Origin of the sequence: Flavobacterium sp. 9 (genome assembly GCF_002754195.1) — a bacterium.
In the GTDB taxonomy this organism is placed as follows: Bacteria; Bacteroidota; Bacteroidia; order Flavobacteriales; family Flavobacteriaceae; genus Flavobacterium.
The window spans coordinates 5,130,775-5,188,445 of record NZ_PEEU01000001.1; the positions used below are offsets into that span (position 1 = coordinate 5,130,775).

The 57,671-nt window shown below is 33.0% G+C and carries 43 protein-coding genes; 13 read left to right on the forward strand and 30 right to left on the reverse strand.

Translation table 11 applies throughout. From position 1 onward, the window contains the following. Window positions 1-76 precede the first annotated feature (76 nt). Window positions 77-304 carry a hypothetical protein gene (locus CLU81_RS21435; RefSeq protein WP_144444537.1) on the forward strand — a complete coding sequence of 76 codons (228 nt, stop codon included), beginning with the start codon at window positions 77-79 and terminating at the stop codon, window positions 302-304. Here CLU81_RS21435 and CLU81_RS21440 read toward each other — a convergent pair. The 3 genes from CLU81_RS21440 to CLU81_RS21450 all read right to left on the reverse strand — a co-directional run bounded on the left by CLU81_RS21440 (window position 301) and on the right by CLU81_RS21450 (window position 1,724). Then, window positions 301-1,068 carry a hypothetical protein gene (locus tag CLU81_RS21440; protein ID WP_099711674.1) on the reverse strand — a complete coding sequence of 256 codons (768 nt, stop codon included), beginning with the start codon at window positions 1,066-1,068 and terminating at the stop codon, window positions 301-303. The genes CLU81_RS21435 and CLU81_RS21440 overlap by 4 nt on opposite strands. Window positions 1,069-1,130: 62 nt before the next feature. Next, on the reverse strand, window positions 1,131-1,385 hold the full coding sequence (locus tag CLU81_RS21445; protein ID WP_099711675.1) for a hypothetical protein: 255 nt from the start codon (window positions 1,383-1,385) through the stop codon (window positions 1,131-1,133). A gap of 138 nt (window positions 1,386-1,523) precedes the next feature. Then, window positions 1,524-1,724, reverse strand: a complete 201-nt coding sequence (locus CLU81_RS21450) for a hypothetical protein (RefSeq protein WP_099711676.1) — start codon at window positions 1,722-1,724, stop codon at window positions 1,524-1,526. A 425-nt stretch (window positions 1,725-2,149) separates the two neighbouring features. Between CLU81_RS21450 and CLU81_RS21455 the strand changes: the two genes are divergently transcribed. Beyond that, window positions 2,150-2,899, forward strand: a complete 750-nt coding sequence (locus CLU81_RS21455; protein ID WP_099711677.1) for a hypothetical protein — start codon at window positions 2,150-2,152, stop codon at window positions 2,897-2,899. A gap of 92 nt (window positions 2,900-2,991) precedes the next feature. Here CLU81_RS21455 and CLU81_RS21460 read toward each other — a convergent pair whose 3' ends face one another. The 3 genes from CLU81_RS21460 to gcvT all read right to left on the reverse strand — a co-directional run bounded on the left by CLU81_RS21460 (window position 2,992) and on the right by gcvT (window position 7,412). Further along, complete coding sequence (locus CLU81_RS21460) at window positions 2,992-3,705, reverse strand: YebC/PmpR family DNA-binding transcriptional regulator (protein WP_007811539.1); 714 nt, start codon at window positions 3,703-3,705, stop codon at window positions 2,992-2,994. Between the two features lie 337 nt (window positions 3,706-4,042). Continuing rightward, window positions 4,043-6,073, reverse strand: a complete 2,031-nt coding sequence (locus CLU81_RS21465) for a S41 family peptidase (protein WP_099711678.1) — start codon at window positions 6,071-6,073, stop codon at window positions 4,043-4,045. Between the two features lie 256 nt (window positions 6,074-6,329). Further along, window positions 6,330-7,412 carry a glycine cleavage system aminomethyltransferase GcvT gene (gene gcvT, locus CLU81_RS21470; protein ID WP_099711679.1) on the reverse strand — a complete coding sequence of 361 codons (1,083 nt, stop codon included), beginning with the start codon at window positions 7,410-7,412 and terminating at the stop codon, window positions 6,330-6,332. Window positions 7,413-7,955: 543 nt separating this feature from the next. Here gcvT and CLU81_RS21475 point away from each other — a divergent pair. The 3 genes from CLU81_RS21475 to CLU81_RS21485 all read left to right on the forward strand — a co-directional run bounded on the left by CLU81_RS21475 (window position 7,956) and on the right by CLU81_RS21485 (window position 10,296). Then, a complete protein-coding gene (locus CLU81_RS21475) occupies window positions 7,956-8,810 on the forward strand; it encodes an NAD(P)H-hydrate dehydratase (protein ID WP_099711680.1) in 855 nt (284 codons plus the stop codon). Between the two features lie 330 nt (window positions 8,811-9,140). Beyond that, entirely contained in the window at window positions 9,141-9,923 is a 783-nt protein-coding gene (locus tag CLU81_RS21480; RefSeq protein WP_099711681.1) for a HipA family kinase, read from the forward strand. Then, complete coding sequence (locus tag CLU81_RS21485) at window positions 9,913-10,296, forward strand: DUF3037 domain-containing protein (RefSeq protein ID WP_099711682.1); 384 nt, start codon at window positions 9,913-9,915, stop codon at window positions 10,294-10,296. The genes CLU81_RS21480 and CLU81_RS21485 overlap by 11 nt, the downstream gene beginning before the upstream one ends. A 304-nt stretch (window positions 10,297-10,600) precedes the next feature. Here the strand turns inward: CLU81_RS21485 and CLU81_RS21490 are convergent, their stop codons facing one another. Continuing rightward, a complete protein-coding gene (locus tag CLU81_RS21490; RefSeq protein WP_099711683.1) occupies window positions 10,601-11,713 on the reverse strand; it encodes a polysaccharide lyase family 1 protein in 1,113 nt (370 codons plus the stop codon). Window positions 11,714-11,927: 214 nt separating this feature from the next. Between CLU81_RS21490 and CLU81_RS21495 the strand changes: the two genes are divergently transcribed. Continuing rightward, window positions 11,928-12,497: a Crp/Fnr family transcriptional regulator gene (locus CLU81_RS21495; protein ID WP_099711684.1), complete on the forward strand. Its 570-nt coding sequence runs from the start codon at window positions 11,928-11,930 to the stop codon at window positions 12,495-12,497. A gap of 130 nt (window positions 12,498-12,627) precedes the next feature. Here CLU81_RS21495 and CLU81_RS21500 read toward each other — a convergent pair whose 3' ends face one another. The 8 genes from CLU81_RS21500 to CLU81_RS21540 all read right to left on the reverse strand — a co-directional run bounded on the left by CLU81_RS21500 (window position 12,628) and on the right by CLU81_RS21540 (window position 21,771). Continuing rightward, complete coding sequence (locus tag CLU81_RS21500; RefSeq protein WP_099711685.1) at window positions 12,628-13,326, reverse strand: hypothetical protein; 699 nt, start codon at window positions 13,324-13,326, stop codon at window positions 12,628-12,630. A gap of 36 nt (window positions 13,327-13,362) precedes the next feature. After that, window positions 13,363-13,911, reverse strand: coding sequence for a HutD family protein (locus CLU81_RS21505; RefSeq protein ID WP_099711686.1), 549 nt, complete (start codon window positions 13,909-13,911; stop codon window positions 13,363-13,365). Window positions 13,912-13,963: 52 nt separating this feature from the next. After that, window positions 13,964-14,470, reverse strand: coding sequence for a GNAT family N-acetyltransferase (locus tag CLU81_RS21510; protein WP_099711687.1), 507 nt, complete (start codon window positions 14,468-14,470; stop codon window positions 13,964-13,966). A gap of 131 nt (window positions 14,471-14,601) precedes the next feature. Then, on the reverse strand, window positions 14,602-15,429 hold the full coding sequence (locus tag CLU81_RS21515) for an ATP/GTP-binding protein (protein ID WP_099711688.1): 828 nt from the start codon (window positions 15,427-15,429) through the stop codon (window positions 14,602-14,604). A 365-nt stretch (window positions 15,430-15,794) separates the two neighbouring features. Further along, window positions 15,795-18,311, reverse strand: coding sequence for an FAD-binding protein (locus CLU81_RS21525; protein WP_199174585.1), 2,517 nt, complete (start codon window positions 18,309-18,311; stop codon window positions 15,795-15,797). 20 nt (window positions 18,312-18,331) lie between these two features. Further along, window positions 18,332-19,273, reverse strand: a complete 942-nt coding sequence (locus tag CLU81_RS21530; RefSeq protein ID WP_144444538.1) for a class I SAM-dependent methyltransferase — start codon at window positions 19,271-19,273, stop codon at window positions 18,332-18,334. 116 nt (window positions 19,274-19,389) lie between these two features. After that, on the reverse strand, window positions 19,390-20,439 hold the full coding sequence (locus CLU81_RS21535; protein ID WP_099711692.1) for a serine hydrolase: 1,050 nt from the start codon (window positions 20,437-20,439) through the stop codon (window positions 19,390-19,392). 336 nt (window positions 20,440-20,775) lie between these two features. After that, the gene (locus tag CLU81_RS21540) at window positions 20,776-21,771 is read right to left on the reverse strand and encodes a hypothetical protein (protein ID WP_099711693.1); all 996 of its coding nucleotides are present in this window, start codon (window positions 21,769-21,771) and stop codon (window positions 20,776-20,778) included. Between the two features lie 511 nt (window positions 21,772-22,282). Here CLU81_RS21540 and CLU81_RS21545 point away from each other — a divergent pair. Continuing rightward, window positions 22,283-22,675: a helix-turn-helix domain-containing protein gene (locus tag CLU81_RS21545; protein ID WP_099711694.1), complete on the forward strand. Its 393-nt coding sequence runs from the start codon at window positions 22,283-22,285 to the stop codon at window positions 22,673-22,675. Between the two features lie 88 nt (window positions 22,676-22,763). Here the strand turns inward: CLU81_RS21545 and CLU81_RS21550 are convergent, their stop codons facing one another. The 4 genes from CLU81_RS21550 to thrA form a co-directional block, all read right to left on the reverse strand. After that, window positions 22,764-24,662 carry an AAA family ATPase gene (locus tag CLU81_RS21550; RefSeq protein WP_099711695.1) on the reverse strand — a complete coding sequence of 633 codons (1,899 nt, stop codon included), beginning with the start codon at window positions 24,660-24,662 and terminating at the stop codon, window positions 22,764-22,766. A gap of 135 nt (window positions 24,663-24,797) precedes the next feature. Next, window positions 24,798-26,087 carry a threonine synthase gene (thrC, locus tag CLU81_RS21555; protein WP_099711696.1) on the reverse strand — a complete coding sequence of 430 codons (1,290 nt, stop codon included), beginning with the start codon at window positions 26,085-26,087 and terminating at the stop codon, window positions 24,798-24,800. Window positions 26,088-26,505: 418 nt separating this feature from the next. After that, window positions 26,506-27,438 (reverse strand): homoserine kinase, encoded by a 933-nt coding sequence (locus CLU81_RS21560; protein WP_099711697.1) that lies wholly within the window; start codon window positions 27,436-27,438, stop codon window positions 26,506-26,508. Between the two features lie 171 nt (window positions 27,439-27,609). Then, window positions 27,610-30,057, reverse strand: a complete 2,448-nt coding sequence (thrA, locus tag CLU81_RS21565) for a bifunctional aspartate kinase/homoserine dehydrogenase I (protein ID WP_099711698.1) — start codon at window positions 30,055-30,057, stop codon at window positions 27,610-27,612. A gap of 727 nt (window positions 30,058-30,784) precedes the next feature. On the opposite strand from thrA, the gene hutH reads away from it, so the two are divergent. From hutH to CLU81_RS21580, 3 genes are read left to right on the forward strand one after another with little or no spacing between them, the layout of a single operon-like run. Next, window positions 30,785-32,299, forward strand: coding sequence for a histidine ammonia-lyase (gene hutH / locus CLU81_RS21570; protein WP_099711699.1), 1,515 nt, complete (start codon window positions 30,785-30,787; stop codon window positions 32,297-32,299). Window positions 32,300-32,347: 48 nt separating this feature from the next. Beyond that, entirely contained in the window at window positions 32,348-32,992 is a 645-nt protein-coding gene (locus CLU81_RS21575) for a DUF47 domain-containing protein (RefSeq protein WP_042564245.1), read from the forward strand. Window positions 32,993-33,025: 33 nt separating this feature from the next. Further along, complete coding sequence (locus tag CLU81_RS21580) at window positions 33,026-34,369, forward strand: inorganic phosphate transporter (RefSeq protein WP_099711700.1); 1,344 nt, start codon at window positions 33,026-33,028, stop codon at window positions 34,367-34,369. 432 nt (window positions 34,370-34,801) lie between these two features. Here CLU81_RS21580 and CLU81_RS21585 read toward each other — a convergent pair whose 3' ends face one another. The 3 genes from CLU81_RS21585 to CLU81_RS21595 all read right to left on the reverse strand — a co-directional run bounded on the left by CLU81_RS21585 (window position 34,802) and on the right by CLU81_RS21595 (window position 39,494). Beyond that, window positions 34,802-35,323, reverse strand: coding sequence for a DUF421 domain-containing protein (locus CLU81_RS21585; RefSeq protein ID WP_099712828.1), 522 nt, complete (start codon window positions 35,321-35,323; stop codon window positions 34,802-34,804). A gap of 113 nt (window positions 35,324-35,436) precedes the next feature. After that, window positions 35,437-36,807 (reverse strand): 30S ribosomal protein S6--L-glutamate ligase, encoded by a 1,371-nt coding sequence (gene rimK / locus CLU81_RS21590; RefSeq protein ID WP_099711701.1) that lies wholly within the window; start codon window positions 36,805-36,807, stop codon window positions 35,437-35,439. 140 nt (window positions 36,808-36,947) lie between these two features. Then, complete coding sequence (locus CLU81_RS21595) at window positions 36,948-39,494, reverse strand: ATP-dependent Clp protease ATP-binding subunit (protein WP_099711702.1); 2,547 nt, start codon at window positions 39,492-39,494, stop codon at window positions 36,948-36,950. 257 nt (window positions 39,495-39,751) lie between these two features. Between CLU81_RS21595 and gyrA the strand changes: the two genes are divergently transcribed. Then, window positions 39,752-42,394, forward strand: coding sequence for a DNA gyrase subunit A (gyrA, locus tag CLU81_RS21600; RefSeq protein WP_099711703.1), 2,643 nt, complete (start codon window positions 39,752-39,754; stop codon window positions 42,392-42,394). A gap of 48 nt (window positions 42,395-42,442) precedes the next feature. Then, the gene (locus CLU81_RS21605) at window positions 42,443-43,714 is read left to right on the forward strand and encodes a tetratricopeptide repeat protein (RefSeq protein WP_099711704.1); all 1,272 of its coding nucleotides are present in this window, start codon (window positions 42,443-42,445) and stop codon (window positions 43,712-43,714) included. Between the two features lie 78 nt (window positions 43,715-43,792). Here CLU81_RS21605 and CLU81_RS21610 read toward each other — a convergent pair whose 3' ends face one another. The 7 genes from CLU81_RS21610 to CLU81_RS21645 form a co-directional block, all read right to left on the reverse strand. Continuing rightward, a complete protein-coding gene (locus tag CLU81_RS21610; RefSeq protein ID WP_099711705.1) occupies window positions 43,793-44,209 on the reverse strand; it encodes an OsmC family protein in 417 nt (138 codons plus the stop codon). Between the two features lie 450 nt (window positions 44,210-44,659). Further along, on the reverse strand, window positions 44,660-46,657 hold the full coding sequence (locus CLU81_RS21620) for a DUF349 domain-containing protein (protein WP_099711707.1): 1,998 nt from the start codon (window positions 46,655-46,657) through the stop codon (window positions 44,660-44,662). Window positions 46,658-46,960: 303 nt separating this feature from the next. Beyond that, window positions 46,961-47,716, reverse strand: a complete 756-nt coding sequence (locus CLU81_RS21625; protein WP_099712829.1) for a lipid A phosphoethanolamine transferase — start codon at window positions 47,714-47,716, stop codon at window positions 46,961-46,963. Window positions 47,717-47,782: 66 nt separating this feature from the next. Beyond that, a complete protein-coding gene (locus CLU81_RS21630) occupies window positions 47,783-48,532 on the reverse strand; it encodes a shikimate dehydrogenase (RefSeq protein ID WP_099711708.1) in 750 nt (249 codons plus the stop codon). Continuing rightward, on the reverse strand, window positions 48,532-49,929 hold the full coding sequence (locus CLU81_RS21635) for a tetratricopeptide repeat protein (RefSeq protein ID WP_099711709.1): 1,398 nt from the start codon (window positions 49,927-49,929) through the stop codon (window positions 48,532-48,534). The genes CLU81_RS21630 and CLU81_RS21635 overlap by 1 nt, the downstream gene beginning before the upstream one ends. A 283-nt stretch (window positions 49,930-50,212) precedes the next feature. Next, a complete protein-coding gene (locus tag CLU81_RS21640; protein WP_099711710.1) occupies window positions 50,213-51,409 on the reverse strand; it encodes an aspartate aminotransferase family protein in 1,197 nt (398 codons plus the stop codon). Window positions 51,410-51,621: 212 nt separating this feature from the next. After that, window positions 51,622-53,310 carry an OstA-like protein gene (locus tag CLU81_RS21645; protein ID WP_233209747.1) on the reverse strand — a complete coding sequence of 563 codons (1,689 nt, stop codon included), beginning with the start codon at window positions 53,308-53,310 and terminating at the stop codon, window positions 51,622-51,624. A gap of 708 nt (window positions 53,311-54,018) precedes the next feature. On the opposite strand from CLU81_RS21645, the gene CLU81_RS21650 reads away from it, so the two are divergent. Then, on the forward strand, window positions 54,019-55,890 hold the full coding sequence (locus tag CLU81_RS21650) for an alpha-amylase family protein (protein ID WP_099711712.1): 1,872 nt from the start codon (window positions 54,019-54,021) through the stop codon (window positions 55,888-55,890). 100 nt (window positions 55,891-55,990) lie between these two features. Here the strand turns inward: CLU81_RS21650 and CLU81_RS21655 are convergent, their stop codons facing one another. Further along, window positions 55,991-57,616 carry an alpha-glucosidase gene (locus CLU81_RS21655; protein WP_099711713.1) on the reverse strand — a complete coding sequence of 542 codons (1,626 nt, stop codon included), beginning with the start codon at window positions 57,614-57,616 and terminating at the stop codon, window positions 55,991-55,993. Window positions 57,617-57,671 lie beyond the last annotated feature (55 nt).

A 57,671-nucleotide genomic window follows, 5' to 3' on the forward strand; every position in this document is an offset into this window, starting at 1 on the left:
AATAAAATACAAAACCTGTATTTTATGCACCTTCATTTCTATGATTACTAATGTAGAATTCAAAATAGTAGTTAAGATGAAAATAAATATAGCTACTTGGGATGATCCTGAAGATTTGCAAAATCTGATAGATTCATACAATAAAAGCAATAACCTTGATATTAAGATTGTAGCTTTTGAGAATAAGGATGGTAGTTTTTTCGCAACTATAGAATCTGATAAATTAAGTAAAGAAGACGCCTTTTACCTCGGGAAAACTTATGGAATTATGATAGAAGATTTCAAACCAAAAGGTATTCTTTAATTTTTATAGACTCCGTAAATAAAAACACCTTCCGGGCCATATGATCCGGTAAGACAATAGATAACAGTTAATTTGTCATTTTGAGAAATTTCCAATCTTCTTGAAATATGATTCTCGGCGTAAGCATATAAACAATCGGCCCAGTCTTTTATTTTTAGTTTGTATTTTTCGGTTATTAATTCGAGTTCTAGCTTATTAAACTCGTTATAAGTAGATAATGTTTTTACGTTTTCTTTAAAGATATAGATTTTTTCATTCTGTACTTCTACGTATGAATTGCTATAAACAGAATAATCGTCGGAACTTAGCCAATTATCATAGGAGTCGGTTGCTTCAAACAAATTTAATCCGTCAAAAAAGTCATAAGTAAACTGAATGTCTAAATCATTAACAGCTTTATTATTTTCGATTTTAGAATTAGCAATTAAATAGTTTTTCCAGTCTTTCATTAACTCATATATTTCCTGAGTAGGAATTTCGGCAATACATTTCCAGTAATTATAAGTATCAATGACTTGAGATATTTCTTTTTTACATTCAATAGAATAGACTTCATACCCAAAATCATAATACAGTAATTCTCCAGATAAAACTTTTTCTAATGATTTGACAATTTCTTCTAAATAATCTAATTTTAAATTTAATATTTCAGTAGAAAAATGTTCCCCATAATTCTCTTGATCTTCAATTATTAATAGTGATGTTGACTTATTAAGATTGTCATTTTTATCAAAATAATTATGCTGTTCAAATTTGTATTTCATCTTTTTGTAAATTAAGAAACAAGTAAAGTCCGCGCAAGATTTAACTGTTATAGAAAAAAACGTTACATAAAACTAGATCTGGGATTTGATATATTCTTGTCAACTGCTTCTACTGAACCACCGTGTATTCTCCCTAAATCAAAAACCTGGTTGAAATTGGCATTAGTAAATTCTACAATCGCAAAGTTGACCTCATCACGTATGTATTCTACAAAAACAAAGTCTGTATTATAAGTTGCATTATACCACTTAATAGAATCTCGTAATATTGTTTCGTGGTTTGTGAATATTCTGAGGCGATTTTTTTCTTGTTCCATTTATTTTGTAAAAAAAATATTAGAGAAAGATATTTAAATTAAAGATAAAATTTCAGCTAATGTGCGAAATAGTTTGATTTATATTTAAAATAATAAAAAAGTCTTCTAAAGATTATTCAGAAGACTTTTTTGTGTCTATTACCTTTTCTTTTGTTGTCCCGGAGCATAAGCTTTTGCGCTTTTACTTCCGGACATTTTTTTTGCTTGTCCAGGCGGAATTTTACCAGAATTTCCAGCCGTATGTGTGTGGGTATGTGTACTACAGCCAATTGTGCTAATAGTCACAAACAAAATTGCCATAATAGCAACGGTAAATTTGGTGTACTTAGATGTTTTCATAAAATTGTTTTTTTATAATTTGGAGTACCTCAAATATACTAGTTTATATGATTTTTTGTAATTTTTGCATTTAGTTTAAAACCGTTACAAACAACAAAAGCTCTGAAAATTTCCAGAGCTTTTGTTGTTTGCTTTTAAAGTGTTTCTAGCTAATAACGCTAATCACTATAAATAGAATAACCAGAGCGATTACAGCAAATTTGGTGTATTTAGATGTTTGCATAAGTGTTTTGTTTAAAATTAATTTAGATTTGAGATCGGCAAATATAATAGTTAATTTGATTTATAGCTCTTAAGAAGGTATTAAAATAAGAATAATCGTAAAGAAAATAATAATTTTATTTTCTTCCCAACCTTTTTGATTAAAAAGTACTCTATATAAATAGTAATCATTTCAAAATGATTTTAATGTAAAAAAACAAAGTATGAAAAAGAAATTCACCTTAGAAATAGCAAGTCCTTGTTCTGAAAACTTTGATAAAATGATTCCAAATTCAAAAGGTTCATTTTGTGATTCATGTGCCAAAAATGTGATTGATTTAAGCAGAAAAACAAATTCAGAAATCGCCAAATTTATCGTGGAAAATAAAGATAAAAACATTTGCGCAAGAGTTAAAACAACGCAATTGGAAAACGAATTTGTATACAATGAAACATCTAAATTGAACAATCTTAAATATGCTGCAATCGCTGCTTCGGTTTTACTAACATCAAATGTTGTTGCACAAGAAAAAGAGCCGGTTGCAACCGAGATAAGCGCAGAACCAAGTCATCATCTCGTTGGTAAAATTGCCGTTAACCAATCTGTAAAAAAGGAAATTTCGATAATAGTTAAAGGAAAATTATTAGATTCCAAAACTCATAGACCTTTGGACGAAGTAAGATATCCTGACTTAACGCTTAATATTAATAATGAACCAAATCCCGTTAAAGTAAATCCAAGAACAGGCGAATTTTCTATTCCGGTTATACTTTCAAAAGATGATAAAGTATTGATGATTACTATTACCAGCAATGATTCTCATTTGTCTAAAGTTATATCTTTTGATGCGAAGTCATTAAAAAGAAATGTTTTTCAACAAGATATAATTATCGAAAGTGAAAACATGACTGTAACTAAAGTATATCGATTAGGAGGTATACGTGCCAACTTTGTCGACGAAAAAAAGGAATAACAAAATCCAATTAAACGCAATCAAAAACTCAATCAAAATCAAAAAGCCCTGAAAATTTTTCAGGGCTTTTTGATATTTATAAAAAGAGAATATTATTCTTCTTTCATAGTGTGATAAACGTTCATAACGTCATCATCTTCTTCAATTTTTTCGATTAGTTTTTCAACGTCAGCGATTTGAGCTTCAGTAAGTTCTTTTGTGATTTGAGGAATACGCTCAAAACCAGAAGATAAAATTTCAAGACCTCTGTTTTCTAGTTCTTTTTGCAAAGCACCAAAGCTTCCAAAAGGAGCGTAGATTAAGATTCCGTCTTCGTCTTCGAAAACTTCTTCAGCACCAAAATCAATTAGTTCAAGTTCTAATTCTTCAGGATCAAGATTCCCTTTTGCAATTCTAAAATTACAAGTATGATCAAACATAAACTCAACAGAACCTTGCGTTCCCATTGTTCCGTTACATTTATTAAAGTAGCTGCGAATGTTTGCTACAGTTCTATTATTGTTGTCAGATGCAGTTTCAATTAAAATCGCAATTCCGTGAGGCGCATATCCTTCAAACAAAATTTCTTTATAATTGGCAGTATCTTTATTACTTGCATTTTTTATCGCACGCTCCACATTGTCCTTAGGCATGTTAGCGGCTTTTGCATTTTGTATTACAGCTCTTAATCTAGAATTGGCATCTGGGTTAGGACCACCTTCTTTAACGGCCATAACGATATCTTTACCAATTCGGGTAAATGTTTTAGCCATTGCTGACCAACGTTTCATTTTTCTTCCTTTTCTAAATTCGAACGCTCTTCCCATTACTAATTTTTTATTTTGTGATGCAAAAATACGGTTATTCCTTATTTTTCCAAAATCAATTCTATTCTTTTTTTATTTGTTTTAAGTTTCAGGTTTTCTCTGTTTCAGGTTTCAGGTTTCAAGTTTTGAAATAAGGTGCGTTTGTGTAAATTTAACCGCAAAGCACGCAATGTTTTTTATTTATAATGTGTATAAATGTGCATACAAACGCCAAAGTTCGCAAAGCTATGTCTAAATAAAGCTTTGCGAACTTTGCGTTTACTAACCACAATCCAAAACAAAAATACTTTGCGCGCTTTGCGGTTAATTTTTTATTCTCATTTCAAAACCTGAAACCTTATTTCGAAGCATTAAACTCATTAATAACATTTACAGCTTCATTCAGATATGGATTGGTTTTCAGATTATCGATTTGATATTGATTTATTGTTTTTTCGGTAGGATAAGCGCCTAATAGAAATTGATTTACGGTAGAATTGTAAACATCCAACGGATTATTTTCGTCATTAAAAGTATTGATTTCAGTCCAAAGAGAATTTACGCTTTTCTTTTGTTGAAAAACCGCATCTAATGTCATCGGAATCTCCGCTTTAGGAGTATTTACCAGTTGATCAATTTTCAGATTGATTTTTTTGATGTTATTAAAAAAGTAATTATCTGCCAATCTTGCTGTACTATTTTTAGCCAGTTTATCGATAAGACTTCTCTTTACGTAAGGTCTGTATTTTAAAAATGGCTGAATACTGTCATTTTTAATTGCAGTCGGAAAATCACTTTCTTTTTGATAAACACCTTCGTAGAATTCCGGAAGAATTACATCTGGTTTAACCCCAATATATTGATGGCTTTTGCCTGTAACTCTATAGAATTTGTTGATTGTAATTTTTAAAAAGTCAGTATTTTTACTTTCGTCAAGCGAAAGAATAGTCTGCATTGTAGCTTTTCCAAGAGTATTGCTTCCTAATAATAATGCGCGATTATAATCTTGCAATATCGACGAGAAAAATTCACTTGCCGAGGCAGTATTGCTATTCACCAAAACCACAATTGGACCTTTATAAATCAATCCTTTATACGGATCATTAATCACAGATTTTCCGTCCTTATTATCTATCACAATCGACAGCGGACCATAATCTATAAACATTCCTGCCATTTTTATGGCTTCTTCCATAGATCCGCCACCATTATCGATCAAATCAATTACAAGACCTTTTATGTTATCTCTTTCAAGTTTTATCACTTCACGCGCAACATCATCGGCACAACCTTTCCGACTTGTTCCGTCTAAATCTGCATAAAAACTCGGAATCTTGATATATCCAATTTTACTTTCTTTTCCAACAATAAAACTAAAAACCGAATTTTCTTCGTCTTTCATCACTTGCTTTTCGATATAAACATCAAAGCTTTTACCAGCATTTCGCTTTAGCGTAAGCGTAATACTTTTATTCGATTCAGATAAAATCATCGTCGAAATAGATTCTAATGAAGCACAGGAAACCTGCAAAGTATCTTTTTGATTCGAAATCGAAACGATCTGATCGCCTTTCTTTATTTGTCCCGTTTTGTAAGCAGGACCATTTGGATCAATTTCTTCAACAATAATTTCATTTTTCTCGTTTAGATTTACCGTCATTCCCAGCGACAAATGCTCTTTGGACAATGAAGCGACAAAACTCGTTTTAGAATCATCACTAAAATAAGCCGTATGCGGATCAAAATAAGTACAGAAAAAATTGTAGAAATTCTCTTCTTGTTTCAGTTTAGTTTCCAGAAGCGTATTAATTCTGCAGATTTCATTCGTCAGAATCATTTTTCTCGCAGTAAGTTCAATTGATTTAAAATTGGCTTTAATCGAATCCAGATTCTCACTCGTTTCAGAGATTTCATCCAGAATTTGATAGCGAAGTTTTTTAAGCCAAACCTTCTCTAAATCTTCTTTTTTGAGATAAAACGGAAATGACTTTTTATAAAATCTAATCGTATCTTTCTTAGAATAATCAATTGGTCCCGCCTGAATTTTTTCTAAAACAGCTTTAGTTCTCAGAAGACCATTTTTGTATTTAGCCGTAATATCAGCCAGAAAACTACAATCGTCGCTTAAGATCAAATCGTCTAAATTCAGTCGGTATTTATCCGCCATTTCGTCGTATTCACTCTTGTAGAAAATGTTTCGTGAAGGATCCAGACCATTGATAAGATTATCAAAAACATAAATAGATAAACTATCGTCAACAGGTTTCGGTCTGATATGTTCTGCCTGAATAAGAGCGTTTATTTTGTTTACTAGTTCGCACGTTTCAGCGCTATTTTGACTAAATAGAACAGTAGTAGTCAACAAAAATACCAGCCAAATTTTTTTCATAAATAGAACATCTATCGTTTAGACTAAAGTTACACTTAATTTTTCAGAAAAGGTTACATATTTTCTAAAATTTCTTACAGCAAAGCAATTTATTTTAACATATTCAAATTAAGTTTTTAAAATATAAAGCCAGATAAAAAGCCACGAATTCACGAATTATTGCTTATCATACATTTACAATAATTCGTGAATTCATGGCAAAAAAAATGCGTTACTTTTTGAGTAACGCATTCTTAAAATTATATAGAGTTAAAAACTATTTCTTGTAAAAAGGTAATTTAACCACTTTTGCAGCAACATCATTTTTTCTAATTCTGATAAAGATATCACTGTCAACAGCACTATTATTTACCGTAACATATCCCAAACCAATACCTTTATTCATAGAAGGCGACATAGTTCCAGAAGTTACAACGCCAATTACTTCGCCAGAAGCATCAACAATTTCATAATCGTGTCTTGGCACCGCACGCTCTTGCATTTCAAAAGCAACTAATTTTTTAGTCACACCAACTTCTTTTTGTTTCTTCAAACTCTCAGAATTGGTAAAATCTTTAGTAAACTTAGTAATCCATCCCAATCCGGCTTCAAGCGGAGAAGTAGTATCATTAATATCATTTCCGTACAAACAGAAACCCATTTCTAAACGTAAAGTATCACGCGCAGCCAAACCAATAGGTTTAATTCCGAAAGCAGCACCAGCTTCAAAAACCTTGTTCCAAACTTGTTCAGCCTCGCTGTTTTTGCAATAAATCTCAAAACCTCCAGAACCAGTATATCCTGTAGCCGAGATAATTACATTTTCGATTCCTGCAAAATCACCAACTTCAAAATGATAATAAGGTATTGCAGCCAAATCGATAGACGATAAAGCTTGCATTGCTTCAACAGCTTTTGGTCCTTGAATTGCCAATAACGAATAATCATCCGAAAGGTTTTTCATATCAACACCCAAATCATTGTGCGAAGAAATCCAGTTCCAGTCTTTATCAATATTCGAAGCATTTACAACCAGTAAATACTCCTCATCTTTCATTTTATAAACAATCAAATCATCCACGATTCCGCCTTCATTGTTAGGCAAGCAAGAATATTGCGCTCTTCCAATAGTTAAAGTCGATGCATCATTTGAAGTCACCTTCTGAATCAAAGCCAAAGCATTTGGTCCAGTCAACAAAAATTCTCCCATATGCGAAACGTCAAAGACCCCCACACTGTTTCGAACCGTCTCATGTTCAGCATTTACCCCCTCGTATGTAATAGGCATATTGTAACCGGCAAAAGGTAGCATTTTCGCTCCCAAACCCTCGTGTATGTGCGTAAGCGCAGTATTTTTCATTGTGTTGTTTTAAAAAATTGTGTCGCAAATTTATTCAAAAAATATCAAAATGAAGCACACTAAATTATAAATTTCGTAAAGATTAGGAGCTATTTCCTGCTTTCCGTTACAAGTCCTCATAAAAAAAGCAAAGTTTCTAAAGTTCCAAAAAGAGCTTCCGTTGGTCGCTTTTTTAGAACAAGAAACTTTTGCTTTTTTTACTCCGGGCTTTTCAATTCAATCAGGACTAGGACATTCAGGCAATAAGAAACACTCTCTTCATCAATTTTTTATGTAACTTTAATAATCCAAATTTTTATCATTAAAATAAATCCAAAACATAGAAGATTCCATTAATTAAAAATCAGTTTTTATCCACGTCTTTGCGAAGTAAATCTGTTTCATCAGCGTCATATAATCACCTCAATCTAAACACAAAACATAAAAGAATCCATTAATTAAAAATCAGTTTTTATCCGCGCCTTTACGAAGTAAATCCGTTTCATCCGCGTCATAAACAACACCAATACAAAAAATCATCAATACAATAGATAAAAAAGCCCAATGAAAGATCCATTTCTAATCACAAAAGAAGACATTCTAAAATTCTACAAGCCCGTAAATCCTCACACACATAAAGGACTTCAAGGGCACGCAGTGATTATTGCCGGAAGTTACGGCAAAATTGGAGCAGCAGTTTTAGCCTCAAAATCTTGCTTAAAATCAGGCTGCGGACTCGTAACAACTTTTACACCAAAATGCGGTTATCAAATCCTTCAAATCTCAATTCCCGAAGTCATGGTTGTAACCGATGAAAACGCCAATTTTATCACCAATATTCACTTTCCCATACAACCACAAGCAATCGGAATCGGTCCCGGAATAGGGCAGGAGCTAGGAACACAAAAAGCATTATTCGAATTTTTAAGAATCAACAACACACCATTAGTTCTCGATGCCGATGCCTTGAATATCTTAGGCCAAAACCAATCTTGGCTAGAATTAGTTCCCGAAAACACAATCTTAACACCACATCCAAAAGAACTGGAACGTCTAATAGGAAAGTGGAATTCAGAATCAGAAAAGTTCCAAAAAACAATCGCCTTTTCAGAAAAATACAAAGTCATTATCGTCATGAAAGGCGCGCCAACCTACATCATCAATAAAGCCGAAATCTACGAAAACACCACCGGAAATGCTGGATTAGCAACAGCAGGAAGCGGCGACACCCTAACCGGAATCATCACAAGTTTACTTGCCCAAGGTTACGAATCCAAATATGCTGCAAAATTAGGCGTCTTCCTCCACGGATCAACCGCCGATATCGCTTTGGCAAAAACAGGATATCAATCGTTTATAGCCTCAGATATTATTGAGAATCTCGGGAAAGCTTTTATGGAGATCGAGAAAGTTTCTTGAGTTTTATGTTTCAAGTTTATTGGAATGTAATTTAACCGCAAAGTTCGCAAAGGGATACGCAAAGGTTCGCAAAGTTTTTACACAAAGCTTTGCGAACTTTGTGTTTTTGTAAAATTCTCAATAAATAAAATCTTTGCGAACTTTGCGGTTAAAGAAAAAATCTAAAATCAAAACCCGCATTAATCCGTGTCTTCGCTTTAGCGAATCCGTTTCATCCGCGTACTTATTACACGCCAAAAAAGCTTAAGAAATATATATTATTCTTCGCGCTCTTTGCGTAAAACTTTGCGAACTTTGCGGTTAAATAAACAAAATCGTAAGTTTGTATATATGAAAAACAATTTCGATCTAAGAACCGTAAATGTCACCCGTTACATCACACCTTTGCGTGAAGGCGGTTCCTTACCCGCTTTGGCAGAAGCCGATGACGATTTTAAATACGTCCTGAAATTCAAAGGAGCCGGTCATGGCGTAAAAGCCCTAATCGCCGAATTAGTTGGCGGACGAATTGCCAAAGCTTTAAAATTACAACTACCGGAATTGGTATTCGCCAATCTCGACGAAGCCTTCGGAAGAAGCGAAGGAGACGAAGAAATTCAGGATTTACTGCAAGGAAGTCAGGGATTAAATCTGGCACTTCATTTTTTGTCCGGCGCAATAACATTCGATCCGGTTGTAACAACAGTTGACGCCAAATTAGCATCGCAAATTGTTTGGCTTGACGCTTATATTACCAATGTAGATCGTACGTTTAGAAACACCAATATGTTGATTTGGCACAAAGAATTATGGCTGATTGATCATGGCGCATGTTTGTATTTTCATCATTCCTGGAACAATTGGGAACAACATGCCAAAAGTCCGTTTGCATTGATAAAAGACCACGTTTTATTGCCACAAGCCACACTTTTGAAAGAAGTTGATGCCGAATATAAAGCGCTTTTAACACCGGAAATTCTGGTAGATATTGTAAATACAATTCCGGAAGAATGGCTGCAATGGGAAGACACTGATGACACACCCGAAGCTTTGAGAAACGTATACTTACAGTTTCTACAAACGAGATTAAACAATTCAGAAATCTTTGTAAATCAAGCCCAAAATGCAAGATAGTCACTTATATGAGTATGCCGTAATTCGCGTAGTACCCAGAGTGGAGCGCGAAGAATTCCTAAATATCGGAATCATTTTGTTTTGCAAAAAAGCCAAATTTATAAAAGTATTACACCACATAAACGATGCAAAAATCGAAGCTTTATCAAATGATTTTGATATCGAACAATTGCATTGTAATATAACCGCATTAGAAAAAATCGCAAACGGAGCCAAAGATGGCGGTCCAATTGGCGAAATGGAGATTCCCGAACGTTTCCGTTGGTTAACAGCCATTAGAAGCTCAGCAATTCAGACTTCAAGACCACATTCAGGATTATCTCAGGATTTAGAAAAAACGATTCAACGTTTATTCGAAGAATTAGTGCTTTAGAGGAAGGTTCTGAGGTTCTAAGTTACAAAGGTTCTAAGGTTTTTTTGTAGAGGCGCACAGCTTTAAGGGAGGTGCAAAGGCACAAAGGTTTTGCGTAGAGGCGCACAGCAGTGCGTCTCACCTAATAATTTAAAAATCTCGCAAAGTCGCCAAGTCGCAAAGTTTTATTTTTCTTGGCGACTCCGCGACTTTGCGAGATTAAAAAAGACCATATAAGTAATTCAAGAAATCATAAGCCACCAGACTTAAATTAACTTAAATAACTTATATGGTTTAAATAAAAAAAAAACTAACTCAATTTTTATTAAAACGATCCACAGGTATTTCCTGTAAATGTTGCACCGGCACCTCCGGTAACATCAGCTTTAACAGCCGATGCAGCAAGAGTTATAATAGAATAGGGCGGAGTAAAAGCAGTATTGCTTCCTGCAGTATTTCCGGTAGTATTTGTAAATACGTTTCCAACTGCTGTAACGGCAGTATAACCAGTCATTAAATCTATTGGGGTTTTAACACCTTCAAATACGTTGTTTTCTACGCGAAGACTAGCTTCAAAACCTGCCGCAATACATTTGTTACTCACAGTACTATTAAAGTAATTGTTGATCAAATGTACTTTTCCAAAACGAACTGTAGGCATTCTTTCTTTACAACCTTGCGCCCACCAACAACGAGCAAAAGTAATTCTCAATTTTCCACGATCGGCAGTTGCACCATCGCTTGAACCAATTAAATTTGAATATCTGTGATCGTCAGAACCTCCTGGACCTCCAGCTTTAGGCGCTTTCAAATAACCAAATTTGCAATAAGAAACCGTTACATAATCTGATTTGTTTTTGATGTCAAAGTTTCCGTCAACACCATCTCTAAATTCGCAGTGATCAACCCAAACGTTTTGGCAATCGTCCAGAATTGCATTGTCCCAACCATCAGTATCGTACGCGCCGGGACCTTCGAAAATTAAATTTCTGATGATTAAATTCGTACATCTTTTGATGTTGATAATACCCGAACCATCTTTAGTTTGGTTCGTAGAAACTAATTTTGCTCCGCTTGCGCCATAAATGGTTTTCCCACTTTGGTCTTGCAATGATAATCTTGTTGTAACGGTAATTGTACCGGTTACTTTAATCACTTTTACCGCACTGTTTTCAATAGCCGATTTAAGTAGTGCGTAAGTGTTTACAACAGTTTCTGCCGAAGTTCCACCGCCGGTTGTACTTCCATTTTGAGAAGCCCAACCCGGAACCTGAGCACAGTTTCCAACTTTTGCAGCTAAATCAGTTTGAGGAGTTACAGGAGTTTCGATAATTGCAGTTTTACTATTTTCAATAGTTGCAGTTTCGTCGGTATTACAAGCTGTAAAACCGAAAATTAGTGTTAGTAAAAACACTGAAATTGTAGATTTGGATTTCATAATATTAAGTTTGGTTACATAAAGTTAAGAGTGCAAATCTGCTTATAATTAGAATGAAAAAAGTTGAACAAGTTCAATGTTTTGAAAATATTTTACTATTAATTGTGTTTTTAACACCAATTAATTTACAAAAACTATATTTTTGCGCAATCGATTACATTATTTTTGATTCATTCACCTACTTACGCCCCTGAGTAAGAATAAAATAAAAAACATGTACAAAGCCCTAAGATTAAATATTGAACGTAAAATACCACTAACAGACGAAGAATGGAAACTAGTTGTTGAGAAAACGGAGTTTATAAAACTCAAAAAGAACGAGTTTCTTCAGATTCAGAATTCTAATAGTTCCTATGAAGGATTTATTCTGAAAGGAGCTTTTAAAACCTACATTTTGAATGATAATGGTAACGAAAGTGTTATTTTTTTCTCCTTCGAAAATGAATGGATGTGCGATCTCGAAAGTTTCTATCATCAAAAGCCAACAACCTACAATATCAAGGCAATTGAAGACAGCGAAATTTTAGTGATTAGGAAAGCCAATAAAGCGCTCTTGTTTGAGCAAGTACCAAAACTGATTCAGTTTCACATTCTTATGGTCGAAAAAGCCAATATTGCGATTCAGCAAAGACTTTTAGATGTGTTAAACAAAACTTCGAAGCAAAGATATCTGGAGTTCATGGAGAGATATTCGCAAAAAGCAGATAAAATCAACAACAGAAATTTATCGTCTTACCTTGGAGTTTCACACGAGTTTTTGTCAAAGATTAAGAGGAGGTGCTGAGTGGAAAAGATGCTGAGGATCTGAGTTGCTAAGGTTCTAAGGTTTTTCGTAGAGGCGCACAGCAGTGCGTCTTGGCTATGATTAAAAAAACTTTTTATCTTTTTGCTTTCGTGGCAAAATGTTAATTCGATTAACGAGTGTATCTTTTTAAAATATGATCTTCTTCAGAATCCGTTTTTATAACTATTTCTTTTTGTGTTACAGTATCAATTTTCACACAATTTCGTAAACCTCCATCATTCGTGCATGACAAATTATTAAAATCTGTAATAAGTTTTTCAGTCTTGTTTTTTAGATCTAATAATCTAAGTTCTTGATTAGCCTCATGAAGGTTTTCAATATAGAGCAGCACTTTTTGGTCTTCTTTTAAGTCAACTATAACTCCTTCTTTTAGCGATATGCCATTTACCTTTTTTATTAATTGCATTTCATCAGGATTTCCAGAACCATACGATTGTACAAAAAGAAAGGAATCTCCAAAATCAGCCCCAATATATCCAAGGTTTTTATGAAGCATTGGATAGCTGCTTTCACTAAGTGTTTTTATGTCACGATTTCCTTTGACCAAAGTTAAACTTTGCAAAGAATCACCTTCAACACTGTCTTTATAAACACGATAAGATAAATGATAACCATTTTTTAAAATTGTATCAAAATCATAAGGTTCTATTTCTGATTTAACCAGTTTCGAAATATTTTCAGGTTCAGTAGTTTTTTTGTTTTCAGATTCAGTCACTTTAATTGGCGTGACATTTTTAATTTCTTTCTTGTGATTGGTACAGGAAAAAAGAATAAATAGTACAAAACCTAAAATTGTATTTCTTTTCATTTACTTAATATTTTAGTAAGCCCGTATTTAATTTGATTAAAAATCCAATATTCCAATGAGACATTCATTAGAAAAGTGAAGGATTATATTTTCCTTTTCTGGATTTTCAATGACTAATAAATCATAAGGTTCCAGATCGTACGGTTGCTCATTAATTTTAATAACGGTTGTATCCAAAGAAAATAGAATTATTATTTCAGCATTAAAATCCTGATTACTATTTGTTAATATCAGTTTGTGATGGCGTATTTTTTCAGAAACCATCCAATTGAAATCATTACCTTTTGTATAAGAAGTCACTTCATCATCCGAATTAAATTCCATGATTTCATATTTCTCATACATCTTTTCTTCATTGTTTATCTTAACATGTAAGCTATTATCAAGCATAACCAAGTATCGATAATAACCTTTGAATTTGGTAAACTTAGAAGGCACTTCCTCTATTGTAGCACTGCTTATTCTGAATTCAAAATCTCTATCGGCATAGTTTGCTGTTTCGGGATATATCATATATTCATATGTCAATCCGCCACTCCAAATTGAAGCTTTATAATCTTTTTTAGGAAAAAGGCTTATGTTCATTTTTTTATTTTTAATAAGAAATCAAAAGTAAAATGGATTATTTTCTAAACGCTTAAATTTTCTTCTCAAAATAAATAAACTCCAAAGGTTTTTCAGAAATCGTAACGTGAATCTCACTTTCAGGAAAAGCTTCTCTTTTGCCTGTATCAACATAACCGTGACGTTTGTACCAAGCAATAAGTTCCTCACGAACCGAAATTACCGTCATAATAATACTAGACAATCCTATAGATTTAGCATGATTTTCGGCTTCAGCCAACATCTTTTTACCAATTCCGCTATTTTGTAATTCAGGAGAAACGGTTAACATTCCTAAATATAATTGATGTTCTTTCTCGACCAATAAAACCGATCCAATAATCTGATTATCTTCAGTATATTTTAGAATAGTATTTTTAGGATCAAGAATCGTTTCTGTCAATTCTTCTTCGTTTGTTCTTTTTCCTTCTAATAAATTGGCTTCGGTCGTCCAGCCTTTTTTAGAAGTTTCACCTCTGTAAGCTGAATTAATCAATATGTTTAATGCGGGAATGTCTTGTAGTGTTGCTTTTGTAATCATGGGTAATATATTCTTGAGAGTGATTTTTCAAAGATAAAAAAAGCTACAAAATTATAGTTGTAGCTTTTGGTTTATAATAAGTGGTTTCTAAAATAGATAATTAAAAGGAAAGGTAAACTTTTATAAATGTTTTATCTAAGTGAATATGCTGTTATGGTTTTTTTGAAAAGAGAAGGGACATATACTATTTTTTTCTCATTGTCAAGTCCTATATCCGCTGAGTAATATTCCTCTTTTCTGGTATCCGAAAGAATTTCTTTTGAGCCATCTTTATTTACATGATAAACAACTCCAGTCCAGCAACTCACAATAAACTCATTGTCTGCTATCTGCTCAATTCCATCTGTATTTTCCTCCATGCCTTCTGCCAAAAGTTGTTTATTCTTTTTATCATCCATTTTGTATAATGACCCATTGTCTAAAAAATACAAATTATTATCGATAAATTTTAGACCATTAGGCTTGTTTAGGTTTTCTAAATAAACAGTTGCAATATTATTTTCTAATTTGAAAATTTTACCAACTTTTGGATCAGATACATAAACAACTCCTTTTTTATCAATAGTTACATCGTTTAATATTTTGGAATCATCAATGATTATCTTTTTTAGTATTTTTTGTTGTTTGATATCTATAATTACAATTTCCGTAAGGTCGGCTACAAATAATTTATTCTTGAATTTCGCCATTCCTTTTGGGGCATTTAAACCTGTTATCCAATTTAAATTAATGATTTTTCCATCAGTAGATAATTTTCCTATGCTTCCTTTTCCGTCACGTTCAGCCGGAGAACCATCCATTAAAGAAGTGTATAAAATCTGATCTGTTTTATCATATAGTACTGATTCAGGAACTGGCAGAATAGTATCTGTTACCCAAATTCTAGTTAGAGAATGTTGAGCAATACCTGAAAAACTTAAAATAAAAAGTAATAAAAAATAAATAATATTTTTCTTCATTAGGATTAGTTTTGAGGTTGTTTTTTCTATATTTAGAGAATGGCTTTAGCCAAAATCGTTTAATTATTTTCTTGCTTTTCGATTTAGTAAATAAGAATAAGTAAAATGAGTTAACAAAACTAGTGCTATTCCAATATTCCAATAAATTTTAAAGTAAGCAAATGCATTATAAAAGCAATATAAAGAATCTTTAGGTTCATCATCAACTTGAAAATAAATAGGAAAGACAATTAAAAAAAGTGATAGAAATATTGATAGAATTATGAGACGACCATATTTGATTTTAAAATGATCAACCAAGCCATAACATAACATTTGAATGATTAATATTACCAGAAAAAACTTCTCCATAGTTTTAAATCATTTTAATAATCATAAACGTGTTCGATCGTAACTCTTTCGTTTCTTGCTTTCTTAATAAAAGGCAATAATTTATTGACAGGCAAAAAGTAAACATTTCTTTTTAATTTATCATTAGTAACAATTTTTGATTGATATAATAATTTTGTGTCTGCCAGATTTATATCTTTCGAATTGTCCATTATTGTAGAAACTGCAATTTCGTCATTCCCGGAAATTTCATAAATTTTTACATCCTGATTCGAAAGTTTAATCATTTCAGTTGTAAAAGTTCCCCATCGCGTCACGGCAATAATCATTTTGTCGTCTCCTTTTTTAATGATTTTCAAGTCTTTACTTTCTTTAATAGTTTCAGTATTAGAAACTATTAAATAAATAACATTTGAAGGAGTTTCGTATGTCGATTGCGCTGCCCATTGAATAAGTTGCGAATAAAAAGCTTTAAACGAAAATTCAAAAGTAAATAATACTGTTCTTTCCCATTTTCTTAAAGTACTGCAATTCGAATTATCAGAGACAGTCCACACTTTTTTAATCCAATCTAAAAAATTAAATTCATACCACGCAGTTTGGTATATAAAATCGCTGTAAGCGCTTTGAGCTTCGATTATTGTTTCTTCTTGTTTTGATATTTGTTCTTCGGTAAATAACGAAAAGAAACGTCCAATCGTGTTTTCATAAATGATTTTTGCTCCGTATTCCATTGTCATACTTGCGCCAATGACTTGCAGCATTGTTTTATATTCACTGTTTTCGGGATAAGCTTCTGAAGTTAATTTCAGCGAACGATCATAAAGTTTCCAATATTCATCAATTGATTTATAGAATGGAAAATCAGATGGGTTTTTACCGCTTTTTAGATAATCAGCATATTCCTTCGGGTTATAAACTAAATACCATTCCGGAACCGTGAGAATTGTTTGTTCTTCGGCTCTGAAATATTCTTTTATCTTCTTTTTTTCACGCGTCAAATTATTTTGCGCATAAGGATTATACTTGTCCAGTAACTTGTTTGTAAAGCGCTGATCAGGATCGAGTTTGTTTTTTATTTCGAAATATTTAGCACTATTTGGATATCCTTTTTGAAACTGTTCAATAGTTGCATGAGGCTGATAGGGAAGATACCACGTTCCGTTTTCGCTCAAAATAGCGTCAGTCATTTCAAGAGTCCATTTCTTGACATCGTCTTTTGCTTCCTGATTTGTTCCTTGTTTGTAATAAATCACAAAAGCAAAAACCTCTTTGTTTGCCCACGAAAGATAACTTTCATGATCCGGCAAAGCATGTCTTAGTGAAACATTGATGACATTTACTTTGTTATTTTGAAAAATAGCACTCATTTTCGGGATAAATGACTTTATATTTTCAACCGGAATAAAGTATTCTTGCAAGACATAAGTTTCTTTTTCGCGAGAAGCAGGTTCTAATTCCTTAACATCATAACTTGCTTCCTTATTTCTCCAGCGTACTATTTCGGGAAAATAAAACAAAGGATCAATCGTATATTCGCGAATCCATTTTCCGGAATTTCCCCAGGAAACCATTCCCGAAACTCTTGATTCCAACAAATAATTTTCATCTTCGGGTATTAATCGTTCTGTATCAGTTAATGGTTTTGTGGTTTTTTCCCATGAAATACTCATTATTTTATCGTATTTCGGCGGATATAAATTACCATTTTGAAAAACAACATTGGTATTATTCCGAATGTTTTTGTCAAAATAAGCTTTATAATCTTCGATGTCCATTACCTGATGAAATCGTTCTACTTTTTCATTATCAACCAATTTTAAAGTAGCTTCGGCAATAACACCAATTCCTCCATAACCGCCAATTGCAGCATTAAAAACCTCTTGATTTACTTCTCGATTGGCAATTATAATATCACCATTTGCCGTAATTATTTTTAATTCTAAAACCGACGAAATAATTGGACCATGACCAATATATCTTCCGTGACAATTTACTGATATAGCGCCGCCAACGGTAAAATTAGAATAGGTTTGCATTATTTTTATAGACAAATTCAGCGGATCGATCACTTTTTGAATGTCTCTCCAGCGAATTCCCGCTTGTACCGTAATTTCTTTTTTGGTGGTGTCAATCTTTACAATTTTATTGAAAGATCTCATATCGATATGCAAACTGTTTTCAAAAGCAGTTTGTCCGCCCATACTGTATTTTCCTCCGCCTATAGAAATTGGTCCTGTCGTATTTTTTATGGCATCGATAATTTCATTTTCCGTTTTTGGTCTGATAATTTTATTCGCCTGAATAGGATTTATTTGTGTAATATCATTCAGCGTTTTGTTCTCAATAACGGTATTGAATTTTGAATCTCCCGAAAATTCAATCAGCAGGAAAATGTATAAAACGAATAAAATAAAACCATAGAATGGAATCGATCTGCGCTTTTTTCTATTAATAAACCGAATGGCTTTTTTAATCCCAGACCAAATCAGTTTTATTATTTTTAGCAAATAAGTAATTATAAGTCGAATAAAGCGGTAGATTTTCTTCATAAAAATGTGTCGAAAAATAATTAGATTTTTGTGAAAACCATTAAAGCATTTTTGGTAGGATCTCCTTTTTGATACAATGTTTTTTTTGTGAATTTGAATCCAATTTTTTCGACAAAATCACTAATAAAGTCTAAAGAATAAAAGTTTCTAACCTCTTTGGCATTGTATTCCCAAGTTTCATTTACGCCCAAATTAAAAACGTCGTGAGCAAGTGCCACTAAGACTTTTTGATCTTCGGTATCGCAATTATGATCTCTTAAAATAAGTTTTCCGCCAACTCGCATTGTATCTCTGATAGACGAAATGTATTGCGTTCGCAAATCTATTGGACAATGATGAAAACCAATATATACAGTTACAAGATCTAAACTATTGTGCGGTACATGATCTGCAAATTTGGTTTCGTAATTGGTAAACTGAATATATTCTGCGCCAACGGCAATTTGACCGCGCTCGACCATTTCGGTAAAGGAATATTTTGGTTTTCGTCCATCAGCATAATATCTTTTTCCTTTAATGGAAATACTTTCTTCCAGATAATCCAAATATCTGCCCGAAGAACCAATTTCTAAATAGCCATTATAAGAAGTTCCTTCGCCAAGTAAAGCGACGGTTTCTATAGACATTTCATTTTTTTGATGCATCAAAGCAGGAAGTTGATATCGAACGCTTGATAAAATGGGCGTAATGTCGTCTAGTTTTGATTGTGTTGCAATATAAATTTCTTTGTCTGTAGTTTTTGAAATCGTATTGTCGTAAATTAATTTATGGAATTCAGTTTCCGGATATAAATTAAATACGTTTTTCAGAAACAAAAAGAACTGATTTTTAAGCTTAGAATTGGTGTAGATATATTTGAAATTACTTCTGATTAACGAAGTTGAATTAAGTATTATATTCGGAAACAATTGTGCTGAGGTAACAAAGAGTAATGTTGTTTTAATGAAATTCCTTCTTATCATAATTGTTTTTAATATAAGTAATATAATTCTTTCTTTTTCTGGCAAATATAGACTTTAATTCAAAGGTTAATTATTTTTATTTGAATTCATATTGACTAAACAAATTAATTTCATCATTAATCCAATAATCCGCTATTCAGCACTATTTTTCGAATTTCAGATTCAAAATAATAAGCGATATCTAAATTGTCAAAAGCTTGGTTTTCGAGAATAATAATACTTGTCTGGGTTTTTGGATAATATAAATTTACCGATGTAAATCCTTGATCAGGAACAATTCCGGTATGACCAAATTCTTTAATTTTTGATTCATCGTTGATTCGGATTCCATATCCATAACCAATTTCTTTATCGCCAAATACCGAATGTTGGTTTGTGATCGTATAAGTAGTCATTCGGCCATAAGTTCCCACGTTCAAAAGTTTACCGTTATGCAACAAATTATTCCAAATAGCTAAATCTTCAACTGTGCTCACAAGTCCTGCAGCAGGAATTCTCTCTTTAGGAACAATAACACCTTTTATTTCTTTGGTTGTATTGTCTTTAGAAAAATGGCGACCGTTTACAACTTCATCTTTGTTAGAGTCATTCGGAAAAAAACTATCTCTCATATAGTTCTTCTTGAACAATTCGGTTACAACAGATTCGTATGTTTTGTTGGTTACCCTTTCGATAATTTGAGCTAATAAAATATAATTCAAATCAGAGTATTTAAATTGACTTCCGACAGGAAAAATCGTTGGTTTATCAAGATCAACAATTCCCGAAGTGTGATTTAACAAGTTCTCGACAGTTACAGTACTTGTCCAGGGTTGTTTTAGGTTTGGCAAATATTTTTTTATAGGAGTAATTAAAACTATTTTTCCTTTTTCGACTTCCTGAAGAATTAGAACAGCGGTAATTTGCTTGCTATTAGATAAAATAACAAAAGGATCATCTAATTTAAGAGGTGTTTTTTTTGCAAAATCAGAATAGCCATATGCTTTAGAATATTTGATTTTTCCTTTTTGAGAAACTAAGATTGTTCCGTTAAAAGGTCGAACCGAATTTGTTTTAATCAAGCTGTCTATTTTGGCACTATAATTATCTTTTTGAGCAAAAATAGTTTGATTCGATACAAAAAATAGGAGTAAGGCAATAGGAAGAAAAGGTAACTTGTTTTTCATTTTTTGTAAAAGTGGTTTGGTGTTTTATGATTAAGGATTAATTGTAAAAGTAATAGAATCTTTGTTTATATGTTGTATACTTTTTTGTTCCATCGGAACATCTCATCGGTAAAAAAAAAGATCGTGAAAAATATCGTCCTGTAAGGACGTTTGACAAATTGTGTGTTTAATCTGCATGTATTTTTGATGTAATTATCTATAAAATCAAACGTTCCTACGGAACGTAAAAAATGCCGTATTTATTTGGCTACCGATGAGATGTTCCGATGGAATAAATTGTTGTTATTTAACCAAAAAAGCTACAAGTTTTGAGTTTGTAGCTTTTTGTATGATTTGTTATTCGTATGTATATAAAGTTTTTAATACATATGGCACAGCAAGCGGATTTGCGATATTGGTTGTTGTACGTTTAGATTCGGTTAGATAACCATCAGCATCATAAACATATTCGTAGTCGTATCTTTGCTCATATTCGGTTACACCATTAGATACCGCTTTAAATTTCCAATCTACAATGTGCATCCAATCATAAATATAACATCTAAAGATTGGTTCACTAGAATAAATTCCCGCTTTTGTATAATCTACTGTTAGCTCATAAGTTATATTTGTGATTTTGTCTTTATACTCATATTCACTAGTTGTAGTTCCTGGTTTTAGAGTTGCGTAATTCTTTTCAGTCTGAACGATATTAACGAAAACTTTATTCCCTTCATAAGTATATAAATAAGTCGCCGTTAACGGATTTTCAACTTCAGTATAAGAGTATTCGCCGTTATCTTCCAGTTTTTCAATTTCCTGAATATAAGTTCCGTTTGCAACTTCTTTGATATCACGTCCAATTTCATCATAGAAAATATCAGTTATAGTTCCGTCGCTGCCAGTTACTTTCGAAATAAATCCTCCGCTATTAATTTCTGCTACAATATCAGCATAATAAGTACTTGTTACCTGATTTGCATCATTAAAATTAAACTTCGTAATGTTTTTGTACAACTGATTATTTCTATATCTGTCTACCGAATTCAGGCGACCTTTGGAATCATACGTATAACGATTATCAGTAATATTAGTTTGAACGTCATTTCCTGCCTGATCTTTGGACAATCTAAAGCTATACATTTTAACAAGATGTTTAGTTGTCGGAGCAGATTTTCCGGTACTTTTTGCCGTTTGTTTTTTTGGAACTAATTGTATCGCTGGTTTAAAAACTTCCTGATTTGGCAATCTAGGATCAATTGTTTCTGCCGTAGCAGTATCTTCGTTACTTTGGCAATTAACAAATAATAGCGCTGTAAAAGCAAGAAGTGTTTTTAGAATAATTTTCTTCATTTGTAGTTTTTGGATTTTGGTTTTTTTTTGATTTCTGAGTAATTCTCAATCTTGATTTATAGTACACAAATGTCGATTTTATTTTCACTATTTTTTTACGGGAAGCCGTAAAAACGCAATAATATTTAAGGAATATTATCTGTGTAAATTTGTAGTAATTTGGTTAAAATAATATAGAAAAATCCGTTTTTATCAGCGTTTTCGCTTTAGCGAATCAGTAAAATCAGCGTATAATTTTGACGCGGATAAAACAGATTTACTTCGTAAAAACGCAGATAAAAACGGATTTAATTTGTAATAAATTTACTTTTTAAAGCTTAACTTAATGACATTGAGCTTTAGCTGAAGAAATAGAATTGCATTATAAAATGACTCTAGGATAATCTTTGGTATTTTTTGGCTAAAGCCGAATTTGTCACTTTATATAAATTATGAAAAGCGTATCTTACAAAAACAGTTTGTTTTTTACCTAAATTTATTTTCGTCTAAGAATTTTAAATATCTTTGAATTATGAGTACAGCAATAAAACCAAAACATATCGGCAGAAATATAAGCCGTATCAGAGAGCTTAAAGATATGAAGCAGGAAGCACTGGCACAAGCTATAGGGACAAATCAGCAGGCAATTTCAGCTATTGAAAACAGCGAAACTGTAGACGAACAAAAACTAATTGAGATAGCAAAAGCTCTTGAGGTTTCTGTTGAAGCAATTAAAAGCTTTTCAGACGATGGCGTTATTAATTACTTTAATAGTTTTCATGATAATATTGTTACAACAGGAAGTATCTTTGCTACAAATTGCACTTTTAATCCTTTAGATAAAGTTGTAGAACTTTACGAACGTTTGGTGCAATCTGAAAAAGATAAAGTTGAATATTTAGAGAAATTATTGAACGGGAAGTAACTGTTTTTAAACATATATTAAATAAAAAAAGAGATCTTAATTTAAGATGTCTTTTTTTATTTATGTTCATGAGAGATGCTTGTGCATATTATTTTTTCTCCTTACCTAAAACTTCTTTTGGGATAAATTTTAATATGGTTTCAAAAATATGTCTAAACTTTTCCCAATTTTTATCAGTTATTTCAATATCTCCATTAAAAATTGCTTGAGCAAACTTTTCTTTCGAAAGAGCTTTATTTACGTTTGTTTCATCGTAAACATCAGTGTCAATTATTTCGATTTTGCCAGCTCTTTTATTTGAACCCGAACCAAGGTTCAATTTTTCAGTTAAATGTCTGTTTGTTCTTGGATCAAATTCGTTGCCAATAAATAACCTTTCGCCATTAATTTTGGATTTTATTTTTTCTTCTTCAAATAGGAATTCGGTAGAAATTCCACTCGGTTTAATTTTAAATGAATATACACCATATTCGTTTTTTTCTTTAATTTTTATATCCGTATCTGAATCAAAAATTCCAATTAAAACTTTCTTTCGCTTATTTTTATTTCCTGTTCGGCTACTTATTTCGTTTGATAAATAACTATTTAATAATGATTCGCCTAAATCAGCAATTACAATAGTTCCACAAATTTGATTTTCTACATCTTCTTTTGTTCCAAATCTATAAAAAAAGTTTTCATCAATTTCTAAAAATTCTTCTTTATTGTGAAAATAATGTAGAGCCTTTAAAATATATTTCCAATCGGTTTTTCCTTCAGTAATTATTAATACGTCTTCATCTGATTCTATTGTTGATTCTAATTCTTTAATACGATCAGCTTGGTTTTGAATCTTATCATAAAATCGTTTGTTAACTTTTTGTAAATCTAAATATTCATCTCTATCGATTTTGTAAATTCTTGATTCAGAAATAGATTTTTTAAAAACTTCATAATAAGAAGTATATTCAGGAGCTAAAGAAATGGTGGCAGGAGAATGCGTTGCTAAAATTACAGTTATACCTTTATGTATAAAATATTTTTCTATTACAGAAAAGAAACTATTTATTAAAGATGGATTTAGTACTGCATCAAGTTCATCAAATAATAATAACTTTTTATCTACATTTTCAATTCTTTTTAAAGATATAAAGCATAAGGAAATAATAGTTTTTTCTCCATCTGATAAATGTTCTAACGATCTATCTTCAGTTTCTATAATTTTACCAGTAGAATCTATTTGATAAAGGTGAGGAGTTTCATTAAGTTCTCCATATTTAACCTCATATGAATTTTTAAAGCGATAGTCAAATTTCAAAAAATCAAACAATTGATTTAATTCATTCCAAGGAGCTGGACCTAATGTTTCAGCATTAAAGGCTGCACCTCCCTTTTTACCAGTTTCTTGTTGACCTTGCGCAACTTCTAATGCATAATTATAAAAAATATTTCCAATAAAATCAGTAAATACGTCATCATTTTTCCATATAAATCCACCTTTTCTTAATTCATATTTAAAAATATCTTCTGGTATCTCAAATGAATCTGGATTATAAAAATTACCTAATATTTTTATCGCTTGCAAACATGAAGTTGCATAAGACTTGTTAATTTCAGGGTTTAATTTACCAAGTTTGTATTGTCTATATGCTTCATTAATCGAAGTATTATTTGTATTAGATGTAGATTTTATAATTTCTGGTATTGCTATATTATCTTTAAAAGATTTGTATTCTATTTCATGATTTTTTATTTCGATATCATTAATTAAAACTTTCCTTGATATATTTAAAGTTGAAAGACTTGAAGTTTGTGAAGTTCTATTAATTGAAGAATTTGGTGAGGTTATCTGAGTTTTGTTTTCTTTACCGTTAATTATATTAATAATTTGTGACTTTCCTGAACCATTAATTCCAGATAAAATTATTAAATCTCCTTCTAATTCAGTTTCAAAACTTTCATCAAAAGATTTATATTTTTCATTTAATTTTATAGAGATTTTTTTCATTGGATAATTCGGTAAGATTTTATGTTCTATCAAACATAACAAATTTTTCTTATAAAAAGCTAATCAATATAAAAAGCCACAAATTACACTTACATATAATTTGTGGCTTTAAAATTTTATAAAAAAAGATAAAAACTAACCCAAAAAAGCTTTCAATTCCTCATAACTAGAAATCTTCACGCTAACTTTCTCTTCATTAATAACACTTTTAATTTGTTCTGGAATCGGAAGTGTAATTCCTAAAGCAGGTTCAACAACGTCAAGAAATTTGATAGGATGTGCGGTTTCTAAGAAAACACCAATTGCATTTTCATGTTTTTGTAATTCTTTCTTTAAGCCTAAATACCCAACTGCGCCGTGTGGTTCTGCAATATAACCGTCAACTTTGTAGATATTTTTTAAGGCAACAAGCGTTTCTTCGTCAGTATAACTATAAGAAGAGAAATCTTTTTCGAAAGCTTTTAAATCATTATTATATAATTCCTGAATTCTAATAAAGTTACTTGGGTTTCCAACGTCCATTGCGTTAGAGATTGTAGCTTTAGAAGGTTTTGGATCGTATTTTCCGCTTTCTAAGAATCTTGGTACAGTATCGTTTACGTTTGTAGAAGCTACAAAATGTTCGATTGGTAAACCTAATTTCTTTGCCATAATTCCGGCACATATATTCCCGAAGTTTCCGCTTGGGCAAGAGAAAACTAAAGGTTTGTTTTGGCTTTTCAAAGCTTTGTAAGCAAAGAAAAAATAGAACATTTGCGGCAACCAACGCGCAATATTTATAGAATTTGCCGATGTCAGGTTTTTATGCGCCAAAGTTTCATCCAAAAACGCTTTTTTTACCATATCCTGACAATCATCAAAAACGCCATCAACTTCAAGTGCTTTGATATTTTGCCCTAAAGTCGTTAATTGTTTTTCCTGAATATCGCTTACTTTTCCTGACGGATATAAAATCACAACATCAACGCCGTCAACGCCTAGAAATCCGCTTGCAACAGCGCCGCCTGTATCTCCCGAAGTTGCTACCAAAACGGTGTTTTTACTGTCTTTTTTGTCTTTATTAAAATAGGCCAGACAACGTGACATAAATCGCGCTCCAACATCTTTGAAAGCCATTGTTGGTCCGTGAAATAATTCTAAGGAATAAATGCCTTCTTCAACTTTCACAACCGGAAAATCAAAACATAAAGTCTCAGCAATAATCTCTCTTAAATTTGCCTCAGGAATTTCGTCACCCACAAATTGCTGAATAACATCAAAAGCAATATCGTTATGGCTTAAATTTTCGATTACATTAAAAAACGCAGGATTTAATGGCGTAATATTTTGAGGAAAATACAATCCTTTATCACTTGCTAATCCTTGTATTACGGCTTCTTTAAATGAAACCTCGGGTGTATTATGGTTTAAACTATAGTATTTCATGGTTTATTTTAGATTTTAGACTTTAGATTTTAGAAAAAAGAAAATAGAGTATAGAAAATAGTCTTTTCTTTAAATCAAATTCCAATGGTTTGTTTTTATTTAACCGCAAAGAGCGCAAGGAAATTGTTTCTTTTGAAAACGCAGAGATCGCAAAGCTTTGTGGTGATATTTTTTAATTTTAATAATTGTTATTCGTTTTTTTTGTCATTTCGACGGAGGAGAAATCTTCGCAAGTAACTCCGTAAACTAAATCGCCAATCTTTGTCGAGCTTCTCGTGAGGATTTCTCTTTCCTCGAAATGACAAACTGTATGGTTACGTTTTGCGTTTATACTTTACGGGACTTCGACTTCGCTCAGTCTGACAAATGACAGAAACAATTTTTAATTCTAAATTTTTAATTTTTAATTCTCACCACCTTACAATATTCTAACTCCATCCGGATTAATTTTCGAAACGTGAATTTCATAAGGCAAATTCATGTTTTCGTAAACCTCGCTCATGGCTTTTGCGATTTGGTCTGCGGTATTTTTTCCTCTGCTTAAAGCAAAAATCGACGGGCCAGAACCTGAGATTCCAGAACCTAAAGCTCCGTTTTCAAGTGCCGTTTGTTTGATTAAATCAAAACCCGGAATCAAAACGCTTCTTAGAGGTTCAACGATTTCGTCATGAAGAGATCTTCCTATCAAATCGTAATCTTTTGTGTATAATCCGGCAATTAATCCGCCCACATTTCCCCATTGCATAATCGCACTTTTCAAAGAAACATTTTGTTTTAATACGGAACGTGCATCCGAAGTTTTCAATTCAATTTGCGGATGAACCACCGTTGCGAACAATTCCTCTGGACTATCAATTCTGATAATGTCAAGCGGCGCATAACTTCTTACCAACGTAAAACCGCCTAAAAGGGCAGGAGCAACGTTGTCAGCATGAGCATTTCCGCTGGCTAATTTTTCGCCTTGCATAGCAAATTGAACCAAATCTTTGCGGGAATAAGGTTTTCCTAATAATTCATTAATCCCAAAAACGGCTCCGGCAGAACTTGCAGCGCTGCTTCCAATTCCGCTTCCGGCTTTGATGTGCTTGTAGATTTCGATTTCAAATCCAAAAGTTATGGCTTCAAAATCTCTTTCGTAAGCTTCCAACATTGCAAGAGCCGCAACTCCCGAAACATTTTTCTCGGTTTCTAAAGGTAAATCGGCACCAACAATTTTTGTGATCCGAATTCCTTTTTGATCTACTTTTCGAACAATCATTTCATCGCCCGCATTGTCTAAGCAAAGTCCAAGTACGTCAAATCCGCAGGAGAGATTTGCAATTGTAGCGGGACAAAATAGTTTTATTTCCATTTTTTGTTGTTTCAGGTTTCAGGTTTAAAGTTTAAGTTGCCAAACTTTGAGAGTTTAACCGCAAAGTTCGCAAGGTTTTTTCGCAAAGGACACAAGAAAAAACAAAGCTTTGCGAACCTTGCGTAATCCTTTGCGTGCTTTGCGGTTAAACTTCAAGCCTGAAACAAAAATTTATATATTACCTATTCGGATAACGTCAGCAAAAATCCCAGACGCTGTAACTGCTGCTCCGGCACCGGCGCCTTTTATCAATAACGGTTGATCTACGTAACGATCTGTGTAGAACAAGACGATATTGTCTTTTCCTTCAAGATTGTAAAAAGGATGATCTTTTGGAATGAATTGAAGACCAACGCTTGCTTTTCCGTTTTCGAATTGTGCTACATATTTCAAGCGAGAATCTTTGGCTAACGCTTCATCATAGATTTTCTCAAAATGTGAAGCATGTTTAATTAAAGAAGCAAAAAAGTCTTCGTTATTTGTTGTTGCCAAACAATCTGCAGGAAGGAATGATTCGTTTGCAATCGCGTCAATATCCATTTCATAACCGCTTTCGCGAATAAGAATTAGAATTTTACGCGCAACGTCGATTCCGCTTAAGTCAATTTTTGGATCTGGTTCTGTAAATCCCTGAACTCCGGCTTCTTTTACAACATCGTGAAAAGAATTGTTCTTGTCGAAATTGTTGAAAATGAAGTTCAAACTTCCTGATAAAACTGCCTGAATTTTATGCACTTTATCGCCCGAAGCAATTAAGTTTTTTACAGTATCAATAATTGGTAATCCCGCACCAACATTCGTTTCAAACAAAAACGGAGCGTTATATTGACGTGATAAACTTTTTAATTTTTTGTAATTATCGTAAGCAGATGAACAAGCAATTTTATTACAAGTTACAACCGCAATACTTTCTTTTAGGAACTTCTCATACATTTCAGAAACACTTGCATTTGCTGTAATATCAACGAAAATACTGTTACGTAAATTCAGTTCTTTCGCTCGAGCGATAAATTCTGTTGGAATAGCTTCTTCTCCTTTTTCTAAAGTTGCCTGCCAGTCTTTTAAAGAAATTCCGTCTTCGTCAAAAAGCATTTTTCTTGAGTTTGATAAAGCAATTACGCGAACATTTATCTTTAGATTATCTTTTAAGAATTTTCTTTGATTGTGAATTTGCTCGATGAATTTTTCACCTACATTTCCAACTCCCATTACAAAAAGATTCAGCTGTTTTGTGTTTTCTTCAAAGAAGTTTTCGTGCAAAGTATTCAATGCTTTTTTAACGTCTCTTTCGTTGATTACAGTCGAGATATTACGCTCAGAAGCACCTTGGGCAATGGCACGAATGTTTACGTTGTTTTTCCCTAAAGTACTGAACATTCTTCCGCTTAAACCTTGGTGATTTTTCATGTTTTCACCAACCAAAGCAATAATGCAAAGATCTTTTTCTACGATTGCAGGATCAATTTTGTTTTGTAAAATCTCAACTTCAAAAGCTCTGTTAATCGCTGCTTCGGCATTTTCAGCATCCGAATTTAAAATACCGATACAAATCGAATGTTCAGAAGAAGCCTGAGTGATAAAAATAACATTGATTTTTTCCTGAGATAATACTTCGAATAAACGTTTTGATGAACCCGAAACTCCAATCATTCCCGGACCTTCAAGAGTTACTAACGAAATATGATCGATATGACTGATTCCTTTTACAACAGTATCTTTTGATGAAACCTGATTTGAAATTAAAGTTCCTATAGCTTCCGGCTCAAAAGTATTTTTGATTAAAATTGGAATATTTTTTCTTAAAACAGGCTGAATTGTTGGTGGATACAACACTTTTGCACCAAAATGCGATAATTCCATCGCTTCTTGATAAGAAATGTTTGAAATTGGTTGCGCTTGTTTTACGATTTTTGGATTTGCAGTAAACATTCCGTTTACATCAGTCCAAATTTCCAGTTGAGATGCATTAAGTGCTCCGGCAATAATTGCGGCAGTATAATCAGAACCTCCACGACCTAAAGTTGTAGTGATTCCGTCAAGAGTTTGCGAGATAAATCCAGGCAAAATATTGATTTGAGTGTGATTTCCGCCAAAATATTCCTGAATTAATTGGTTTGAAACTTCAAAGTTTACAACCGCTTTACTAAAGTTATTATCGGTTTTAATCAGTTCACGGCTGTCTTTGTAAACGACATCTTTGTCAATTTGCTGATATGCCTGAGCGATGATGTAAGACGATAACAATTCTCCAAAACTCAAAATTGTGTCAGCAGTTCTTGGAGATAATTCGCCTAATAAAAAACATCCATCCAGTAAAGTTTCTAAATGATTGATGATTCTTTTTACGTGACTTAATAAACTGCTTTGCTCGCTTACCGGAATTAATTCTTTTAAGGTATCAAGATGTTTTTTCTCAATTTCGACAACGATATCTCTAAAAGTTTCGTCGTTTGCAGCCGCTTTTGACGCTGCTAATTGCAGTAAATCAGTGACTTTGCTTAATGCCGAAACTACAATTGCCAGTTTGTCTTGTTTAGAATTTTGTTTTATTATTTCGAGAACTAATTTTATATTTTGAGCATTGGCAACCGAAGTTCCGCCAAATTTTAATACTTTCATTTTGATGTTTTTTAGTAAGGTGCAAAGATTTTGAGTAACAAAGGTTCAAAGGTTATCAACTGTGAACTGAAACTGAAAACTCCGACTATTTTTTTTTGTTGTAAATGTTTTTTATGTACCCATCGTCTTTCTTCTTTCAAGAGAAAAGTATAGATAACCTGGATTATATGTAAAATGTATACCCCTAAGGGGTAGTAGTTGTTGTAGTAGAAATAATTGTAGCAGCAATTGCAACTCTAGTTTGAGTTGTCATTGTAGATTGATATTTTGCGCTGTTACTTTTCATTTTTGATTTTTCAAAAGTACAGTTTTTTATAAAAGTTAAAAACTCTAAATGTCTTTTTACGAATATTTTAATAATTCAAATCTCATCAAATTAATATTGAGCTTTTGTCAGGATAGAATATGATAAATTGATGTATTCGTATATTTAAGCTTGTTTTTGCTGGGTTTGATAAAAGTTAACGCGCTGATTTTTAATAAAAATATTCCAAAATAAATGTAATTTAATCTATATGGTAAGTAGGGATTAAGTTTTTCAGACATTTGATACGAAATTCTGACAGTTTAAATTCTTAAACCTAAATAAGGAGTTGATTTTGTGTGATTAGTATTGTGAAATAGATAAAAGTGAAGAAAATGAATCAGTCTAATTTTAATTATTATGAACAAATGTTGCTTTTTAATATTGATTTGTTGAATTTTGGGGTCTAAAATTATAAACATCATGAATGAAATCCATTATATAAGTACTGAAACTTTAAGTTTAGAAGCTTTACAAGAAATTATTGTTAATCAAAAAACACTTGAATTATCAGAAGAAGCTAAAGTAAATGTGCAAAAATGCCGCGATTATTTAGATAAAAAAATGGCATCACATTCTGAACCTATTTATGGTATAAATACTGGTTTTGGATCACTTTATAGTGTAAAAATTTCAAATGAAAACTTGTCTAAACTTCAGGAAAACCTGGTAAAATCACACGCATGTGGAACTGGTGAAGAAGTTCCTGCAGAGATTGTGAAAATGATGTTGTTGCTTAAAATTCAATCTTTAAGCTACGGTCATTCAGGAATTCAATTGCAAACATTACAGCGTTTGGTTGATTTCTATAATAATGATATTCTACCTATAATTTATACACAGGGTTCACTTGGAGCTTCGGGAGATTTGGCGCCATTGGCACATTTATCTTTGCCATTATTGGGAGAAGGAGAAGTACTTTTTGAAGGTAAAAAAGTAGCTTCTGCCGAAGTTTTAAAACATTTTAATTGGGAACCAATCGTTTTACAATCCAAAGAAGGTTTGGCTTTATTAAACGGAACTCAGTTTATGAGTGCTTATGGAGCTCATATTTTATTGAAAGCTTATAAATATTCTTATTTAGCAGATTTAATCGGAACAATTTCTTTAGAAGGTTTTGATGGAAGAATCGAGCCTTTCAACGAATTGATTCATTTTATACGTCCTCACAAAGGTCAAATTGTTACGGCTCAACGTGTGAATGAGTTTCTTGAAGGAAGTGAAATCATTACTCAGGAGAAAAAACATGTTCAGGATCCGTATTCTTTCCGTTGTATTCCTCAGGTTCATGGAGCTTCAAAAGATGCGATTGATTATGTTCGAAAAGTATTCAAAACTGAGATTAATTCGGTTACAGATAATCCAAATATATTTATTGAATCAGATCAAATTATCTCTGGCGGAAATTTCCACGGACAACCTTTGGCTTTAGCCTTAGATTTTATGGCAATTGCTTTGGCAGAATTAGGTAGTATTTCTGAAAGAAGAACATATCAATTGATTTCTGGTTTGCGTAATCTTCCTGCATTTTTGGTTGATAATCCGGGATTAAATTCAGGATTTATGATTCCGCAATATACGGCGGCAAGTATTGCAAGTCAAAACAAACAATTGGCAACTCCGTCAAGTATAGATAGTATTGTTTCAAGCAATGGACAAGAAGATCACGTAAGTATGGGAGCAAACGGAGCTACAAAAGCTTTGCGTGTTATGGATAATCTTGAGCGTATTTTGGCAATCGAGTTGATGAATGCTTCACAGGCGATTGCTTACAGAGAACCTTTGAAATCGAGTGATTTTATTGAGATGTTTTTGAGCAGTTACAGAGAGGTTGTGCCGTTGGTAAAAGAGGATAGAATCTTACATTATGACATTGAAAAGACGGTTTCGTTTTTAAATAGTTTCCAAATTGAAAACGATTTGTTAACAATGGCTTAACATGGTAAAATAATATTGAAGTAATTTTGCACTATCAAAAATAAAAAAATGTCAATAAACAGTATTTTCCAATTTTTAGTTCCGAAAGACAAAAAATTCTTTCCACTTTTTGAAGAGGCTTCAAGCAATTTAATTGAATTAGCTTCTAATTTACACGAAGCTGTAAACCTTCCATTGAAAGAAAGAGAAGTTCTTTTTCAAAAGATTGATGAGTTAGAGCAAAGAGGAGAAGACATTACACGTCAGACCAATCTTGAATTGAGCAGAAACTTCATTACTCCATTTGATAGAGAGGATATTCATACATTAATTACTTCAATTGATAACGTTGCTGATTACCTTCACGGTGCAGCAAGCAGAATGAGATTGTATCAAGTTGATAAGATTACAAAATCTATCAGAAAGATGACAGAAATCAACCTTGAAGCTTGTCAAAACATTGACAGTGCTGTAAAAGAGTTGAGCAACTTAAAAAACATGAACATTATTAAAGAAGCTTGTGCCAGAATTAATAAACTGGAAAACAAGTCTGATAACGTTTATAACAAAGCAGTTTTTGAAATTTTTGAAAACGAAACAGACGCTAAAAATATTATTAAATATAAAGAAGTGTTATCTGTTTTAGAATCAGCAACAGACAAATGTAAGAGTGTTGCGAATATACTAGAATCTATTTCTGTAAAACATTCTTAAATTCAATTTATTTCATTCTGAAGTTATAATTTTATGACGCTACTTATAATTATTATAGTATTAGCTTTAATTTTTGATTACATCAATGGTTTTCATGATGCGGCAAATGCTATAGCTACCGTTGTTGCTACAAAGGTTTTAACGCCTTTTCAGGCCGTTCTTTGGGCAGCATTTTTTAACTTTCTGGCTTACTGGGTTTTCGGATTTGGTGTTGCGGATACTGTTGCAAAAACAGCCCACACTATGGAGATTAACCTTGTTGTTATTCTGGCTGGGGTTATTGCAGCGATTTGTTGGAATTTATTGACTTGGTGGTTAGGAATACCTTCAAGTTCTTCACATACATTAATTGGTGGTTTTGCCGGAGCTGCAGTTGCTCACGCAATCGCTGTACATGGTTTTTCTGGTTATGTTGGCGAAGATGGAGCTACTCATTATTGGTACGAAATCGTAAGCTGGTATAAAGCCGGAAAAGATGGCGGAATGCCGTCAGGGGTTATTATCATTATTGCTTTCATTGTTTTAGCACCATTATTGGGAGCGTTAGCTTCTTATTTAATTTCGATCTGGTTGCTAAATGCTTCTCGTAAAATTATCGGACCTAAAATATTCACAGTAGCTTTAATGATTGCTACCGTTTGGTTTGTTTATCATCAAATGGTTCCTTATGAAGAGATATTGAAAAACGGAAAACCTAGATTTGAATCTCACTTTTGGAGTGTAGCTTTTGATCCGCACAATATTAAATGGTTTTTAGTTGCTTTTATTATCTTAACAGTAAGTGCTTTTTGTTTAATATTCAGTAGTTTGAACCTTCATCAGGCAGATGCTGCTTTAAAGAAAATGCAATTGTTATCTTCTGCAGCCTTTAGTTTAGGACACGGAGGAAATGATTCTCAAAAAGTAATGGGTATTATTGCTGCTGCTGTAGCGGTGTATATTCACACTAATCCAGGTGTTCATATGGATTCTTGGTTAGATGTTGTTTTACCAAATGATGATTTGGGTGTAAAAGGAGTAATGCCGGGTTGGATTCCATTAGCATGTTATTCTGCTATTGCTGCAGGAACTTTGAGTGGTGGTTGGAAAATTGTGAAAACAATGGGTTCTAAAATCACAAAAGTAACTTCGTTTGAAGGTGTAGCTGCTGAAACTGCTGGAGCTTTGACGCTTTACTTTACTGAGCACTTAAAAATTCCGGTAAGTACAACGCATACAATTACAGGTTCTATTATCGGAGTTGGATTAACAAAACGTGTATCTGCAGTTCGTTGGGGAGTAACCGTAAGTTTGATTTGGGCTTGGATTTTGACTATTCCTATTTCGGCTATTCTAGCAGGATTGGTTTACTTTATCTTAAGCGTATTTATTTCATAGTAAAATGATTATTGTAAAATGTGAGATCTAAAATCGCATTTTGTCAACATAAAAAAAAGCTGGTTTCAATTTGAAACCAGCTTTTTTTATGAATAAATTCCAATCTTTTTAAATTCCAACTCATCAATACAAAAACCTGTGGGAAAACATAAAATATTTTGTGTAGGTTAATCATTTTAAACGCAAAGCACGCTAAGATTTTTGTCTAATGGTATGTTTAAAAACACAAAGTTCGCAAAGCTTTGTGTTGATTTAGCTTTGCGAACTTTATGTTTTATGAAATCCGACACCGATATGTATAAAGATAACTTTGCAAACTTTGCGGTAAAATCTATCTTTAATTTTTATAGCTCCACAAGTTTTTACATTAATCTATTTCAACTCTGAACGTTATCCTGTTGGAATGTGGAATTTAAAATTTGGAATTTTTATTCAAGATTGTTTTTGTAAATTCTTTCGATTGTGTTTTCGTTTATAATGCGTTTGTTTCAGATTCTTTTTATCTTCTGAAATAATGCTTATTGAGCCATCAATTTCTAACATAGCGAGCTTTACATCTGCGAAAAATTCAATTCCGTGTTCACGCATTGCTTCTTTTAATTCATCATGTGAGATGTCTAATTTGCTTAATGCTGAAAAATCAAGCTTTCCGTCATGGATTAAAATCTCAGGTTTGTCTAAAAGTAAATTGTTTAGAATTTTGTATTTGTGCGTTAGTTTTTTGATAATGTAATTAATTATGAATAAAGCCAAAGCAGCAATTAATCCTCCTGAAAGACTCGTGTCAGGTCCGACCATTGCATTTTGAACGGAATTACTAATTAATAAAATCAGAATAATATCGGCAGTATTTAATTGGGAAAGTTCTTTTTTGCCGAAAATTCGCAAAGCAATTGTCATGAAAAAATAGACAGCGAGACTTCTTATAATGATATCTAAATAAGGGGAAAGCATAATTGTTTTTTTTATTAAAGTTAAATAAAAAAGCTTTGTCAAAGTTTTAAACTTTGACAAAGCTGCTAAATTAATTATATGTTATTAAGTTCGAATGAACTTATTTTTAGTTTTTATATAAGCTTAAAGTTCTTTTCGATTGCTTTGATCATTTCTCCGGCAATATCTTTGTTTGTTGCGCCTTCGATTCCTTCAAGACCCGGAGAAGAGTTTACTTCAAGTAATAATGGTCCTTTTGAAGAACGAATAATGTCAACGCCGGCAACTTTTAAATCCATTGCTTTTGCGGCTTTAATCGCGATCTTTTTTTCTTCGGGAGTAACTTTTATAACAGAAGCAGTTCCGCCAAGGTGAATATTAGCTCTAAATTCTCCCGGCATTGCTTCACGCTGAATTGCTGCGACCACTTTTCCGTCGATTACAAAACAACGAATGTCTTTTCCGTTGGCTTCTTTAATGAATTCCTGAACTAATATGTTTGCATTTAAGCTTTTGAAAGCATTAATAACACTTTCTGCCGCTTTTTTGGTTTCTGCAAGAACAACGCCTTTTCCTTGAGTTCCTTCTAATAATTTTACGATTAAAGGCGAACCTCCAACCATTTTAATCAAATTGTCAGTATCCAAAGGTGAATTGGCAAAACCAGTTGTTGGAATGTCGATTCCGCTATTCAAAAGCAATTGAAGAGAATATAATTTATCTCGTGATTGTGTAATGGCTGTAGCCGAATTTAAAACAAAAACCTTCAAAGCTTCAAACTGACGCGTTAAAGCACAACCGTAAAAGGTAATACTTGGACGAATTCTAGGAATAATGGCATCGAATTGATTTAGTATTTTTCCGCCACGATAATGAATTTCTGGTGTCTTTGCATCCAATTTCATGTAACATTCCTTGATATTTAAGAAATGCATTTCATGACCGCGCATTTCGCCTGCTTCCATGATTCTTTTATTGCTGTATAATTCAGGATTACTGGCAAGAAGACCAATTCGCAATCCAGAAGTTGCTTTTTCAGAGTTTTGGTATAATTCTTTTAAAGATTCAGGAGTTGGCTGACCTAATAAGTATTTTTCTTCGGGATCAACCAAAACACGTCCGCTCATGGCTTCACGGCCTAAAAGCATACGGAAACCCATTGAATCTCTGTTAGTCAAAGTCATTTCGATTGGCCATTTGATATCGCCAAGTTTAATGTGAGTTTGGATAACATAACGATGTTCTCTGAATCCGCTTGAACTTTTTACAATTCGCTTATCAACCAGCGGAGCTTCACAATGAATAATGGTTTTGATGTTATTCTGAATAGGATTAATATCAAATTTTACCCAATTGGTATCATTTTTAATAAAAGGAGCTATGTTTATGGCGTGCATTGCCGAAGTTTTGGCACCAGAGTCCACACGAGCCTTGATCGTTGGAATTCCTAGTTCTGGAAATGAGCACCATTCTTCGCTACCTAAAATGACTTTGTTTTGAAGCATACGTTATATTTTATTATAGAATTTAATAGCCAAAAATAGCTATTTGCTTTTACTAAAGATAGTAAATTATCTAAAAAAAATACCCGTTATGTTATGAAAACGTAACGGGTTTGTTATTTCTGTTATAAAACTTAACTATCTTATTGATTTGTTGGTTCTTCAGCTTTATGTATTTCTACTGAAAGTTCTTGAGAATCATCTTTCAAATCCATTAAGATTTCGTCACCTGAATGTATTTTTGAAGTTATGATTTCTTCTGCTAACAAATCTTCAACATATTTCTGAATTGCTCTTTTTAGAGGTCTTGCTCCAAATTGTCTGTCAAAGCCTTTTTCTGCAATAAATGCTTTTGCTTTGTCAGTAAGATTAAGCTTGTAACCTAATTCAGCAATACGAGAATAAAGTTTTGCAAGTTCGATATCGATAATCAAATCAATGTCACCTTTTTCTAATGCGTTGAATACGATTACGTCATCAATTCTGTTTAAGAATTCTGGTGCGAAAGTTTTTTTCAATGCATTTTCGATAATGCTTTTTGAGTTTTCATCGGCTTGAGCCACTTTTGCAGCAGTTCCGAATCCTACACCTTGTCCAAAATCTTTTAATTGACGTGCTCCAACGTTAGAAGTCATGATAATGATAGTGTTTTTAAAGTCGATTTTGCGACCTAAACTATCTGTCAAATATCCATCATCAAGAACCTGAAGCATCATATTGAATACATCCGGATGCGCTTTTTCGATCTCATCCAAAAGAACAACACAATATGGTTTTCTACGAACTTTTTCAGTCAATTGTCCACCTTCTTCGTAACCTACGTATCCCGGAGGCGCTCCAACTAAACGAGAGATTGCAAATTTCTCCATGTATTCACTCATGTCAATACGAACTAAAGCATCTTCTGAATCGAATAATTCTTTTGCAAGAACTTTTGCTAATTGTGTTTTACCAACTCCGGTCTGACCTAAGAAAATGAACGAACCAATTGGTTTGTTAGGATCTTTAAGTCCGGCTCTGTTACGTTGAATAGAACGTGCAATTTTAAGAACAGCTTCGTTTTGACCAATTACTTTATTCTGAATCAATTCAGGTAATTTAGCTAGTTTATTACTTTCTGTTTGTGCAATTCTGTTTACAGGAATTCCAGTCATCATAGAAACAACATCGGCTACATTATCTTCTGTAACTTCAATTCTGTTGTTTTTAGAATCTTCTTCCCATTGTTCTTGTGCAACCGCAAGATCTTTTTCGATGCGTTTTTCATCATCGCGAAGTTTGGCAGCCTCTTCGTATTTTTGTTTTTTAACTACCATGTTCTTCATTTCACGAACTTCTTCTAACTGACGTTCTAAATCAAGAATTTGTTTAGGAACATCAATGTTAGTAATGTGTACGCGAGATCCGGCTTCGTCAAGAGCATCAATAGCTTTGTCTGGTAAGAAACGCTCAGACATATATCTGTTTGTTAATTTAACACAAGCTTCAATTGCTTCCTGAGTATAAGTTACATTGTGGTGATCTTCGTATTTGTCTTTTACATTGTTCAAAATTGCAATCGTTTCTTCAACAGAAGTTGGTTCAACAATTACTTTTTGAAAACGTCTTTCAAGGGCACCATCTTTCTCAATATATTGTCTGTACTCATCAAGAGTAGTTGCACCAATACATTGAATTTCGCCTCTTGCTAAAGCAGGTTTGAACATGTTTGAAGCATCAAGAGATCCTGTTGCTCCACCAGCGCCTACGATAGTATGAATTTCGTCAATGAAAAGAATAATGTCATCATTTTTCTCCAGCTCGTTCATCACGGCTTTCATTCTTTCTTCAAACTGACCGCGGTATTTTGTTCCGGCAACTAAACTTGCCAAATCAAGCGTTACTACACGTTTGTGGAAAAGAATACGAGATACTTTCTTTTGAATGATACGTAGTGCCAGTCCTTCTGCAATAGCAGATTTACCAACTCCAGGTTCTCCAATAAGAAGTGGGTTGTTCTTTTTTCTACGGCTTAAGATTTGCGAAACACGTTCAATTTCTTTTTCGCGTCCTACAACCGGATCTAGTTTTCCTTCCTCAGCCATTTCTGTTAAATCTCTCCCAAAATTATCTAATACCGGAGTTTTAGATTTTTTGTTTGACTTATTGGCGGGATTGTTAAAACTACTTTCTTTAAGACTGTCATCTTGTCCTGAATCGTCATTATACGATTCGTTTCTTGGCAAGTTTTCTAAGAATTCTTCTTCGTTTGGAGTCATATTTAAATATTGTTCTTTAGCTATGTCATAATCTATTTTTAGTTTATTCAACAGCTTGGTTGTTGGATCGTTTTCGTTTCGTAAGATGCATAGAAGCAAATGAGCTGTGCTAATCGACGAGCTTTGAAATACTTTAGCTTCAAGAAAAGTGGTCTTCAGGGCTCTTTCTGCCTGTCGGGTAAGATGAAGGTTTTTCTTTTCGGCATTCACTTCAACGCTCTGGTTGGCTGGACTCAGTATTTCTACCTTCCTGCGTAAATGGTCTAAATCGACTGCTAGGTTATTAAGTATATGAATAGCTTTTCCGTTTCCATCCCTTAAAATGCCTAGCATTAGATGTTCAGTACCAATAAAGTCGTGTCCTAAGCGAAGGGCTTCTTCTTTACTGTATGTAATAACATCTTTTACTCTTGGTGAAAAATTATCATCCATAATATATAATTGGTATTGTAAATTTAGTGAATTACAGTTTGAAAAACAAAAACCGTACCCTTCGAGATCTCCTGACAGCTAAGAGACAAAAAAAAAACAATAAAAGCGTTAAAATACGCTTAATTTATTAACTAAAAGCTAAAATAAAGTTGTTAATAAATCATTGAAATAAGTGTAAGTAAATAGCTGAAAAAATTCCAAAAAAACGTATCTTGGCACGCTTTGAAACTAATATAATTATTTAAACATAACAACTTATGTCTGAAGGAGAAAAGTTAATTCCTATTAACATAGAAGATGAAATGAAATCAGCTTACATCGATTATTCGATGTCAGTAATCGTATCGAGAGCGCTTCCTGATGTTAGAGATGGCTTGAAACCAGTGCATCGAAGAGTTCTTTACGGAATGTATGATTTAGGAGTAACCTCAAGATCTGCCCACAAAAAATCTGCGAGAATCGTAGGGGAGGTTCTTGGTAAGTATCACCCACACGGAGATACCTCTGTTTATGATGCAATGGTACGTATGGCTCAGGAATGGAGTATGCGATATTTATTAGTGGACGGTCAGGGTAACTTTGGATCTGTCGATGGTGACAGTCCTGCAGCAATGCGTTATACTGAGGCCAGAATGCGTAAAATCTCTGAAGATATTATGGCAGATATCGAAAAAGAAACAGTTGACTTTCAATTGAACTTTGACGATACATTATATGAGCCAAAAGTAATGCCTACAAGAGTTCCTACTTTATTAGTAAACGGAGCAACAGGTATTGCAGTTGGTATGGCGACAAATATGCCTCCACACAATTTAACTGAAGTTATCAACGGTACTTTAGCGTACTTAGATAATAATGATATTGAAGTTGATGAATTAATGACGCATATTAAAGCTCCGGATTTTCCAACCGGTGGTGTAATATATGGTTATGAAGGCGTTCGTGAAGCTTTTAAAACTGGTAGAGGACGTATCGTAATGCGTGCTAAAGTTGGTTTCGAAGAAGTTGACGGAAGAGAATGTATCATTGTTACTGAGATTCCATATCAGGTTAACAAAGCCGAAATGATCAAGCGTACGGCTGATTTAGTTAACGATAAAAAAATTGAAGGTATTGCAAATATTCGTGACGAATCTGATAGAAACGGTATGCGTATCGTTTATATCCTGAAACGTGATGCTACGCCAAACGTAGTTTTGAATACCTTATATAAGTTTACATCATTACAATCTTCTTTTAGTGTAAACAATATTGCATTAGTAAAAGGTCGCCCACAAATGTTGAATCTAAAAGATATGATTCACTATTTTATCGAGCACCGTCACGATGTAGTAGTTCGTAGAACTCGTTTTGAATTGCGTAAAGCTGAAGAAAGAGCTCACATTTTAGAAGGTTTAATTATCGCTTCTGATAATATTGATGAAGTAATTGCGATAATCAGAGGTTCTAAAAATACAGAAGAAGCTCGTGAGAAATTAATCGAAAGATTTAATTTGTCAGACATTCAGGCACGTGCAATTGTTGAAATGCGTTTGCGTCAGTTAACAGGTCTGGAACAAGACAAGTTAAGAGCTGAATTTGACGAATTAATGAAGTTAATCGAACATTTGAAAGCATTATTGGCAGATGTAGATTTAAGAACAAACTTAATTAAAGAAGAACTTGAAGAAATCCGTGAGAAATACGGAGATGAACGTCGTTCTACTATTGAATATTCTGGTGGAGATGTAAGTATTGAAGATTTAATTGCGGATGAAAATGTAGTTATTACAATCTCTCACGCTGGTTATATCAAACGTACAAACCTAACAGAATACAAAACTCAAAATAGAGGTGGAGTTGGGCAAAAAAGCGCCGGAACAAGAGATCAGGATTTCCTTGAGCATATGTTCGTTGCAACCAATCACCAATATATGATGTTCTTTACGCAAAAAGGAAAATGTTTCTGGATGCGTGTTTACGAAATTCCTGAAGGTAGCAAAACTGCAAAAGGTAGAGCAATTCAGAATTTAGTAAATATTGAAAGCGATGATAAAGTAAAAGCTTTCATTTGTACACAAGACTTAAAAGACAAAGATTATATCAATAGTCATAATCTTGTAATGGTAACGAAACAAGGTCAGGTTAAGAAAACTTCTTTAGAGAAATATTCTAAACCAAGGGTAAATGGTGTTGCTGCAATTACAATTAAAGAAGGTGATGAGTTACTTGAAGCGAAATTAACTAACGGAGAAAGCCAAATTATTCTGGCTGTTAAGTCTGGTAAATTAGTTCGTTTTGAAGAAACTAAAACACGTCCAATGGGAAGAACAGCTTCTGGAGTTCGTGGAATTACCTTAAAAGACGATACTGATGAAGTAATTGGTATGGTTACTGTTGACAAAGAGAATGTAAACGATACACAGATTTTAGTTGTAACTGAAAACGGATACGGTAAACGTACTAAATTAGTTGATGACGACGGAGAAGATGTTTACAGAATTACAAACCGTGGAGGTAAAGGTGTGAAAACACTTAATATCACGGAGAAAACAGGAAAATTAATTTCTATTAGTAATGTAACTGATGCTGATGATTTAATGATTATCAACAAATCTGGATTAACAATTAGAATGGCAATTGAAGATTTACGTGTAATGGGTCGTGCAACGCAAGGTGTTCGATTGATTAACCTAAAAGGTAAAGATTCTATTGCTGCTGTAACAAAAGTTATGAAAGATGATGTTGCAGAAGTTGTTGTTGACGAAGATGGAAATGTTATTGAATCTGCTATCGAAAGAGTTAAGCCGGATTTAGAAGTTCTTGAAGATGACGGAACTGCTGAGGATGACGACGACGATGATTCTGAAGAAGAAATAGAAGATGAAGACGACTCTGAAGAAGAGGAATCTGAAGAATAATAAATTTAACCCAGGAATAATTAAAATTAAATACACAAATTGAATATTATGAAAAGTAAGTATGTAATACTAGCATCAGCATTATTGATTTCTGTAGCTACTTTTGCTCAGAAAGATCAAATTAAGAGTGCTGAAAAAGCGTTAAAAGGCGGCGATGCTCAAGGAGCAATTACAATATTGAAAGACGCTGAAAACTTGGTAGTAAATGCCAAAGATGTTGAACAAGCGCAATACTATTTTGTACAAGGAAATGCTTATTTGGATTTAGCTAACAAAAAAGTTGAAGAAGGTGCAAACTTATTGAATGCAGCTGAAAGCTATAAAAAGTTAATTGAAATCGAGAAAACTTCAGGAAAACAAAAGTATTCAGTTCAGGCTGCTTCTTCAATTACTGAAATTAAAGGAAAGCTTATTAATTCAGCTATTGCTGACACACAGGCTAAAAAAGTTAAAGAAGGTGCGAAAAAATTGTATGATGCTTATTTGTTAGACAAAAAAGATACAATCAACTTGTATTACGCAGCTTCAACAGCAGTAAACGCTCAGGATTATGATAGTGCTTTGCCAATGTATGAAGAATTGAAAAAATTAAATTATTCTGGAAAAGGTACTTCTTATACAGCTGTAAATAAAGCTTCAGGTAATGAAGATGGTTTTAATTCTGCAAAAGAAAGAGATTTAGCTTTAAAATTAGGAACTCACGAAAAACCAAAAACAGAAGTTATTCCTTCTAAAAGAGGTGAGATCTACAAAAATTTAGCTTTGATCTTAGTTCAAAAAGGACGTACAGAAGAGGCTAAAAAAGCGATCGCTGATGCAAGAAAAGCGAATCCTGATGATTCTTCTTTGATTCTTTCAGAAGCTAATTTATATCTTGAAACTAAAGACTATGATACTTACAAAACATTAGTTACTCAAGCTTTAGAAAAAGAACCAAACAATGCTGATCTTGTTTTTAATTTAGGTGTAATCAGTGGTAATGCAAAAAATAGCGCTGATGCTGAGAAATATTACTTAAAAGCTATTGAAATCAATCCAAACTATACTAATGCTTACCTTAACCTTGCAGCATTAAAATTAGAGGCTGAGAAACCAATCATTGATGAAATGAATAAATTGGGTACTTCTGCAAAAGATATGAAACGTTACGATGTCTTGAAAGCACAAAGAGAAAATGTTTTTAGAGGAGTTATTCCTTACCTTAAAAAAGCAAACGAATTAGATCCTAAAAACGAAGATGTTTCTAAAACATTATTAGGAGTTTATAAAGCTTTAGAAATGACTGCTGAAGCAAAAGCATTAAAAGCTACAATGAACTAAGAATTTTAATTCTTATTACTATAAAAAAATATCCCGTCAAAAGCGGGATATTTTTTTGTTTAAAAATTACTGTATTGACTAAACTAAAGCAGCAGATAATGTAATTGTTGTATTTAAAAGTTTCGAGATTGGGCAGATTTCTTTTGCTTTTGCAGCTGTTTTTTCAAATTCTTCGGCAGAAATTCCTGGAACTTTTCCTTTTAAGTCTAAGTGAATAAGTGTTATTGTTCCGTCTTCAAAAGTTACTGTCGCTTCTGTGTTTAGATCATCTGCAGTAAAACCTCCTTCGTTTAATAAAAAACTTAATTGCATCGTAAAACAGCCAGAATGCGCTGCTGCAACAAGTTCTTCGGGATTTGTTCCTACTCCGTCTGCAAATCTTGTTTTAAACGATAATTGTGCATTATCTAATGTTGTACTTTGTGTACTTATAGTTCCTTTTCCTTCCATGCCGGTTCCTTTCCAGTTGGCATTTGCTTTTCTTGTAAATTTCATTTTATACTATTTTAGGTTTATAATCTTTTGATTCTCAAATATAATCAATATTTTAAAGAATAGTTTTATGAAATTTAATTAGAATGTTAAGTTTGGGGTTGGGATTAGGTAAATGTTGGAGTGGATTTTACCGCAAAGGCGCAAAGTTTTTATGTTCAGGATTGTGCTTAGTAAACGCAAAGTTCGCAAAGCTTTGTCTCGTAGAATTGCCAGCAATCTTAAAAATGGGGATAAAATTTTACCGCAAAGGCGCAAAGATTTCTTGTTCAGGATTGCGCTTAGTAAACGCAAAGTTCGCAAAGCTTTATGTTGAACTAGCTTTGCGAACTTTGCGTAAACCTTTGCATCTTTGCGGTAAAATGACTCCAACAAAAAAATGACCCCAACAAAAAAAAGGTGTAACGAAAATATCATTACACCTTTTTTTATTTATTGTAGAAACTTAGAACCTTATTCTTGTCCCAAATTACGTAATTGCTTCAATTTATCTTTCCAAACTTCAAGGCTTTCTTTGTGGATAGCGATGTTTTTGCGAACTTCAAGAACAATTGAGTTTTCTTTTTTCGCATTTTTAGTATTTGTAAAGAACTGAATGTTATTTTCTAATTGGAAGATTTCATTTTGAACTTCTTCAATTTTGCGCATTATGAATATCTTCTCGTTGTCTAATTTACGAGTATCATTGCTGTCAGATAAAGAATCAATTCTGTTAGCAAAACGCATCATTTCAGTTTCTTTTTTACTCAAACTTAATTTTTCAAAAAGAGCATCAAGGATTTTATTGAATTTTCCTTCGATATGACGTCTTGCAAAAGGAACTTTTCCGTAACCTTTCCAGATTTCGATATGTGCTTTTATAGCGTCTAAATCAGTTTTGTGATCACCAGTAAGTTGGTATGCTCTTAGAATATCTAAGTAAGCTTTTTTATTGTCAAAAGCAGCAACTTCATCAACGTTTTCTTCTGATTTGTGCTCTTTTAATTTATCAAAATAATGATTACAAGCGTCTTTAAATTCTTTCCAGATTTTATCTGAATATTTTTTAGGAACGTGACCTATTTGTTTCCACTCTTCCTGAATTTGTTTCATTACAGGAGTTGTAGCGCCAAAATCTGTGCTTTCTTGTAATTCTTTTGCTTTCGCAACAAGAGCCATTTTTTTGTTTAAATTGTCGTTTTGGTCTTTTTTAATGTCTTTGTAAAATGAATTTTTAAAAGAATTAAAGTTTCTAACGGCAGTTTTAAATGCAGCCCAAGTTTCTTCATTTACTTCTGATGGTACTTTTCCGGCAGCAAAAAACTCATTTCTAAGTGCTTCTACTTTCTGAATTTGTACTAACCATTGTGAGTGAGAATTTACTTTTTCAGTTCCTAAAACCTCAATTTTCCCAATGATTTCTTTCTTAACTTCAAGATTGTTTTGTTCGTTTGCTCTTTGGCTTTCGAATAAAATTTCTCTTTTGTCATGAATTTTTTTAGTCAGTTCACTGAATTTATTCCAGATACTATCACGGTGTTCTTTTGAAACCGGACCAATATCTTCTTTCCAGATTCTGTGTAAGTCTTGTAACTCACGGAATGCTTTGCTGATGTCAGTTTCGTTTACTAATTCTTCAACACGTGCAATAATTTTTTGCTTTTGTTCAAGATTGTATTTGAAATCTAAATCTCTTGCTTCACGATCTAAATGCAGATAATCATAAAAATTCTCTACGTGAAAGTGATAATTGTTCCAAACGTGATTGTATTTATCTTTTGGAATTGCTCCGGCATTTTTCCATCTTTCTCTTAAATCATTAAAATGTTTAAGCGTGTCTTTGATGTTTTCCTGCGGATTTATAAGCTCTTTTAGTTCCTCTACTATTGCAAGTCGATTGTCTAAATTTGATTTAAGGTTTGTTTGTAAATGTTTAAAGTGAGCATTTCTTTTTTCTCTAAAAACATTATAATATTCATCAAACTTAGATTTTAATGGAGAATGATATTCGAATTCTTCGTTAGGATCTTCTTTAGAAGCGTTGAATTCTTCCTTTTTCTCCTCTATAAGATGGTTGTATTGTAGTAAAAATGCTTTCTTAATTTCTTCGATATGCTCTTTTACAGACATCACTTTATCGTCGTTGATCAATTTTTTCAATTCATCAACAAGCGCATCAAGCGAGAAAGTATTATAATCCTGCATAGGAATATCATGGCGCTCTTTTAGCGTTTCATCTTCACTTTCTTCGGCATTCGAATTTGTTATAGCATCTAATGCTGTTTGATGCTCTGTTTCTGTAGATTCAGCTTCAACCGTATTTTCTGCTACAACTTCTTCATTTGAAATTGTATCTTCAGTTGCTGCTTCAGAACCAGTAGTTTCAATTGCATTATCTTGTGTAGAATCGTTAATCTCGATTTCTAATTTTCCGTCTGCTTCTTGCAGGTTATCATTCTTTTCTTCTAACATTTTAAATGTATAAGGTTTTTATTGTAAACAGAGCGAAAGATAGTAAAGGAGTTTCTAAATACAAAATAAATCGTTTGTTTATACGTGATTTTACGATGAAATTCCTATTTAATGAAGTAATTTAGGAATGTGATATCGGTTTTTTTGCTATTTTTTTTGAAGTTTAATTAAATGGGTAATTTATACACTTTTAAGGAAATTTATAGGAAGTCTCTATTTTAAATTAAAATGAGTTGTTTTTTTACAATAGTTAGAATTATGAAAAAATGTATTTGACGAGATTCTCTAATAGTTTGAAGCGGATTAAAATAAAATTAGCATTCCAACTTCGATACCATAGTTATAGGTTTTATGTCCGCCAAAAGCCACACTTGGATGGATGTAAGCCATATCGTTTTTAGTAATCCTTCTGCCAAATTCTACAAAAGCATTATTAGGATAACCTTTATTGGTGTTATTGTATTTAAAAGCAACATCAGCAGCAATCCAGTTTTTTCCCAGTATAAACATAAAGTAATTTTCGAATGCAGTAAGATTGATATCGCTTCTATTGTCAGATCCTGCAAAACTCATTTGGTTTTCTAGAGAAACGATCCATAAAATATGATCTTTCTTTATATATTTTCCGTAGAAAATAGCCGGAGCAAAGACCCATTTACCTGATCCAAGAGCTGGATCTACAGCGGAGTTTGAGATTATTCTGGCGCGAAAAGCAATTCCATCTTTTTTGTGTTTTAAATAAGGTATATAGCTAATGCCAACGCCAATATCACCAATACCGGTTTTGTTTATAGAGCTCGTATTTGTAGAAACTAAAGGAAGATCGACTCGCAAGTTCCACGCTTTATTAGCGATAGGATGCAGGAAACGAAGTTGTGTTGTATTAAATGAACCTGTTTCAGTATCTAAATACTCATTAAAGAGTAATATTGTTTTTAGATAATAATGATAACGTGCTTCTGTATATATGCTTTCTTTCTGCTCATTAATAGTATCCTGAGCCAAAAGTGAATTGTAAAATGGAAAAATGAGTAAAAAAAAAGGTAGAAATTTTTTCATAACCATCTATTAATGAATAGACTAAGTTACAAAAAGAATTCTACCGTTTTATTTGTAATTATATTTTTATTTATTCCAGATTTTCCACGCTTTTTCTGCCTGAAAAATTAGCATGTCGTAACCATTTTTTATTGTTGCGCCTTTTTCTTTGGCATTTTTTAAAAACTGAGTTTCTTCCGGATTGTATATTAAATCGTAAGCAATATGTTTCTCAGTAAAAAACTCATAAGGAAGATCTGGACAAGCTTCAATATTTGGACTTGTTCCTACCGGAGTACAATTGATAATAATCTGAAAATTATCAAAAGTAGTAGCATTAATTAAACTGTAATCAATGATGTTTTCCTTAGATTCTCTGGAAACAAAAGTATACGGAATATCTAATTCGTCAAGAGCAAAGGCAACACCTTTTGATGCGCCGCCGGTTCCCAGAATCAGGGCTTTTTTGTGATGCGGTTCTAATAATGGTTTTAATGATTTTTTGAAACCATAATAATCGGTGTTGTAACCTTTTAATTCTCCGTTTTTCGTGAATTTAATAGTGTTTACAGCACCAATTAAGGCCGCTTTTTTTGATAGTTTATGTAAGAACGGAATAACTTGTTCTTTGTATGGGATTGTAACATTTAATCCTTTTAAATCGGGATTGTTTTTTACTAATTCAGTGAAATAATTAATTTCAGAAATATCGAAGTTTTCGTAGCTGTTGCCGGCAAAAACTTCATCGCTGAATTTTTCTGTAAAATATCCTTTTGAAAATGAGTAACTAATATTACGGCCCAACAAGCCAAAACGTCTTCTTAAAATATCAATCATTATTCTTTTCTATGTTTTTCAATATAATTTTTAACCATTTTTTTTGACCAAACTACAGGAAATAAATCTTCGATTAAAATGTAGTTTTCAAAGTTCAAACGCAAACCATTGCTTAAATGAAATTTTGCTTTTGTATTGTCCTGAATCATAAAATATAATCCTGCTAAACGATATTCGATTTCGTTTTCTTCAGGAAAATATTCAGTTGCTTGCAATAAGGTTTGAATTGCGCTTTCGAATTCACCTAAAAACTGAAGTATGTCAACCCAGAATAACCAGGTATCTAATGCATAATCTCCAAATTCTACTGCTTTTCTGTATCCAAATTCAGCTTCTTCAAAAAAGTTCATTTGTTTGTTGATCGTCGCATAACGTTTCCAGTACAAACGATTTTGATTGTCGATAGCCAAAGCTTTATTTACAAAAAATAATGCTTTTTGAAAGTTTTTTTGACGAACATAAAAGTCAGTAATTGCAATCCAGCCTTTATCTAAAAGTGGATCTTCATGTACAGTTTGGTTGTAATATTGTAATGCTTTTGCCGAATTACCTAGCTTTTCGTAGCATTTTCCAATACGCAATAACGCATAAGAAGTTGCATCGTCTAACTCGATAGTTCTGTTGTAGCTTTCGATCGCTTCGCTGTATTTTTTAAGACGTTCGTAGGCTTTTGCTTTTTCCATGAAAGCGCCTAAGAATTCATCATCAATAAGAGTTGCATAGTCAAAAGCGCGAATCGCATTTTCGTATTCTTTTACGCCATAATGCAAACGTCCAAGCTGATGCCAGGCGATTTCGCTATATGGGTTTTTATTGATATAATCGTTAAGATATAGAATGGCTTCCTGATTTTGATCTAAAAATTCAAAACAATAAACCACATTATACAAAGCAGATTGATCTTCTAAATCTTCTTCAAGACATTTGATAAAACTGTCTTTTGCCATCTCAAGGTTATCCATAAACAGATATTCCATTCCAATCAAGTTGTACACATCAGCGTAGTCGTCTGTATATTGCAAGGCAATTTTAAGCAATTCTACCGCTTTTTCGTGTTGATCTCTCTTAGAACAAATATTGGCTTTTTGGATGTAAATTTCCTCGTTATTAGGTTCGATTGCATATAACTCATTCAGGAGTTTTTCGGCGATTTCCAGTTTGTCGTCGTAAACCAACATTTCTACTTGTACTAATTTTAAGCCCGTAGATTTTGGGTGTTGGTCTAATGCAAGTTTCAAGGCCTTTTTTGCTAAATTAGCCTTACCTATATCTAAATAATGAAGAATGATTTCTTCAAATTCTTCAGAATCAAAAAAGAGCACTTTGTTAGTTTTTAACATAGACTCAAATTTGGATAGGGATAGGTTATAATCTTCTTCTTCGTTGCTTAATTGCATACTTTGTTTATTTGAAATTAGCCTGTTATAAATTTAGGCAACCATATTATTGTTGTGGGGAAAGGAAATTAATTGTTTTGAACAATTTAATTAACAATATGGACAGAATTCCTATTCTGTTTTTAGTCATAATCTTCTTATTTTAAAAGAGATTACTAGTTATTATTATATTTTATTTTTAACCGGGAGTTTTAGCCCTGATAGAAGCGATATCCTTTTGTTCCGCCGCGACGGATTAAAGATAAAGCGTCCCGAAACTTCGGGAGCAGGAAATAGCTCCAAATTATGCTTTTTGCCCTTTTTTCAAGATTTCATCCATAACACTCAGGATTATGGCACAACCTTCTTTTATTTCTTCTTCAGAAATGGTTAATGGTGGTGTTATTCTAATGGCGCATCCTTCGAATAGCAACCAGAATAAAATGAGACCTTTGTCTTGACAGTTCAAAATAACTTCGTTGGTTATTTCGGCTGTTTCAGTCATTGCTGCGAGCATTAATCCTTTTCCTCTAACTTCCTTTATCAAAGGATGTACCAAAAGCGATCTGAAGAGTTTTTCCTTCTCTAAAGCCTCTGTCATAAGGTTAGTTTCAGTTAATTCCTGCAAAGTAGCCAGACATGCTGACGCAATGACAGGATGACCTCCAAAAGTCGTAATGTGTCCTAACTTAGGATTTTCTGTTAAAAGATCCATTTTTTCTGCCGAAGCTGTAAAAGCACCAACCGGCATTCCGCCACCCATTCCTTTTCCCATAACGACGATATCCGGAATGACATCGTAATTTTGGAAGCCAAAAAGTTTTCCGGTTCTACCAAATCCAGGCTGAATTTCATCGACAATCATCATCGCTCCAACTTCATCGCAACGCTTGCGAACTTTTTGTAAAAAATTATCATGAGGCTGAATAAATCCTGCGCCTCCCTGAATAGTTTCTAAAAGTATTGCGGCTGTTCTGGTGGTTATTTTTTCTAAATCGGCTTCGTTATTGAATGTAATAAAATCAACATCCGGAAGCAAAGGACGAAAGGCTTGTTTGCGTTCTTCGAATCCCATAACACTCATAGAGCCCATTGTGTTACCGTGATAAGCGTTATGACACGAAATAAGCTGACTACGGCCTGTTGTTCGTTTTGCTAATTTTAAGGCGCCTTCAATCGCTTCTGTACCTGAATTTACTAAATAGGTTTTATTTAAAGATTCCGGTAGAAGCGAAGCTAGTAATTTGCAATATTGAACGGCCGGACTTTGCGAATATTCACCATAAACCATGACGTGCGAATATTTGTCTAACTGATCTTTTATGGCTTGATTGACTCTTGGATGCTGATGTCCTAGTGTGCAAGCCGAAACTCCGGCTACGAAATCTAAATATTTTTTATCGTTTGTGTCGTAAACGTATGAGCCTATGGCATGCGAAACTTCCATTCCTAATGGATAAGGAGAGGTTTGCGCTTGATATTTTATAAAATCTGGATTCATTTTTTTAAATGTTCAAAGTTGCTAAGATTCTTAGCTTCTGAGTTTTTTTGTTTCAAGTTGCTGTAAACTTAGACGGTGACTGAATTTAACCGCAAAGATCGCAAAGATTTACGCAAAGTTTGCAAAGCTGCAATCAAGTTTACATTATTAAAATGCAAAGATCACAAAGCTTTGTAAACTGACAATTGCGACTGAATACTAAAACCTGATAACTATTTTACTGCTTTAGTTTTGACTTTCGCCGAAGGTTTTGCTGCTGCTTTTGCAGCCGGTTTCTTCTTGTCGTAATCTAAGGTTTCTTTCCTGACTTTCATCGGAGTGTCTTTATCCTTAGCTTCTTGGTCTTTTCCTTCTTGTATTAATTTGTCGTTGAGTTCATTGTCTTCGGCAGTAAAAATATCGTCTTTCGACTTTATTCGTTCATCGCCGCGCCAGACCAAACCTCTTAGTTTACGGGCGTTTTCGGGTAAGTCGGCTTCGGGGTAAATATCGCCATCGACTTTATTGAAAAAGCTAATAGTTTCTACGGCATTATTCTCCAGAAGCAGATTGATTTTACTGCTTACATTTTTATTGATTCCAATGAGTTCATGTGCATCATTCCGCATGAAATATATGACTTCGGTATTTTTTATAACATCTACATCATGGAGTTTTCCGTCTTTAAATTTTCCAAATAAATTGATTCCCTTGACTTGATTATAACCGGTTCCGAGTGTGTCCTTCGAGACGAGAAAGGTGTTATTGAGCACTTTTAGTGAATCTAATTTTCTGGTAGTCTGATCACCAATCAAATGGATTACTTCGCCGGTAATTTGGTTTTCGCCGTTCCATATAATTGGACTTCCAATTAGTTTTGTCAATGCAATTTTAGTCTCTGAGTGCAAAGAATCACATTTTCCGCTCATGTCGATTTTGTAAAAACGAACATTGTTAAAAGCTCTAATAATGCGTTCTCCTTCTTTACCGGTTACCATTAATTTTTTTCCGTGAATGTAAACGGAGTCATTTTCGACAAGGTTTATTGCAACCGCTCTTTTGGTTACAAACATGGAATCTTTAAGTTTATAAATCTCGGCATAATGTCCTTTTACAATTCCGCGATTTATAGAATCTGTAATTTTTACATTTCGCGTTGCCGATGCAAATTCAATATTCCGATTATAATATAAACTATCGCCTTCTATAAGTCTGTCATCATATTTTATATAGGATCTCCGTAAAAAGTGGGCGAGATTTTTCTTGGTATCATAAAAGCCTTTTTCTGTATAAATATAATTGGCTTTACTGGTAATCGTCGATGGTCCAAATAAATAGGTATGTCCGGAATTACTATAATAATCTAAGTGATTAGATTTTATTACGTATTTAGGATTTGTAATGGTAACTTCTGTTAAGAACTGAAATTTCTTTTCTGAAACATAATATCTTCCTGATTTACTTACTAAAGTGTTGTCTTTATTGACAATTGTACCTTTTGTATTGTAAAAAACCTGCTGAACATTTCGGTCAAAATTAATCGTATCGGTTTGCAAAGTAGCATCAGGCGAACTCATGACGGCATCACCCGTTGCGAAAGCTTTTTTCAAGTTTCCACTGTATTCGGCATATTTACTATTTAAAAACAAAGTATCACCTTGCACTAATTGCACGTTTCCGAAAGCTTTGATGTAGTTTTCTTTTTGAAAAAAATAGGCTTTATTACAAGTCAGGACAACACCATCATGATTTACTTTTACATTTCCGGTAAGCAAAATTCCATCTGGCACTAAAACCTGATTCACTTCTACGAGGTCAGAATTCTCAATATTAATTGTTTTTGGCTTTGGCGCTTGTGCAAAAATGGATTGTACGCTTAACAAAAGCAAACAATAAGATATGAAAAAGAGTGATTTCTTCAATTGATTAAATTTTTGTCAAATTTATGAAAAAGGTTACAACCTTATAATGTTATTAGGATTAAATTATAGATTTTAGATGCAAAGGTTTTTTTATTAGGTTCAAAGGTTCAGAGTAGCAAAGGTATAAAGGTTTGTTGGTGTTTTTTGTAAATGAATTTTATTCACAATGTATATCGTAGAGACGCACAGCAGTGCGTCTAGCATAGCGTTATAGGTTCAAAGTCAAAGATTCAAAGAGATAAAGGTTTGTAGATAGAGGATACGTAGGAGTTTAAATTGTAGCTTGAATTGTGCCGTTAGGCACTAAATATTGGTAGTAAAAATTACAATGATTACCCAAGCGTGCCGTTAGGTACGCAACAAATCGATAAATGTCAGGTACCTACGGCACGTAAAATCAATCCTGAATTCATTTACTACCAATATTTAGTGCCTAACGGCACAAAAATAAACTTATGCGGTTACTATGTGTTTTTAGATTTTAAAATCTTTAATTCATTTCAAAAAACCTTTTAACCTTTGCCACTCAGAACCTCTGTACCTTCTTTTAGTTACCAACAAAAAGTGTAACTATTTCGTTGTAGTTTGATTTTTAGCAATTGAAATTAAAGAGGTTTTCTTCTGAGTTTTAAAATTTAGTTTAAATTTAGAAAATGGTTTAAAATACCAGATTTACTAACTAGACCAAAAGTTCAGATTATAAAAGACATGATAAATAAAAGAATTGTAGTTGCAGGAATGGCCGCAACAATGCTGTTTTCAGCATGTAAAACAAAAGATTTAAAAATGAATACTACCAAAGAAGAAGTTCCTGCTGAGAAGAAAATTGTGGTTTATCAGGTTTTTACACGTTTGTTTGGAAATAAAAACACAAAAAATAAACCCTGGGGAACAATTGAAGAAAATGGTGTAGGGAAATTTAATGATTTTACTGATAAAGCACTTCATGAAATTAAAGATTTAGGCGTTACTTATATTTGGTATACCGGAGTTCCGCATCATGCTTTGGTTCGGGATTATACGGCTTACGGAATCTCAAATGATGATCCCGAAGTAGTAAAAGGTCGTGCAGGATCGCCTTATGCCGTAAAAGATTATTATAATGTGAATCCTGATTTGGCTGTAAATCCTGCGAATAGATTGCAGGAATTTGAAGCTCTTATTGCCAGAACTCACAAAGCTGGTTTAAAGCTAATTATTGATATTGTACCCAATCATATTGCCCGTAAATATGAAGGGAAAAATAATCCCGAAGGCGTAAAAGATTTTGGTGCCAATGATAATGTAAATGTTGAATACGACAGAAATAACAACTTCTATTATATTCCGAAGGTTCATTTTGAAATTCCGGATGGAGATATTCCGTTAAACGGAGAAAAAAATCCAATGATTGATGGCTATTTTGATGAAAATCCCGCAAAATGGACAGGAAATGGTTCCCGAAAAGTAAAACCGGATCAAAATGACTGGTACGAAACGGTAAAAGTAAATTACGGAATTCGTCCTGATGGTTCTAAAGATTTCCCTGAACTTCCAGCTGGATTTGATCAAAAATCATATCAGGAACATTTTGCTTTTTGGCAGGATAAAGACGTTCCGGATTCCTGGAAAAAGTTTAAATCTATTGCTTTGTACTGGACGGCAAAAGGAGTTGATGGTTTCCGTTATGATATGGCCGAAATGGTTCCTTATGAATTTTGGAGTTATATGAACTCTGCAATCAAAATGAAAAATCCAAATGCTTTTTTATTGGCAGAAGTTTATAATCCAAATGAATATCGCAATTATATCCGTTTAGGAAAAATGGATTATTTGTATGATAAAGTAGAAACGTATGATAAACTGAAAGATGTTATTCGAGGAAAATCTAATCCTGATGGATTGTCTGATATTCAAAAAAGAATGTCTGATATTGAACATCATATGCTTCATTTTTTAGACAATCACGACGAACAGCGTTTGGCAAGTCCTGAATTTGCAGCAACTCCGGAAAGAGGAAAACCTTTAATGGTGGTTTCAACAACAATTAGTACTTCGCCAACAATGGTTTATTTTGGACAGGAAGTTGGTGAGGCAGGAAATGAAAATGCTGGTTTTGGAACACATTCCAGAACTTCTATTTTTGATTATATTGGAGTTCCAAATCACCAACGCTGGATGAATGAAGGAAAATTTGATGGTGGAAAATTATCGGATTCAGAAAAAAGTCTTCGTGATTTTTATAAAAGATTGCTGAATTTTTCGATTAATAGTTCGGCTTTAATGGGAGATTTCCAAGAGATTCAATCTGTAAACCGTCAAAATAATCAAGGTTATGATGAATCAATTTATTCATATGTTCGTTGGTCTGAAAGCCAAAAACTGGTAATTGTTGCTAATTTTTCTTCTGAAAAAACAAGTACGTTTAATTTGAAGATTCCATCTGATGTTATTCTAAAATGGAATTTAAAAGATGGCAAATATGTGCTTACAGATCAATTGTATTCGAATAAGAAAAATGTTTTGGTTGTAAAGAATGGAGAAGGAACTGTTATCGTTGAAATAGCGCCTTCAGAATCATTTATTTATGAAGTAAAATAGTTTAACCTAACAGGTTTTTAATCCCGAGGCTTCGGGACTGTTAGGTTTGTTTTAATAGTTCTCTTTTTATAAGGCTTTCAAAATCTTATAAAAAGAGAACTTAATTTTTATAAACAATAAAGCTATTTGATTTTAGAGTTTTACTTCCCATTAATATTTTGGAATTCTTTGGTATTTGTATTTCCTTTTTTAAACCAAAGTTAATTATAACTGTAATTTTTTCTCCTTTGAAAGATCTTGTAAATGAAATTTGATCTTTTGAAGGTTCAAGATTATCATAAGTTCCATATTGCAAAACTTTTTCCTTATTTCTTAAAGCGATAAGTTTTTTATAACTGTTAAGAATAGAATTTTTTTGGTTTTCTAAAACAGCAACATTTGTTTTTTTATAATCGGAATTAATCTTAATCCATGTTTTTTCTTTTGAAAATCCTGCAAAAGAATTTGCATTCCATTGCATTGGGCTGCGTGATTTATCGCGATTATGTTCATTGCCTTCCAGAAGTGCTTCTGTGTCATTTTTGCCATTTTCGATTGCCAATTTATAATGTGTTCTTCCTTGAATATCGACCATTTCGTCAATGTTTTTGGCTGTAATATTATGCATTCCAATTTCTTCGCCATAATAAATAAACGGAACTCCTTTTGCAGTAAGTATCAAAGCGGTCAATGCTGTCGCTTTATTTACATTACCATTTGCTAATCGGTCGATCATTCTTGGCATATCGTGACTTCCGAAGAACAAAGTTGGATAATTGCTCATGTTTTTCTCCATACTTTGCAATTCATCGAAAATGCGTTGTGTTGAAAATTCTTTTATGCTTCCAAAATTGAAATTAAAAACGACATCTAATAAATCCTGTGATTGATATTGTTTTAAAACTTCGATTTTATCGCTTCCTATTTCGCCCACAATAAAGCGATTGTCATATTCATTAACGGTTGATTTTATAATTTTCATGGCATTTTTCACACCTTCCTGATCAATATCATTAATGTGATCTTGTTTTCCGTCTTTCATCGGATTATCTTGTGTGATTCCGTTTGTGGTTAAAAAGTTAATTACATCCAATCTGAAACCATCGACACCGGCATCGAGCCAAAAACGCAAAACATTCTGAATTTCAGCAACTACTTTTGGATTTGACCAATTTAGATCGGCCATTCTTTTATCAAACTTATGATAGTAATATTGATTGGTTAGATTGTCTTTTTCCCATGCCGTTCCTCCAAAAAAAGATTCCCAATTATTAGGTTCGTCTTTCCAAATATAATAATCACGATACGGATTGTCTTCTGATTTTCTGGATTCCTGAAACCATTTGCTATCAGTAGAAGTATGATTAAAAACCATATCTATAATTACTTTAATGTTTCGTTTGTGTGCTTCATTCAGGAAAGTATCAAAGTCAGCTTTATTTCCGTAAGTAGGATCAATTTCATAATAATCAGCAACATCATAACCGTTATCTACTTTTGGAGATTTGAGAAAAGGAGTAAGCCAAATACCTTTTATACCCAGATTTTGCAGATAATCCAGTTTTTGAGTCATTCCTTTAAAATCGCCATATCCGTCACCATTACTATCGGCATAACTAGGCATATAAATTTGATAAAAAACTGCTTCTTTCCACCATTTTTGGTCTGCTGTTTTTTGAGCATTCGTTGTGTTGATATTTAGCATTAACAGAAAAAAGAAGGCACAATTGAATAGATTATATTTCATAATACTTATTGTCTTTTTAAGTTATAATAGTATTGTTTATTCGCGCAAAGACGCA

What these genes read in the sequence shown, in the direction of transcription:
- rimK (WP_099711701.1), bottom strand. Translation starts at nt 36,807, where the DNA reads ATGCTTCAAAACAAAGTCATTTTAGGTAGCGAAGAATGGTGCTCATTT.
- CLU81_RS21655 (WP_099711713.1), bottom strand. Translation starts at nt 57,616, where the DNA reads ATGAAATATAATCTATTCAATTGTGCCTTCTTTTTTCTGTTAATGCTA.
- CLU81_RS21500 (WP_099711685.1), bottom strand. Translation starts at nt 13,326, where the DNA reads ATGAAAAGAAATACAATTTTAGGTTTTGTACTATTTATTCTTTTTTCC.
- CLU81_RS21550 (WP_099711695.1), bottom strand. Translation starts at nt 24,662, where the DNA reads ATGAAAAAAATCTCTATAAAATTAAATGAAAAATATAAATCTTTTGAT.
- CLU81_RS21620 (WP_099711707.1), bottom strand. Translation starts at nt 46,657, where the DNA reads ATGTTAGAAGAAAAGAATGATAACCTGCAAGAAGCAGACGGAAAATTA.
- CLU81_RS21495 (WP_099711684.1), top strand. Translation starts at nt 11,928, where the DNA reads ATGTACAAAGCCCTAAGATTAAATATTGAACGTAAAATACCACTAACA.
- CLU81_RS21515 (WP_099711688.1), bottom strand. Translation starts at nt 15,429, where the DNA reads ATGAAGAAAAATATTATTTATTTTTTATTACTTTTTATTTTAAGTTTT.
- CLU81_RS21625 (WP_099712829.1), bottom strand. Translation starts at nt 47,716, where the DNA reads ATGAAAAAATTTCTACCTTTTTTTTTACTCATTTTTCCATTTTACAAT.
- CLU81_RS21575 (WP_042564245.1), top strand. Translation starts at nt 32,348, where the DNA reads ATGTCAATAAACAGTATTTTCCAATTTTTAGTTCCGAAAGACAAAAAA.
- CLU81_RS21475 (WP_099711680.1), top strand. Translation starts at nt 7,956, where the DNA reads ATGAAAGATCCATTTCTAATCACAAAAGAAGACATTCTAAAATTCTAC.
- CLU81_RS21455 (WP_099711677.1), top strand. Translation starts at nt 2,150, where the DNA reads ATGAAAAAGAAATTCACCTTAGAAATAGCAAGTCCTTGTTCTGAAAAC.
- CLU81_RS21510 (WP_099711687.1), bottom strand. Translation starts at nt 14,470, where the DNA reads ATGATTACAAAAGCAACACTACAAGACATTCCCGCATTAAACATATTG.
- CLU81_RS21530 (WP_144444538.1), bottom strand. Translation starts at nt 19,273, where the DNA reads ATGATAAGAAGGAATTTCATTAAAACAACATTACTCTTTGTTACCTCA.
- CLU81_RS21640 (WP_099711710.1), bottom strand. Translation starts at nt 51,409, where the DNA reads ATGAATCCAGATTTTATAAAATATCAAGCGCAAACCTCTCCTTATCCA.
- thrA (WP_099711698.1), bottom strand. Translation starts at nt 30,057, where the DNA reads ATGAAAGTATTAAAATTTGGCGGAACTTCGGTTGCCAATGCTCAAAAT.
- CLU81_RS21580 (WP_099711700.1), top strand. Translation starts at nt 33,026, where the DNA reads ATGACGCTACTTATAATTATTATAGTATTAGCTTTAATTTTTGATTAC.
- CLU81_RS21535 (WP_099711692.1), bottom strand. Translation starts at nt 20,439, where the DNA reads ATGAAAAACAAGTTACCTTTTCTTCCTATTGCCTTACTCCTATTTTTT.
- CLU81_RS21490 (WP_099711683.1), bottom strand. Translation starts at nt 11,713, where the DNA reads ATGAAATCCAAATCTACAATTTCAGTGTTTTTACTAACACTAATTTTC.
- CLU81_RS21635 (WP_099711709.1), bottom strand. Translation starts at nt 49,929, where the DNA reads ATGCAATTAAGCAACGAAGAAGAAGATTATAACCTATCCCTATCCAAA.
- CLU81_RS21480 (WP_099711681.1), top strand. Translation starts at nt 9,141, where the DNA reads ATGAAAAACAATTTCGATCTAAGAACCGTAAATGTCACCCGTTACATC.
- CLU81_RS21460 (WP_007811539.1), bottom strand. Translation starts at nt 3,705, where the DNA reads ATGGGAAGAGCGTTCGAATTTAGAAAAGGAAGAAAAATGAAACGTTGG.
- thrC (WP_099711696.1), bottom strand. Translation starts at nt 26,087, where the DNA reads ATGAAATACTATAGTTTAAACCATAATACACCCGAGGTTTCATTTAAA.
- CLU81_RS21560 (WP_099711697.1), bottom strand. Translation starts at nt 27,438, where the DNA reads ATGGAAATAAAACTATTTTGTCCCGCTACAATTGCAAATCTCTCCTGC.
- CLU81_RS21525 (WP_199174585.1), bottom strand. Translation starts at nt 18,311, where the DNA reads ATGAAGAAAATCTACCGCTTTATTCGACTTATAATTACTTATTTGCTA.
- CLU81_RS21505 (WP_099711686.1), bottom strand. Translation starts at nt 13,911, where the DNA reads ATGAACATAAGCCTTTTTCCTAAAAAAGATTATAAAGCTTCAATTTGG.
- gcvT (WP_099711679.1), bottom strand. Translation starts at nt 7,412, where the DNA reads ATGAAAAATACTGCGCTTACGCACATACACGAGGGTTTGGGAGCGAAA.
- CLU81_RS21605 (WP_099711704.1), top strand. Translation starts at nt 42,443, where the DNA reads ATGAAAAGTAAGTATGTAATACTAGCATCAGCATTATTGATTTCTGTA.
- CLU81_RS21445 (WP_099711675.1), bottom strand. Translation starts at nt 1,385, where the DNA reads ATGGAACAAGAAAAAAATCGCCTCAGAATATTCACAAACCACGAAACA.
- CLU81_RS21545 (WP_099711694.1), top strand. Translation starts at nt 22,283, where the DNA reads ATGAGTACAGCAATAAAACCAAAACATATCGGCAGAAATATAAGCCGT.
- CLU81_RS21610 (WP_099711705.1), bottom strand. Translation starts at nt 44,209, where the DNA reads ATGAAATTTACAAGAAAAGCAAATGCCAACTGGAAAGGAACCGGCATG.
- CLU81_RS21465 (WP_099711678.1), bottom strand. Translation starts at nt 6,073, where the DNA reads ATGAAAAAAATTTGGCTGGTATTTTTGTTGACTACTACTGTTCTATTT.
- CLU81_RS21595 (WP_099711702.1), bottom strand. Translation starts at nt 39,494, where the DNA reads ATGGATGATAATTTTTCACCAAGAGTAAAAGATGTTATTACATACAGT.
- gyrA (WP_099711703.1), top strand. Translation starts at nt 39,752, where the DNA reads ATGTCTGAAGGAGAAAAGTTAATTCCTATTAACATAGAAGATGAAATG.
- CLU81_RS21440 (WP_099711674.1), bottom strand. Translation starts at nt 1,068, where the DNA reads ATGAAATACAAATTTGAACAGCATAATTATTTTGATAAAAATGACAAT.
- hutH (WP_099711699.1), top strand. Translation starts at nt 30,785, where the DNA reads ATGAATGAAATCCATTATATAAGTACTGAAACTTTAAGTTTAGAAGCT.
- CLU81_RS21450 (WP_099711676.1), bottom strand. Translation starts at nt 1,724, where the DNA reads ATGAAAACATCTAAGTACACCAAATTTACCGTTGCTATTATGGCAATT.
- CLU81_RS21540 (WP_099711693.1), bottom strand. Translation starts at nt 21,771, where the DNA reads ATGAAGAAAATTATTCTAAAAACACTTCTTGCTTTTACAGCGCTATTA.
- CLU81_RS21485 (WP_099711682.1), top strand. Translation starts at nt 9,913, where the DNA reads ATGCAAGATAGTCACTTATATGAGTATGCCGTAATTCGCGTAGTACCC.
- CLU81_RS21630 (WP_099711708.1), bottom strand. Translation starts at nt 48,532, where the DNA reads ATGATTGATATTTTAAGAAGACGTTTTGGCTTGTTGGGCCGTAATATT.
- CLU81_RS21435 (WP_144444537.1), top strand. Translation starts at nt 77, where the DNA reads ATGAAAATAAATATAGCTACTTGGGATGATCCTGAAGATTTGCAAAAT.
- CLU81_RS21585 (WP_099712828.1), bottom strand. Translation starts at nt 35,323, where the DNA reads ATGCTTTCCCCTTATTTAGATATCATTATAAGAAGTCTCGCTGTCTAT.
- CLU81_RS21650 (WP_099711712.1), top strand. Translation starts at nt 54,019, where the DNA reads ATGATAAATAAAAGAATTGTAGTTGCAGGAATGGCCGCAACAATGCTG.